Here is a 54,956-nt window from a genome sequence, read left to right on the forward strand (position 1 = left end):
ACGATCAGCCCAGGCACCGATCAGGGTTTTGATGCAACTCGCCACTGGCACGGCAAGCAACAGGCCCAGAAGCTCTCCAAAACCGAACAAAGCGCCCGCTCGTGCACCAAGCGGGAGAGCAATCAGCAGCCAAGCCGGCTGCAAGCCAACAATGCTCCCCATCAAGCGTGGCTGGATCACCTGATCCACAACCTGACCGACGCCAATCGCAGCCGCCAAGATGGCTAAGCCCATTCCAGGATCTTGCACGGCCAACAAAACACTCACCGCAACGATGGTGAAAGCACTGGCGTAGGGGATCAACGTTGTTATGCCAATCAAAACAGCAAACAACACGCCATAAGGAATCTTCAGCAAGGTGAACACCGCAATCTGACCAGCGCTCAAAATCAAAGCGAGCACGACCTGACCGGCGAAATAGCCCCGAAAGGTGCGCGTGATGGTTGCCACCACCAGCTCACGCCACTCCTGCGGCAACCAACGCACCAACCCTGCCGTAATGGATTCGCCTCCAATCAGAAAAAACACCGCCAGCACCAGGACGATGACCGTGTTGATCGTGGTGCCGAGGGTCGCCCCAAGAAGGCTGAGCAACTGTTGACTGAACTGGCTCGCTAAACGACTGGCACGCGTCAAAACATCGCTGCTCAGATCTCCGAATTCACTTGGTAATCCACGGGCCATCGCCCATTCCTGGAGACGGCCGATCAACCCTTGGGAGGCTTCAAGCCAACCTGGCAAGGCATTGATCAATTGCGCGAGTTGGTCAATCAAAAGGGGCACCAATGTGATGCCTGAGATCACCAAAATTCCTACGGCCAGCAAAAACACCAGGGAAATCGCAAGCCAACCCGGAAGCCCCCGGGCACGAAGCCAGCGGGAAGGAATGCTGAGGAGGAAGGCGATCAGGGCCGCGGTCAAAAACAAACCCGGAAAGGGCGCCAGCGGCACAAGCAACTGACGCAACACAAATAAGTTGAGCGTTAACAGAGGTAGGGCAAGTCCCCAACGCATCCAGGCAGGACCGAACATCAAACGTTCCGTTGAGATTGAATTGTGAAACTGACCACGACCAAGGGTGTGTGATCAGCTACTCGACATGGAATCCAGATACGCGTCAGCACCGAGATTTTTTAGGCGGGCATCCTTGGCAACCACCATGTCGTGGAGTTGCTGGCGGTAAGCCTCAAGTCGTTCAGAGAGGGCCGAATCACTGATCGCCAGAATCTGAGCAGCCAGCAAACCAGCGTTTAAACCGCCGCCAATCGCCACCGTGGCCACAGGGATACCACCAGGCATCTGAACAATGGAGTGCAGGGAGTCGACCCCGGAGAGCGCGCGACTCTTCACAGGAACGCCGATGACGGGAAGCGTGGTGAGCGAGGCCACCATGCCTGGGAGGTGGGCAGCACCGCCGGCACCAGCAACGATCACCTGAAATCCCAGCGATTTTGCATGCCTTGCAAAGTCCACCATTTCCAGGGGAGTGCGATGGGCCGAAAGCACACGCACCTCAACGTTGACACCCAGTTCTTCAAGGACCGAAACCGCTGGCTTCAGGGTCGGCAAATCAGAATCACTTCCCATGATCACTGCAACACGGGACGTCGCGACGATTGTGGGCTCCGATGGCTTGGACATAGCAAGCTTGCAGCGAGACTGCCATCGTCCCGCACTGGCTTCAGAGGACCCTTCCCCATGCGCCGGATCACACACGTCTGTCTGCCCCAAAGCACGAGCAAGGACGGGCACTTACAGCAGTGGTGGCTGCAACTCGATCAAGAAAACCGCATTGTGGATCGAGGATTGATGCCTGAGGGGACGGCCCTAGCCGGTGAAAGCTGGGGCGGAGACGTGCTCAGCCCGATGGCTGTAGACCTCCAGATCAATGGGGGTTTGGGACTGCCATTCCCAGAGCTGACCGATGCTGCGTTGCCACAACTCCTGCAGCTCCTCGATCAGCTCTGGCGCGATGGCGTGGAAGCGATCAGTCCCACTCTTGTGACCTGCGGCGTCGAGCCCTTGCGTCAAGCTCTCACCGTGCTCAGGCAGGCGCGTGCCGCTCACCAGCCCTTGCGCTGCAAGCTGCTTGGTGCCCACTTGGAAGGACCTTTTCTGGCCGAGGCAAGACGGGGAGCCCATCCACGCCAACACCTCGCCAGTCCCACCATGGACGAACTCAAGGCACGCATCAGCGGCTTTGAGCAAGAGATTGCCCTGGTCACGCTGGCACCTGAACGCGATGGCGCCGCGGTCTTGATCGAACACCTGTGTGGCCTGGGCATTCGCGTGGCCCTTGGTCACAGCACTGCGGATGCAACCACGGCCAACGAGGCCTTTAACAAAGGCATGACGATGTTGACCCACAGCTTCAATGCGATGCAGGGGTTGCATCACCGCAATCCCGGGCCGATCGGAGCTGCCTGCCTACGGGATGACGTTGCACTCGGCCTGATTGCTGATGGGGTTCACGTGGACCCCATGATGGCGGTGCTCTTGCAGCGGCTGGCGGGCGATCAACTCGTGCTGGTCAGCGATGCACTCGCCCCCTACGGACTCGAAGACGGAGTGCACCATTGGGATGAGCGTGCGCTTCTGGTGAAGAACGGCACCTGCCGGCTTGAGGATGGAACCCTTGCGGGCGTGACCTTGCCGTTGCTTGAGGGAGTGAAGCGGCTGGCGCGCTGGAGCGCCCAGCCAAGTGCTTCCATCTATGCCGCAACCGTTGCACCCAGGAAGGTCCTGAATTCCCAAGCAACGTTCCAGCTGCTGGGACGACCTCTGAACGAGCTGTTGCGCTGGCATTGGGATGCCGAAACCAACAACCTCAGCTGGCAACACGCTGACTAAGCTTTCGCGATCCTCCCCTCTGATGCCATGTCACCCGAGTCCCTGCTGGACGACACGCAGGCTGAAAAGAAAGAGGTGAAGGGATACTTCGAAACCACAGGGTTCGAGCGCTGGAATCGCATCTACAGCGAAAGTGATGATGTCAACAAGGTGCAGCGCAACATTCGCATCGGCCACCAAAAGACCGTGGATGAGGTGTTGAGCTGGATCAAGCAAAGTGGCGAGCTCAGTGACGTGAGCTTCTGTGATGCCGGCTGCGGCGTTGGCAGCCTCAGCCTGCCGCTAGCAGAAATGGGTGCTGGATCCATCCACGCCAGCGACATCTCTGAAGCGATGGCGCAGGAAGCGCAGCGCCGCGCAGAAGAGGCGGGCTTGACCATGCGCAAGCTCCATTTCTTCGCCAGTGATCTCGAAAGTCTTAGCGGCTCCTTTCACACCGTCTGCTGCCTGGATGTGTTCATTCACTATCCACAACCAGCTGCGGAGGAGATGGTGCGCCACCTCTGCAGCCTCACCGAGCAGAGGCTGATCGTGAGCTTTGCTCCCTACACCCCTTTGTTGGCATTGCTCAAAAGCATCGGCCAACTATTTCCTGGCCCAAGCAAAACCACCCGCGCGTACACCCTGAAAGAAACAGGAATTGTGCAAGCGGCTGAATCCTGTGGATTCAAGTTGATTCGTCGCAGTTTGAATAAAGCACCTTTTTACTTCTCGCGTCTTGTGGAATTCCAAAAGAGCTGAACTCAGTCAACGGATTTCACTCAGTTCGCATCACTTCAGTGGTTGATCGTCGCTTCAACGCTCAGCATTGTCTTCATCTCTCAACCGCTTGGGCGGCTGAGCACGGAGTGTTAGCTGCGTAGTGGGCGGCCAACACAAACCCTCCAAGCGCCAAGCGTGCAAGTGATACCCACCATCACCTGGTGTTGCTGTTGCAGACAGCCCCTGATCAGTTTGATACAAGGGATCTCCCAACAAGGGACAGCCCAGTTGGGCGAGATGGATGCGGATCTGATGGGGGCGGCCTGTATGAATCCGCACTTCCAAGAGATCTCCCGTTCGCCTTCGCTCCCTCAATTGCACTGCAGAGTGAGCCGATAAGCGCTTCCGCAATCGCTCCGGCGTTGTTGGCTCTGGCCCCCAAATCCAACCGAGCAATGGATGCTGCCGTTCGACAACATCGGTTTGGATGACAAGCGTCTCACCGTACTGAAGGCTCTCCAAACGAGGCGTCAAGGCCAGGTACGTTTTTTGGCGATCGCCTTCAGGGCGAAATTGCTTCGACAAGGCGGCCCGGGTTTCGGGCCGACGGGCACAAACCTGAAGGCCAGACGTGAACCGTCCGAGGCGATGAATCGGCTTTGGCACCAAGGACTCTCCAACAGAGCGGCTCCTCCGCTCCAGCAAGGACGTAAGGGTGTGGGCCAGAAAGCCGCCACCTGGCATCACCGGCAATCCTGAGGGCTTATTCACGACCAGCAGGTCACCGTCATCGTGAATGACCTCCCATTGATCAGGAACCGCAGCCTCCACCCAGGGAGGGCGCTGCCAACGAATCCAATCACCAGTTTTCACCTCAACGTCATCGGGACAAGCCAAACCATTCAGGCTGATTTCCCCGCTCGCCAAGCGCTCCTGCCAGGTCGCTGCACAGGAATGGCGATAACGCTGTGCCAGAACATCGCTCAATCGAAAAGACCGTTCCCCTGCTCGAACTCGATCGCAGTACGTCCAGCCGTTGTTCAACGCCGCCGGCAGCCATCCCGCCGGCTCAGCCATCAGTTCACAAGGTGATGTTGGAGGGCATAACGCACAAGCTCCGTGCGGCTGGAAGTTTCCGTTTTGATAAAGAGCCGGCTCACGTATTTCTCCACATTGCGAATCGAGGTCTCGAGCTGCCGCGCGATCTCTTTGTTCATTAGGCCCTCAGCGACAAGCTGCAACACGCTGGCCTCCCTGGGCGTGAAATTGTGTTGAACAGGGTCCTGATTGGGGAGAGCGTCGGCCTGGGCGAGAAGCGAGCGAATCTCCGTGATCTGCTTAGCCATCTGACCCATATCGGTGTCAGCGAACCGGGCTGCTTCCTGCAACAACCGCTGCTGCCGCTGGGCAACATTTCGGACCCTCGCGACGAGTTCATCTGGATCAAAGGGTTTGGGGATGTAGTCATCCACGCCGGCGAGATAGCCCTGCGTGCGATCCGCCGTCATCCCTTTGGCGGTGAGAAAAATCACGGGTGTTCCGCCCAAGCGCTCGTCTTCGCGAAGCTTGCGAAGCAAGCCATAGCCATCAAGGCGAGGCATCATCACGTCGCTGATGACGAGATCGGGCAGCATTTGTTGGGCTTTGCTGAACCCTTCTTCCCCGTCCTCCGCCGTCGTGACATCGAAGCCTTCGTCCTCTAAGTAGGCCTGAACGGCAGTACGCAATCCAGGCTCGTCATCGACAAGCAGCAACCGTGGGGTCAGAGCCTCGCTGGGGGTCTCCGTCATGGACCTGACGCATCTACGCGAAATCTAAAGGCGCTATTGGCTTGGCAACCGCAAAATCTCTTGGGATTCCACTTGCAAGGTGGAGAAGCCCAACGCCTTGGCCTGCTCTGTCAATCCTGAGGGATCTTTACCAGCCAGTTTTGGCTCACAGGCAGCCCACCACACCAGATGGTTTTCCCGGTTCGCCGCCGTAACCAAACCACCCGGGTTGAGGCGCTGAAGATAAATCGCACTCTGATCGCGGGTGACGCGCATGGGCTCAGTACGACTACAACTCACCGATTCCGTCGGAATGATCAGGTTTTCAGAAGATTCCCTCCAAAGCTTGTAACGCCTCAGATCCGGATCAGCCGAATCCACCTCGATGGCAAAAATGCCAAGCATGGAAGGACGTCCTAAGTCACGCGTCTCAAGCACCACCAGATCGGCAGGCCGCGACGCCCGCATCTCTTCCAGCACCTTCTGTCGCAGGGATGGCTCTGCCATGCCGGGCGGCACCACACTGATCGCGAGCAGACTGAGGCTGCTGATCCAACAAGCCGCGCGCATCACATAGGGACGACAGACTCACACCATGCTGCCAAGTTCTGACACCGTCTCGACACAGGGGGGAGCCATCGCCCTCGATCATCAAGCCACCACCCCGTGTCACGAGGATGTGATGACGGCAATGGAGCCCTGGTGGAGGGAGCAGTGGGGCAACCCTTCCAGCCGGCAACATCGACTGGGACTCACGGCCGCCGCCGCCGTGCAAGTGGCCCGAGAACAATTAAGTGATTGCCTTAACTGCTCTGCCGAACAGCTGATCTTCACTAGCGGAGCCACCGAGGCCAACAACATCGCCCTGCTTGGACATGCACGAGCCGTCTCCCGCGAGAGGGGAAAACCAGGGCATCTGATCAGCATGGTCAGCGAACATCACGCTGTTCTCGACCCTCTTCAGCAGCTACGGAGCGAAGGCTTTCGCATCACTCTGCTCTCGCCCGAGCCGGATGGTCTTCTCGACCCAAAAAAGCTTGAGGCCGCCATCAGCGAAGACACCCAGTTGGTCAGCGTGATGCTGGCTAATAACGAGATCGGCGTCATCCAGCCACTTCCTGAAGTCGCCGCCCTTTGTAGAGCTCACGGGGTGACGCTGCATAGCGATGCCGCTCAAGCCTTCGGCCACATCCCCCTGGATAGCCAAGGTCTTGGCGCAGATTTCCTCAGCCTGAGCGCCCACAAACTGAACGGACCGAAAGGGGTCGGTGCTCTGATCTGCCACCCGGAGCTAGCGGTGGAACCGCTGCAATGGGGAGGGGGACAAGAACGGGGGTTGAGACCTGGCACCTTGCCGGTGCCGCTCATCATGGGCTTTGCCAAAGCGGCGGAGTTGGCCCTAAGCGATCTCGAAAGCCGCAGTCAACGCCTCGAACAATTGCGCAATCGGCTTTGGGAGGGCGTGAAACAGAGACACCCAACCGTTCTTCTCAACGGGCACGCCACGGCTCGACTCCCGCACAACCTCAACATCACCATTCCTGGTGTCTTGGGAAGCAAACTGCATCGAGCGCTGAGATCTCGCGTGGCCTGCAGCAGTGGCTCGGCCTGCAGTCGCGGTGAACCTTCCCATGTGCTGATGGCCTTAGGTCGAAGCCGCCAAGAGGCCGAAGCCTCCCTGCGACTCAGCCTGGGGCGCAGCACCACGGACGGCGACATCGACCAAGCCATTCAGGCTCTTAACGACGTCATCCATCAATTGCGTCATAAAGCGTGAAATGAAGAGTGCGCGTCGCTACTTTCCGGCCAAGCCTCTAATACAGATCCGGCAATGAGCGACATCACAGGGAGCGGCAGACTCCACGTCCTGCAAGCCATCGAAGATGGCTGGAACGCATTTACTAAAGCACCTTGGACCTTTCTTCTGTTTCAAGCACTGGTCGCAGTCATTGCTTTGCCCTTTGCAACACTCGCGGGCCTAAGCGGAGCTCGTTTAGCAGAAATGGAAGGGATTCCTGAAATTCACCCAGCAGGTGCGAAATTCCTTTTGGTCGTTGGCCTGGTTGGCTACGTGATTGTCGTTCTTTGGGGTGTGGTGGGCATCGTGCGCGGTGCCTGGTGCAGCCTTGAAGGCCAAAAGCCTTCTTTCAGCACTTTTGTTCGCTGGGATGGCAACGCAGCTGGACGACTGTTTATTCGTGTAATTGAACTCTTTGTTGTCTTGTTGATCATCGGTGGGATCTGCTATTTGGTCAGTTTTGGTCTCGGCCAGATCAACAACGTGCTTGCCATCATTCCTGCACTTATTGCTCTCGTTCTATTCATCTATTTAGGCATAAATCAAAAGTTTCTCCCCTTCATCGCTCTGCTCGGAAAGAACTCCTCTTTTGCAGCAATCCAACGCGGACGCTCTGTGGTTGACCCCTCTTGGTGGACGGTCCTGTGGTTCTTCATCCTGGAAGCGGTGATCAACGCCATTGCCGCTGGATTCCAGTACGGCGGTTTGTTCGTTGTTGTTCCTGTCTTGGTGTGCATCTCGACAGCGGCTTACCGTCAGCTTTTCGGCACTGAGGACCAAGCCGGTCTGATCAACGAAAACTGAGCCCAATAAAAGCCGCAATCCCAAGCAGCGCCAGAAACAGTTGAGCCAGACGACTCACAAGAAGTCCGGCGACAACGGCCAATCCCACGACGGATCCCTGGCGCAGTGCCTCAAGCCACCCCAAATTTCGGGGTGGCTTTTTTGTGACCCAGGTCTCCACCACCAAGGCCCCAAGCCAGGGGCCGAACAAAGCTCCAAGCAGTGGGCCTCCAAAAGGAAGGGCCGGAAGCAGGCCAAACACCCCTAAAACCAGACCTACCCCTGCCCCTGCTGCAGACCAACGGCTGGCCTTTAGGCGCATCGAGGCCAGGCCCAACGCCAACAGGTCGGACACAAGGCCCAGACCAAACAACACCAAAGCGACGGCGAACTCAAGCCAGGCCTGCTGCCATCCGACAGCAGCGATCCACACCAGTCCCCCCACAGGGAGCCAGATCAAGCCTGGGAGCAAGGGCAAGAGCGTGCCAGGAATCGCCAGCAGCTGCACCAACAGCGCCAGCCACCACAACCCGTCGGCAGACCAGGGAATGTTCATGACTCAAGCCGAGTGTTGTCAGGCCTCCGCCTCGCAATTCTGAGTTTTGCGCTGCGACTGCGCGGATTCTCTTCCTGCTCCTGCTCTGACGCCATCAACGGTTTGCGCGTGACCCGCTCGAGCCGTTCCTCTTGGAGGAAAGCGGTTTTGACGCGGCGATCTTCCAACGAATGAAAACTGATGATCGCCAACAACCCGCCTGGTTTCAGCCATCCAGGTGCTGTCTGCAGCAATCGGTCCAGCGCTCCCAATTCATCGTTCACGGCGATCCGCAGCGCCTGAAACGTGCGCGTGGCGGGATGAATCCTTCCCCGTCGTGCTTTCGGTGAATAACACCCCGCCACGGCATAAGCCAACGCTGCCGTGCCTGAATAGGCGCCTTCTGCCTCCAGATCCGCCTTGATCCGGCGAGCAATCCTGCGAGACAAACGTTCCTCACCAAAGGCGTAAATCAGGTCAGCCAGAGCATTCACATCCAACCGCTCGATCATCTCCGCTGCCGTTTCACCCCCAGCCGCTGGGTTCATGCGCATATCCAAGGGACCATCCAGGCGGAAGCTGAAGCCTCTGGAGGCCACATCCAATTGGGGACTGCTCACCCCCAGGTCTGCCAGCACTAACGACACCGGTTCCTGCGGTTCAAAGGCAGCAAAGTTGATCGGCACGATTTGCACGCGCTCCAGGAAAGGCTCCAGCCTTGACGCAGCGGCAGCCCTGGCCGTGGGGTCCTGATCCAATCCAAGCAAACGAACGCCAGGACAGCGTTCCAGGATGAGTTCGCTATGGCCACCACCACCCAGAGTGGCGTCGATCACAGCTGTGTTCTGCCAGAGAGATGGGGGCTGTTCAGACAGAACCTGCATCAGCATTTCTGCCAATACGGGCACATGGCTGAACGTCACAGCAGAAGACAGCGAGTGATCGGGCATCGGTCCTTCCTAAGATCCCAATAACGCAATGAACCTCGGCTCACCATGACGCAGCTGGAAACGCGCACCGAGCCGATGGTGGTCAACTTCGGCCCCCATCACCCCTCCATGCATGGGGTGCTGAGGCTCGTCGTGACCCTGGACGGTGAAGACGTTGTGGATTGCGAACCGGTGATCGGCTATCTCCACCGCGGCATGGAGAAGATCGCCGAGAACCGCACCAACGTGATGTACGTGCCCTACGTGAGCCGTATGGATTACGCAGCGGGCATGTTTTACGAGGCCATCGTGGTGAACGCTCCAGAGCGCCTCGCCAACATCCCTGTTCCCAAGAGGGCTAGTTACATCCGGGTCTTGATGCTGGAGCTCAACCGGATCGCCAACCACCTGCTCTGGCTTGGCCCCTTCCTCGCTGATGTTGGTGCCCAAACACCGTTCTTCTACATCTTCCGTGAACGGGAGATGATTTACGACCTGTGGGAAGCGGCCACGGGTCAGCGACTAATCAACAACAACTATTTCCGCATCGGTGGTGTGGCCGCCGACTTGCCCTGGGGCTGGCTGGAAAAATGTAAGGATTTTTGCGACTGGTTTGGACCAAAAATCGATGAGTACGAAAAGCTCATCACCAACAACCCGATTTTCCGTCGCCGCATTGAAGGCCTCGGCGTGATCGGCCGAGAAGAGGCCATCAATTGGAGCTTGTCGGGTCCCATGCTGCGCGCCTCCGGAGTGCCTTGGGATCTCCGCAAGGTGGATCACTACGAGTGCTACGACGATTTCGATTGGGATGTGGTCTGCGAGAAGGAGGGTGACTGTTTTGCTCGCTATCGCGTGCGCATCGAAGAGATGCGTCAATCGCTGAAAATCCTGCGCCAAGCCTGCGACATGATCCCCGGCGGCCCCACAGAGAATCTCGAAGCCCAGCGGATGGCAGAAGGGAAAGACAGTGCCTTTGCCGGATTCGATTACCAGTACGTGGCCAAAAAAGTGGCGCCTACCTTCAAGATCCCGAATGGCGAGCTTTACACCCGCCTGGAATCAGGCAAGGGCGAAATCGGGGTGTTCATCCAGGGCAACAACGACGTCACCCCCTGGCGCTTCAAGATCAGGGCCGCCGACAGCAACAACCTCCAGATCCTTCCTCACATCCTGAAGGGACACAAAGTCGCCGACATCATGGCGATCTTGGGCTCGATCGACGTGATCATGGGATCTGTCGATCGCTGATCGCCCTGAACGTCGTTCTACGCCGACTCCGCCAGTCAGGGTTCCTCGTCCCATGCACCCTGACCATGGTCCTCTGGTTCAAAGGACGCTACCCGCAAATCCCAGGCTGGGACTGTCCATTTCGCGGTATCACAGGAATTCCCGGCCCAGGCTGCTATCTAACGAGGGCCACCTCCGCCGCTCTCACTGGTGACCTTCACCGTGCCTTGGAGTTCCATCTGTTTGGGCCGATTGTGGCGGCAGCATTGCTGAGCTGGAGCGTCATGGCCCTTTGCAAGCGGCGGCTCATCCCGGTGCGTTTCAGGCTTGCACCCATCAGCATCGTTGCTTCCGCCTTCGCTCTGTATTGGCTCCTTCGGCTGGTGCTCAGCTATGGCTTTGGAGTGGTTGGTTCGCCGGGCTTTCCAGCTCCAGGCTGAACCATTCCACCGCCCTTCTCCGTCCCCTTGACCATCACCGTGCCATCCCCCGACCACTGGCTTCAGCTTCAACGCAACGTGCGCTTTGGGGAGACCGATGCCGCAGGCGTGATGCATTTTTATCAGCTGCTTCGCTGGTGCCATGAGGCCTGGGAAGAGAGCCTTAACCGTTATGGCATCGGCGCAGGCACCATCTTCCCTGGCTGTCGAGATGCCAGTGAAAGGCCCACCATCGCCCTACCGGTGGTGCATTGCGAAGCTGATTTCCAACGGCCGGTGCATGGAGGCGATGACCTGAGAATCCTGCTCGAACCTCAACGGCTCAACCCCGGCTGTTTCGAGGTGAGATATCGCTTTCAGATCGAGGAAACCGAGGTTGCGCGTGGTCTCATTCGGCACCTTGCCATCGAAACCGAAAGTCGCAGGCGCTGCGCCTTACCAGAGCCGATTGATCTCTGGCTAGAGGCCTCAACCGTAGGAAGACTCGAAGCGATCTAACGGCAGCGGCGATGCAAAGACACAGCGGTGATCGCCCACACCAATCCAGCCACCTGGAGCGGCAGCATGCAAGCCACCATCACCAAAGGATGAAAGCCGTTATGGGCGTGGGTGGATAAGGCCGTTCCACTCACGCAGGCTGCGATCGCAAGCAGCAGGGTGGGGGCGGATGGCCAGGAACGGGGCTTCGCCATTAAAACCAAGCCTTTTGCTGCTCGAGATACATCTCCCTGAATTCATCTGTGGATTTGGTGAGGTAAATGATGCCTTCAATCATTCCGATCACGGACATCACGCCGGTCGCGACACCACAGGTCACAACCCCGCCAGCCAAGCTCACCACCAACATGATGATTCCGGCGTTGTTGTATCCCAAAACAAACTTGTGAATACCGAATGAGCCCAAAAAAATTCCCAACAGACCTGCTGCCAGCTTTTTGTTGCTGATTTCGGTTTCCGACAGCACGGTCATGGACTTAGCGCAGAAGACTTAATTCTTGCGACTCCAGCCAGCGCTGCCAACGACCCCGCTCCCATTTGCCCTCCAACGAGGGTTCAAGAACCGCGCACTCAAGCCATTGCAACGGTTGCTCGGCCGGTAGCCAGCCTGAGGTCATCTTGCGCATCGATGCTTGCACCGACGCCCAGCCCTCGGTCTCAATCCAGCCATCACGGCAACGAACCAACGCCACCAAACGCTGCCCCCATTCCTCACTAGGAACGGGCAGCAGCAGCACAGCTTCCAGCGGCAGACCCTGCTCCTGCGCATGATGCAGGAGGCGTTGGCTGAGCTGCTCTGGAAACACCGTTTCACCCCCGGAATGGATGGCACCATCAACCCGGCCTCGTATCTGCACGCGCAGATCCCCCTCCCCTGCAGAAACGAGAGCGGCCGCATCTCCGGTGCTCCACCAGCCCTCAGCATCCACGAGGGGATCCAGCCGACCATCACGCCAGCGAGCCAGCGCTAAACGCTCCGTTCGCACCCTCAACACACCAGCCCGGTCCAGCTGCAGCTCCACATCATCGAGGGGAGCACCACAGCCCAGCTCCCCTTGAAGGAAGCGATCGGGCGCCTGCGCCACCACCATCGCAGCGGTTTCGGTGGCGCCATAGCAAGGAGCAAGGCGAATCCCCTGATCGCGAGCACGCTCCGCCAAGGGGGCAGGCAGCCCGGCGCCTCCCACCCAAACCAGTGCCAAATGCCGCAACCAAGCCAGCCCCTCGGGGTGATCCAGCAAGCGTTTGAGCTGGGTTGGCACCAAAGACACCACGGCCGGTTTCTGGCCCCAACCAGGGACGTCCCGACAGGTCGCCAGCAAGGACGGCGGATCTTTCATCAGCAAAGGCGGAAGCAGAACGTGCTCTGCTCCCCAAAGGCGACTGCGCCACCAAGGCATCAAGCCACTGATGTGATGAACCGGCAGGGGATTGAGCAGGATCACCCCCTCTGAGCTGAGGCCAATCCCCCCTAGCCAGCGTCCACACGCTGCCGCAGAGCCATCGAGGTGAGCCCACGGCTGCAGGCACCAGCTCCGCCCCCCCTGGCTACCACCACTGGCCAACACCACACCTCCCTTGCGCGGCCAAGCAAGGTCGGAGAGTGAGTCGGGGAGTGAGAGGTCTCCATCGGTTAGACGTCCACCATCCTGGCCCACCTGCAAGTGCAACCAGGCCCCCGCCTCCACCGCTTGCTCCAGGGCGGCGAACGTCGCCATGCCTCCCCCAGGCTGCACCACCCATCGAACCAATCCTTGGAAGCCTGCGCTCACCCGACCCCTCCGGCTGCTTCCCACACCTCTGCAGGATCAGAACTGAACAGGGGGCCAGCCGGACACCATCCCGGAGCCAGACCAGGAGCCGCCGGTGTTTCCCCCTGTGCCTGCAGGGCCGCTAAATGCGCCAGCCAACGGCCACCGATCCCGGTTTCAAACGTTGTGCTCAACATCAGGCGGGGCTTGCCGCGGCCCAGGTCCCGCAGGAGAGGCCTGGGGTCTCCCTCCAACAACGGTCGGCGCACCTGCCAGCTCTCCCACTGATCCCGCCAGCCGGGATGGGCCTGCAAGGACTCATCGAGAGCGACCGGCACCAGCGCAGCGATGGCCTGAAGGCCCTCCCAATCATCAGCCGCAAGCGGTTGCTCCAACCACTCCACCCGTGGATCCCCGCGTAGCTTCTCCACCCAGCGCCAAGCCTGAAGCCTGTCCCAACCGCCATTGGCATCGAGCCGCAAGCGTGCCGACGCAGGAAGCTTGTCGAGAAGACCCTGAAGCAAGCACCACTCCTGCTCGTGGTCGCAGGCCGCCACCTTCCACTTCAGCGTGAACGGCAGGCTGCAATTCACGCTGGACAGCAGGCGATCCAGGGCATCCTGCATCGCAGCTCCTGCCGGCAACAAAAACGCCGACGGTGGCGCTTGCAGCCAGCCAATACAAGAGGCACTCCCCAGCTCACCATCCAGCTCGGCGAGGGCAGCACCAAGGGCGAAAGCCAGCGCCGCCGGCCCGGCCGCCAGCAAGCGCTCAAGCTCGCTGGTGGTCCAAATAACCCCAGGCTCCATCATCGGCACCATGGCGTCTTGGCAGGCCTCGAGCTGCTGGAGATCCAAGGGCGACACCTCACCCCATCCGAGACGACCGGCCGAACTTTCCACGCGCAACAACCAACCCCGACGTTGCTCCAAGACACCAGTAGCAGTCTGGAGTGGGCGCGTGAGCTTGAACGCATAGGGCCTGATCTGCACGCGCAGCTCCATGGGTGTCAACTCAGGAGGGGGCCGAGTGCTAATCCCGCGCTTAAGCCAAGACCGTTTAAAGCCTGAAAACGCAGCGCCAAAAATTTGCTGCCAGCAATCCGATCTGGTTCGGCATGGTGTTCCCGCAGCAAACGGATCAGCGCTGATGCCGCTGGCAGGCCAATCGCGCTGAAAAGGGCCGTCAGCGGCCAATCACCATGAAGAACCGGCACCCACTCGAGCGCGAGGGTGCCGGCCACAAACCAGGGCACCAAGGAAGCCGCTTTGGCCGTTCCCAAGCGCACCACGGGAGAGCGTTTGCCATGGGCCGCGTCCTCATCCAGTTGGTGAAAATGGGAGCAAAACAACACCAGAGACGTGGCCAAAGCAGGGCCTGAGCCAAGCAACAACGCAAGCTGCCAAGGCACTCCCGCCTGATCAGCAGGAGCCAGTACAAGCAATGCCGCCGCCGTCGCAAAGGGACCAAAAGCAAGCCAGCAAAGCGGTTCCCCCAAGCCCCGATATCCCAAACGAAAGGGTGGGCCTTGGTACAGATATCCGAGCCCACAGCTCACAAGCACAAGCGGGAGCACTGCCAACGAACTGCGCAGAGCGAGCATCAGCATCAGGCCTAAACCCAAGATCAACGCCAGACCGGCCCAACGCCGAACAGACCGTCGCTGCCCTACCAGGGCCACGATCGAATGCGGCTTGCCGACCACATCCACACCGGTATCGGCGTCAAACAGATCATTGCTGAGGTTTTCCCAGAGAAGCAGCAGCACCGCCGCCAGCAAAAACCCCGAGAACTGCAACCAGCGCACCGACTCCTGGCCGCCTAGTCGCCAACCTGCCGCCAACAGCACGGGCATCACGGCAACCGAATACATCCGCCACTTGATGGCGGCCTTCCACAGGCGTCGGCGATCGGACATGGAGTAACGGGTTGCGACAGCCTGGGGATCTGGCATGGGCAGGATCCAGACACACTGCGACTTGGCTCATACATTTGAGCAGGACGCTGCACCGATCCGCCTGCACATGACAGCCGCTGCCAAACAACCAACGGCTGCTCAGCGGTTCGACACGCTGCTCAACACCGCTCAGCGCGCCTGGCAACAGCGCCAAGTGGAGGAGGGCACCTTCAGCCTCGCCCTGCAGATTCCTGCTCAGGATCCCCTGAAGCAGTTGCCCTGCCTAGCGGGAGAGAGCTCGTTCCGCTTCCTGTGGGACAGCGCCCCAGGCCTCTGCCTCGCTGCCGCTGGTCAATGCCAACACCTTGACCTGGCAGGTCCACGCCGCTTTGAACTGGCCCAACGCTTCAGCGACACCACCCTGCAACGCCTGATCGATGCCAGCCCTGAGGCACCGTGCCAAGCCCGGTCTCGCGTCTTGCTCGCCTTCAGTTTTTTTGAGCAGAGCAGGGAACAGCAGGGCAGCGTGGAGGCGGCCCCCTGCTTGCAAGCGCTGCTCCCGCGCTGGCAGCTCAGTAGCCATGGCCAACAAAGCTGGTTGCGCATGCATGGCCATGCCTCCGATGCCTCCGATGTGCGGGTCTTGGTGGAAGTGCTTTGGCAGATGGCCGAAGCGCTCAACGCAAGCTCGCCTCACGATCGGCCAGGCGATGCAACGGTTCTGGGGACCCCCGTAGGCTGCTGGCAAGAGCGCTATCAACCCGCACTCGAGCAAGGGTTGGCATTGGTGAATGAGGGAGCGCTGCACAAGCTGGTGCTGGCGGTTCGTCAGTCGATCGAACTCACCACACCTCTCTCCCCCTTGCCGCTGCTGGAGAGGCTGCGGCATCAGCAAACAGGTAGCTGCCGCTTCCTCTGGCAACGCGGCAGCCACGATGCTTTTTTTGGAGCCTCACCGGAGCGTCTGCTGAGCCTGCGAAACGGACGGTTACGAAGTGATGCCCTAGCCGGCACCGCTGGTCGAGGCGAAGGCGGCGAAACCCTGATGCAATCGAGCAAGGACCGCCATGAACATGAGCTGGTGGTGAAAGCGATCAGCGAGAGCCTTCATGAGGAAGGGCTTAAACCCCAGAGCCCCCGGCGGCCCCAACTGGCGCGCCACGGGCAACTGATCCATCTGCACACCCCGATCAGTGCCGATGCCACAGGGCATCAAGCCCTGGCCCTCGCCGCCGCACTGCACCCCACCCCCGCCGTCGCGGGACTGCCAAGGCGGGAGGCAATGCATTGGCTGCAAACCCTTGAACCCTTCGAGCGGGGTGGGTATGCAGCACCCATAGGCTGGATCGACCAAGCGGGGGATGCGGAATTGCGGGTTGCGATCCGCTGCGGACACCTGCGCGGGCACCAGCTCGACCTCACCGCAGGCGCTGGCCTGGTGCGGGGATCGATTGCGGAGCGGGAATTACAAGAGGTCAGTCAAAAGCTGGCCGTCCTCGCCGACCAGCTTGATCTTCATTCAGGGAGCAGGGAGCGAACGCAGTCACCACTCCATTAATGACTGATTGAGAGGATCTTCCGCCTGAATTCAGGACGCACCACTCAGACGTGCAATCACCATGTCGGCCAAAGGCACGTGCATCAGCCGCTCCACCTCACGAATGCCGGTTGGGCTGGTGACGTTGATTTCACTGAGCATCCCGCCAATCACATCGATACCCACAAAGAACAAGCCTTCCGAGCGCAACGCGGGAGCCAAGGCCTCACAAATCAAGCGTTCCCGATCCGTGAGCTCCGTGGCCTCCGGAAATCCCCCAACGGCCAGGTTGCTACGAAACTCCCCCTCTTTGGGCTTGCGGTTCACAGCGCCTAGAGGTTCTCCATCCACCAACAAGATCCGCTTATCACCATCGGTGACGGCCGGCAGAAACCGTTGCGCCATCACCGGAAGGGAACCCTGTTCCGTGACCAGTTCCAGCAAAGCTCCTAGGCCTGGCGCTGACGCGGAGACGCGCACAACACCTAAACCAGCCCGGCCACCGAGGGGCTTCAGAACCACTTCCTCCTGTTCGCGCGCAAAAGCCGACAGCTCCGAAATTCGGCCCGACACCAACGTTGGAGCCATCCAACGACTGAAGCGCAGGGCACCAAGCTTTTCGTTCCAACTGCGCAGCGATGCCGGACGGTTCAGCACCAGGGCTCCTGCTCGCTCGGCCACATCGAGCAGATGAGTTGCGTAGAGGTAGGCCTCATCAACGGGAGGATCTTTCCGCATCCAGATCGCTCCAAAGCGCCTGAGCGGACAGCGTTCTGGTTCACCGATCTCAATCCAGGGATCCGGCTTCACCGGCACAGCCACCGCTAGGGGCTCATCACCGAGGGCAATCAAATCTGCAGGCGTGGACGCCCAGACCTCATGGCCGGCGCGCTGGGCCGCCTGCATCAACGCGGCTGTGGAATCTTTGGCAGGGTTGATCCGATCCAGCGGATCCAACACAAAGAGGTGGCGCATGGCAGACACCTATTCAGCCCTGACCGGCGAGCAGGGGATCCAGTTTCCCCGCGCGCTCCAGGCCATGAAGTTCATCGCAGCCGCCAACGTGTTGGTCATCGATGAAAATCTGAGGAACGCTGCGTTTGCCGTTGCCTCGAGCCGCCATCGCATCCCGTCCAGGCTCATCCCCATCCACCGAGACTTCTGTGTAGGCCACACCCTTGCGGTCCAGCAAACCCTTCGCGCGGATGCAAAACGGGCAGGTGCTCCAGGTGTAAATCTCAACCTTGGCCATCGAACTGCCGCATACGAAGGCTGAATCTTATGCAGGACGACCGCGCTGATAGCGTCGAGATAACAAGACTCCGTTGCCCCATTGCTGGATCTCACAGACTTCAAACGCGATCTTTCCGAGCTCACTGACCGCCTGGGCCATGCCCAGGACTGTCTTTGACGTTCCTGCACTGAATGCCAGGCAGCAGGATCTCGAGCAACTCGCCGCTCAACCCGACTTTTGGAACGATCAGCAAAACGCACAAAAGCAGATGCGTCGCCTCGACGAGGTCAAGGCGCAGCTTCAGCAACTTGTCGATTGGCGTGGAGCGATCGACGATGGGCAAGCCACCCTTGAGCTCTATGAATTAGAGCCTGACGAAGACCTGCTCGGTGAAGCTCAGCAAGGACTCAATCGGCTGCGACAAGCTCTTGATCGCTGGGAATTGGAACGGCTTCTCAGCGGCGAATACGACAAAGAAGGGGCGGTCTTAAGCATCAACGCCGGTGCCGGAGGGACGGACGCCCAGGACTGGGCCCAGATGTTGCTGCGCATGTACACCCGCTGGGCTGAAGACCAGGGGATGAGCGTGACGGTCAATGAGCTATCGGAGGGAGAGGAAGCTGGGATCAAAAGCACCACGATTGAGATTGAAGGTCGCTACGCCTACGGCTACTTACGCAACGAAAAAGGGACCCATCGACTGGTACGGATCTCCCCCTTCAATGCCAATGACAAACGGCAGACGAGCTTCGCGGGTGTGGAAGTGATGCCAAAGCTCGATGAAGAGGTTGATCTCGACATTCCTGAAAAAGATCTGGAGGTCACGACCTCCCGCTCCGGCGGAGCAGGTGGACAAAACGTCAACAAGGTGGAAACGGCTGTTCGCATCCTCCATGTGCCCACCGGCCTGGCAGTGCGCTGCACCCAAGAGCGCTCTCAGCTTCAGAACAAGGAGAAGGCCATGGCCCTTCTCAAGGCGAAATTGCTGGTGATTGCCCAGGAGCAGCGTGCAGCAGAAATTGCCGACATTCGCGGTGACATCGTTGAAGCGGCCTGGGGAAATCAGATCCGCAATTATGTGTTTCACCCCTATCAGATGGTGAAAGACCTGCGCACCCAAGAGGAGACCACAGATGTGCAAGGCGTGATGGATGGAGATCTCAACCCCTTCATCCAGGCGTTACTGCGCCAAGGTGTGGATCGCCCAGGCAGCGACGACGACGGCTGAGCGACGCTCCATCCATCACGATCATTCCTCCATGACCAAGGCTCCCGAAAACGACAGCAGCCCCTCCACCCCCCAAAGCGATGACAAGGGGGCTCCACCCCCCAGTTTCGTGAAATTGGCCATGCGCAACATGGTGCGCAAAGGAGGACAGAGCCTGTTCCACTTCGGCCTAACCGCTGCAGGGTTCATTGGGTTCATTCTTGTGGTGGCCTGGTTAGGGCGACCCACACTCCCGCAATGATCACGCTCGACCTGGCCTTCAGCCCTGCAGCCGCTGATCTCCTTGATGCGGCCGATGACGCGAGCACGCGCTCCAGGCTGCAGCAAGCCAGAGACTGGGAGTGTGACTTAAGCGCTTGGATTGAAGACCTTCGCCAGGGCCGCGACCACCCCTGTCCCGAAGCGGTGAGGACCTGCGAGTCGGTCAGCCTTGGGGTCTCGATGCTCGATGACGCAAGCGTCGCCGAACTGAATCTTCGCTGGCGCCAGAAACCCATGCCAACAGACGTGCTCTCCTTTGCAGCCCTGGAGAGTGAGATGCCGATGGCTGCTGGCCAGGAGCTTGAGCTAGGAGACATCGTCGTGTCGGTGCCCACCGCCCGTCGTCAAGCCTTGGAACAGGCGCATGGCCTGGATCGGGAACTGCGTTGGTTGATCAGTCACGGGCTTCTGCACTTATTGGGCTGGGATCATCCCGATGAAGACTCCCTCGCTGCAATGCTTCAGAAACAGGAGCACCTACTTGGCATGGGCGGTAACGTTCGTTCCTTAGTTGAGATCAACTGTGAATCAGCAGATGAAGTCACTGCTGAACCCTGAAGACGGAGCACCGGTGTCAGAGGAGATCAGCCAGCGCAGCACCCATCGAGCCCACCGTGCCGCGAAGCGGGGTGCTTGGCGGATCGCCGGGGATCTCCCCTCCAGCTTCCGCTACGCAGCCCAAGGGCTGGGCTATGGCTTCGTTAGCCAGAGGAACTTTCGTATCCACGTCTGTACGGGTGCACTGGTTCTAGGGATGGGGATTTGGCTCCAGCTGCCCGCGATCCAGCTGGCCGTGTTGGTGCTCACGGTGGCTGTCGTGTTGGTGCTGGAGCTGCTCAATACGGCCATCGAGGCGGTCGTGGACTTGGCGATCGGCCGCCGATTCCATCCCCTCGCCAGAATTGCCAAGGATTGTGCCGCTGCCGCTGTGCTCGTCTCTGCGATCAGCTCAATGCTGATTGCGCTCCTTCTTCTCGTTCCACCCCTGATCCTGCGCCTGGGCCTCTGAACAATGCTCCTGGTTATCGATAACTACGACAGTTTCACGTTCAACCTGGTGCAATACCTGGGCGAACTCGCCAGCCAGTTCCCCGTGGCGACCGACTGTCGCGTCGAACGAAATGATGCCCTCAACCTTGAGGAGATTCGTAAGCTCAATCCATCCGCCATTTTGCTTTCACCGGGACCAGGCGATCCGGATCAAGCCGGTGTTTGCCTTGAGGTTCTCCGCCAACTCTCACCCACCATCCCAACCCTTGGCGTGTGCCTCGGACATCAATCGCTTGCGCAGGCCTACGGCGGACGCGTTGTGAGAGCCCGCGAACTCATGCATGGGAAAACATCACCTGTTCAGCATCGCGGTGAAGGCGTCTTTGCCGGGCTTCCCCAACCCCTAACCGCGACCCGATATCACAGCCTGATTGCTGAACGGGAAACCCTTCCTGAGTGCCTTGAAGTCACTGCCTGGCTCGACGACGGAACGATCATGGGGCTGCGCCATCGCGACTACCCCCATCTCCAGGGAGTGCAGTTCCATCCGGAAAGTGTGCTCACAGAAGCAGGGCACCAGCTGCTGGCCAACTTCCTGCGCCAAGCAGAACCCCAGTGACAACACTGCTAGCTTCCTGGGCAAGAAGACGATCAACAATGTCGGTCCACGAACGGGTTCAGAGTCTTTTCCGCATTGTTCTGAGTGGTTCCGCCCTGCTGGCGGTTGGAACGGTGGCTCCCGTTCGGGCGGCAGGCATCACCGTGACCAATTACGGCCATAGCGCCTTGCTCATCCGCGGAGGTGGCCAATCCGTGATGGTGAATCCATTTCGGGCGGTGGGCTGCGCCAAGGGACTGGCTGAGCCTCGCGTGAACGCAACGGTGATCCTCGCCAGTTCGGAATTACCCGATGAAGGAGCTCGCATCGGGGGCGGCACCTATTTGGCCAAACCAGGCTCCTATCGGGTCGGTGGCCTCAGGATCGAAGGGTTCGCCGCTCCCCATGACCGGGTGGGTGGCCGTCGTTTTGGCCAAGCCACGGTGTGGCGCTGGCAACAGGCAGGTCTCAACTTCGCCCATCTCGGCGGCACTGCCGCCACCCTCAGCGGTGAGGACAAAGTGCTTCTCGGTCGCCCCGACGTCTTGATCATCGGTGTTGGCGGCGGCGGCAAGGTCTACAACGGAGAGGAGGCGGCCAAGGTGGTGCGCGCACTCAATCCCCGCAGGGTGATTCCCGTTCAATACGTGAATGGGGAGCCTCCTTCCGGATGCGACCTCGGCGATGTTCAGCCTTTTTTGGATGCGATGGCTGGGACCGAAGTGCGCAAAGTGGGACCAAACCTCAACCTGCCTGGAACCCTCGGTGACAACACCGTGATCGATGTCATGCGTTGATCGCCATCGAAACCAACAGCGCTGACAGCTCGGCCCGTTCCATCTCAGCAATCAAGGCCAAGAGCAAAAGAATCCTCGCCTTCTGAGGGTTGAGGGTTCCTGCCGGCAACAACCCCAGGGCATCCTGAAGCGCACAGGGATGAACGGGCCCGCTACCGCAACGACTCGCGCGCAGCATCAACGGCAAGGCCCCAGGCCAGGTTTTGATCGCTTCACACTCCCCTGCAGACAACTGACCGGCCCCGGTGCCGGTCCAAACCAGCCCCTTTACCCCCGCCTTGAAGAGGGCCGAAACCATCGACACCGGGGCATCCACACAGCCGTAAACAATGGCCACTTCAGGCCACTCGGGCGGCAATACCAATGGGGCGAACGGAACGAACCGGGCCCCGGACACCCCCGGCAAATGCACGCCGCTGTCATCCACCCAGCCCAAGGGGCCCAGGTCTGGACTTTGAAACGCACCCACCCCCTGGGTGGCCACCTTGGTGACAGCCCTGGCTCCATGGATCTGGCCATCCATCACCACAAGCACCCCATGCCCGCGGGCCCGAGCACTCAATGCCACTTGCACCGCTTGAAAGAGATTGAGCGGACCATCGGCACTGAGGACTGTGGCCGGACGCATCGCTCCCACCAACACCACTGGCCGCGGATCATCAATCAGGAGCTCCAACAACCAGGCGGTTTCTTCCAAGGTGTTGGTGCCGTGGGTGATCACCACGCCCGCCAGCTCGGGGGAGGCAGCGAAAGCCTCACGAATTCGCGTCACCAGCTGGATCCAATGCTGAAACTGCAAATCAGCACTATCCAAGTTGGCCAGTTGTTCCACCTGAATGTGGGCCAGCCCTTGCAGCTGCGGCAGCGCCTGGAGCAGCTCCGATCCAGCCAATGCCCCCGCGGTATAGCCGTTAAGGGAGGTGCTGGTGGCACCACGGCCAGCGATGGTGCCCCCCGTAGCAAGCAGGAGCAACGTTGGAAGTGATGATGTGGCCTGATCGACCGTCAAAGCTCGGAATCAATCGCTTGATAAGCCTGCCAAAAGCGCTGCATCTGCTCCGTGGTGCCAATGCTGATGCGCAGTGAACCATCAATCTGAGGCTTCCCCGCCATCGATCTCACCAAAATCCCTGCCGCCCGCAGCGCGGCTTCCACGGCTTCAGGCGAACGACGAGGCCAAAGCAACAGATAATTACCACCAGCCGCATGGTGAACGACACGCTGCCGCGTTAATTCAGAAACGATCCAGTGACGCGCACGTAACACCTCGGCAACATAGGCGTCGGTGTAGGGCTGATCCTTCAAGGCCGCCATCGCCGCCGTGACCGCCAAACTATTGACGTCATAGGGGCCCGTAACCCTGCCGACCCGGTCCACCACATCGGGATGACCCAGGGCAAACCCGATCCGCAAACCAGCAAGTCCAGCGGTTTTCGCCAATGAGCGGAGCACGAGCAGATTGGGAACAGCACGAAAATCAATCAACGGCAAGACGCTGTCTCCCGTGAAGGCCTCATACAACTCATCCACCACCACGAGCGATTCAGGCGCCGCAGCCGCAAGTTCCAACACTTGATCCGCTGGCAAACGCGTTCCCGTGGGGTTGTTGGGATTGCACAGCATCAAGATGCGGGGCTTCTGCGACAAAGCCGCTCGAATCGCCTCCAGCGGAAACAAAAACCCGGGAAGCTCATGGGGCACGGCCTCAATCGCCATCCCCTGCATGCCCGCACAGGGGGCGTAATACCCAAAGGTGGGACTGGTGGTCAACAGCGTGTCACCAGACGCACCAAAGGCATGAATCACTGCATGGATCGCCGCATCCACCCCGTTGAACACCCCAACATGGGCAGGCGTCAGCACAGAAGCCAGGCCCGCCGGCGACACCTCAAGATTGGCAATCAGGGCTTCGCGAAGGCCGTCGTACTCGGGATAAATCGCGATCTGCTCGGCCGGAAAGGCGCGGATCGCCTCAGCGACCCTGGGGCTTGGGCCCATCGTGTTTTCGTTGAAGTCAAGCCGCAACAGATTGCGACGCCCTTCGAGAGGAGCGCTGTAGGCCTTCAACCTCTCCACCTCAGGCCGAGCATCGGGAGAAGGAATGGCCACAAGCTCCAATCAGTGCCAACTCTTCAACACTGACAGACAAGTGCTTCAGCTGCTGCTCTAAGGCTCAGCGACTTCTAACAATCCGCCTCGTGAAGGTTGCAATTCCCATTTCCACCAAAACAAACTCGACCACAACAGACGTCTGAGACACAAAGATGTCCCGCGATTTAGCGATATGGCCACATCTGCCCTAGCGGCGACCATACCCCCAGTCGCCAGCAGCTTCGAACGAACTATCACAGGTGCAATCAGGGTTTAGAGGGGAAGGACGGTGGCTGAGGCGCTTGAACCCCCTCCATCGGTGGCTCAAGCAAAAATGGTCCATCGAGCAGCGCGCACTGGGCATAAGGCGAGCGCGGGAACCAATCGACATTTCTCTGCACCAGAGGCGGAGATGGGGATGCAGCTTGGTACTCAGCCAATTCCTTGAAAAATTCCTCCATCACCAGCCTCCGCTCCTGATCAGGACGCTGCTCCGCGGAGGGACCCAGCAGAAGAACCACAAGAAACGCCGCAACGGAAGCACCCACCAGCACTTGATTGAGAGGTCGGTCACTGATGGCAGCCGATGCAGATGCAATCACTACCACCTTCTCCAGCAAAACAGCCATGCAAACCAACAAGAACGGCACGATCACCATGCCGGCATAGACGTGAAACACAAACAGGTTTTTCATCACGACCACCCAGATCAATGACGTCAGCCCGGTGCTCCAAAGCATGAGCCTGAGCGGGGAATTGCCGACCAACACCCTCTCGGCTGACGGACCATGTTTTAGAAGCACATGGGCGGTCAATCGCACAAGGCACCAGAGCAGCAGCAGCAGACCTAAAACCGTCAGAAGCGGAAGCAGATATTCACCGAGATACGCGGCCATTTTGGGAAGAGCTCCGCCAAACCAACCCGTGCGCTCTAAGTGACGGGGAGCAAATCCTTCACCACTCAACCCCAGACGACGGAATGCCGACTGCACCACCGAGGTCTGCGACCAGCTGATCTGGTTGAGTCTCATCTCCCAGATCACGTTGTAGGTGGTTCCCGCCAAGACCGACCCGAAAGCGAATGGCACACCAAGCCAGACCGAACGAGACGCCCAAGGCGATCGAAACACGGCCAGCGTCAGCGGCAAGATCAGGGAAAAGATCAGCACCACGGCCGAACGACCAGACAACGCTGCAACCAGAAGCATTCCCCAGTACCAACGCACATCGGGATGCGGCACTAGCAGCTTGCGCACCACCACCATCAGCAAAAGGGCGTAAGCCAAAAGTGCTGGCTGATCGAAGTGAAACATGCTGCGGTACTGCAGCACCACAGGGGCAGCTCCGGTGAGCAGAAGCGCTGCCATGGCAATTGGGCGCGAGAAGCGAATCGCACGCAACCACCACCACAACGCCACAGCCGTTGCAATAAAAATCAGATTCATCCACTGCCGAGCCGCATACATCCAAGCGACGGCATCAACTGACCAGGGCGCGAGAACCCAGCGGCTGAGCAGGGCAAAAAATAATGGATAGCGATTGAAGTAATCGTGAAAGAACTCGCCCTCAGGCCGAATCACCGCACAGGAAAACCCCACACCCCCAAACGCCAGATCGCTGTGCTTGGCGATAGCCAAGGAGTGCAGCGAAACCCAGTTGTAGTGGCCTTTCTGAAAGAAGTCCACAAGGTTTGGCTCTGCGAAAAGCAGCACAAACGACAGCAACAAGCCAACAGCCATGGGCCAGAGGCGCTGACGCGGTGGAGATAACCAATTTTTCATCACATGCGCTCCAGTGTTGCAATCCCGAGCAAACCCAGACCCACCTTGAGGGTGTCGGCGGTGAGACGGCACAACGCCAAACGGGATGACAGGGACTTGCCCTCAGCCTTGAGGACTGGAACCTGGTCATAAAAGCGATTAAACACTTGGGACAATTCGAACAAATAACTGCAGAGACGGTTCGGCAATAACTCCTCCTCCACCTCGGCAATCACCGCATCAAACTTGAGCAGTTCCCGCACCAAAGCCCACTCCTGCGGCTCGCTGAACTGCAGCATTCCAGCCTCTGCCTCAAGATCTCCCCCCTTGCGCGCAATGCCCGCAATTCGAACCACCGCATACAGCAGATAGGGCGCCGTATTGCCTTGCAAGGCCAGCATCCGATCAAAGCTGAACTGATAATTGGTGATCCGGTTCTGACTGAGGTCGGCGTATTTCACCGCCGCGAGCCCCACCGTGCTCGCGACGTGCCGAATGAATGGCTCGTCCTCGTGACGTTCCTCCTCCTGCAAGCGCCGGCGGAGATCAGCTTCTGCCCGCTCCACCGCTTCATCGAGCAGATCCCGCAGCCGAACGGTGTCACCAGAACGGGTCTTGAGTTTCTTGCCGTCCTCACCCTGAACCAGCCCAAAAGGAACATGCTCCAGTCGGCCGTCCTCTGGAATCCAATTCGCCCGTTTGGCGACTTGAAACACACCAGCAAAATGATTGGCCTGACCTGCATCGGTCACGTAAATCACACGGCGCGCCCCATCCCCGTCCGAGCCGCCGGCAAAGCGATAACGGATCGCCGCCAGATCGGTGGTGGCGTAGTTGAACCCACCATCACTCTTGCGAACAATCACCGGCAGGGGCTTGCCATCCTTCCCGTTCACGCCCTCCAGGAACACACACTCCGCTCCGTCATCGGTGACGAGCAGAACAGCCTCCTTCAAGCCACTTAGCACTGAAGCCAGATACGGGTTGTAGAACGATTCGCCTCGTTCGCTCAGACGAATATCAAGCCGGTCGTAAATCTTCTGGAACTCTCGCCGCGACTGATCACAGAGCAATCCCCAAGCCTTGAGAGACACCGGATCTCCTCCTTGCAGCTTCACCACCTCCTCGCGAGATGTGGTTTGAAACGCTTCGTCTTCGTCGAAACGCTTCTTGGCCTCGCGATAGAAAGCCACCAAGTCCCCCAGGTCAACAGCATCGGCCGTGTTAAGGGTCTCGGGCGCCACCTGTTTGAGATGGGTGATCAGCATCCCAAACTGCGTTCCCCAATCACCCACATGGTTTAAGCGCAGCACCCGATGACCGCGGAACTCGAGCACCCGAGCCAGAGAATCGCCAATAATCGTGGAGCGCAGATGGCCGACGTGCATCTCCTTGGCAATGTTGGGGCTGGAAAAATCCACCACCACCGCTGAATCGTTGTGTACCTCCGGTACTCCCAGGCGCGGATCACCAAGCCTTGCTGACACCTCAGCCGCTAAGCACTCAGGCCGAATGGTGAGGTTGATAAAGCCTGGGCCAGCGATCTGAGGCTCTAAACACAGGGCTGTGAAGGCTGGGTCAGCCTGAAGCGCCTCCACGATCGCCCCTGCTATTTGGCGAGGAGCCTGCTTGAGAGGTTTGGCCAAGGGCAGGGCGCCATTAGCCTGGAAATCACCAAATTCCGGCTTACTGGCAGGCGCCAGCTGGGGATCGAGCAGAGCATCCACCTCGGGGAAGGCCCGCTGCATCGCCTCACGCAACTGAGTGTCTAAAGCCTGGGCGATGCGCAGCATGGAAAGCAGCGGTGAACGAATTCAGCTCCTGATCATCCCCCGGCGCGGGGGAGCTGCAGCCCCCAATCACGCCAACCGGGGCTGAGAGAATGTTGGCGCGATCTCAACAAAACGCTCAAGCCATACAATTCAGCCACTCCCAAGTCTTAGACAAGACGACAGCAATGACCACGTAGATCTTGAATCCGGTTGAGCTTTAGGAACCAAAAAAGTAACATCAATATGGTCAAATTAATAGAACCAATTAGCCGTTACTGGATCAAGCTAAGCCTATTCATACTCTTGGCAATCACCATTCTGTCGTTGCATCCTCTGGAGAACTTGCCCGAAGCTCCAGGATCAGACAAAACGCATCATTTGATTGCCTATGCAGCTCTTGCCTTTCCAACGGCTTTACGCAAGCCAAAGCGATGGCCCATCATCATCATCATTTTTGCTCTTTACAGTGGCCTGATAGAGCTCATACAACCCTATGCCAATCGTTATGGGGAATGGATGGATTTTCTTGCCAACATCAGCGGACTCCTTGTAGGCATCTTGATGGCATTTTTCACTAACAAGCTTACGAAACGAGCTCAATAAAGCATCCCCGTAGATCACGGGCAGCCCATGATCAGCTCCCTGCGGGGGTGAAGCGCATGCTCAGATCCAGCCAGGAGCTACGTGTCATCGGCGCACTGGAAGAAATCAGATCCACCCCCGTTGCGGCGTACAACGGCAATTCCGCTGGGTTGACCCCAGAGGCTTCCAACACAACGGATGTCCGTGCAGGACGCAATACCGCCTGAGCCCGCAGCGAGGGGACCAAGGTTTTCAACGCATCCGGGCTGAACTCATCAAGGAGCACCGCATCGGCACCGGCTACCACCGCAGCCTGGGCTTCCTCAGCCGATTCCGCCTCCACAATCACCCTGGCTGGCCAGGGTGCATCAGCGCGTACCGCTGCGATGGCGGCTGTGACGCCACCGGCCCAAGCCAGGTGGTTTTCTTTAAGCATGGCTGCGTCATCCAGCCCCATGCGGTGATTCACCCCACCACCGCAGCGGACAGCATATTTTTCCAGCGTTCGAAGCCCCGGAGTGGTCTTGCGCGTGTCGGCTAAAGCCACACCCGTACCCTTCAACTGAGCCACGAGAGCGGCCGTCGCCGTGGCAATGCCCGACAGCCGCATCGCCAGGTTGAGAGCTGTGCGTTCCAGTGCAACTAGATGTTCCGCCGGTCCCCTGAGCTCCAAGAGTCGCTGCCCAGCCTCGACTGGAGTGCCATCCCCCACGAGCAGCTGCCAATCCAGCCTCGGCTCTGAAGAACCCACCAATTCCCTGACCAAGGGCTCTAACAACACACCCCCACAGAACACCCCGTCGGCCTTAGCCAGCCAATGGGCTTCCCCCTCTCGCCCTCGCAAAGCGGACGTGGTGAGATCGCCGCGGCCGAGATCCTCCTGAAGCCACTCGGCCAACTGCTGGCGGAGTCGTGGAGTGATCGAGAGATCCGCTCGTGCCAAGGCGTATCAACAGTGACTACTCCCATGATGAACGCCTCTTCCCTCCCCCAATCGCAGACCGTGCCTCGAAGCGCAGCAACAGGACTGACAAGGCGCCACCGGCAAGAACTCCAGGCACCCGCGTAATGGAGAGGAAATACCAAACACTTCAGGAGCTTTTAGGGCACAAAATAGAAGCAACATTTCCCCTTTAAACCCTCAGCTAAAAGAAGCTGATTCATGCCATCCATCAAGACCTCTGCGGTTCACGAAGAAACGCAAAAGCCGTCTATATCCAGGGAGAATCCTATGGATCGCTACAGGCAAGTACATGAAAAATTGTCGAAGCCATAGACCCACCCGTGATCAGCCTCGGCATCGCCCTGAATAACACCATCTACCACACTTTGCCAGCAAAACCCTAAACCAAAAGCCCAGATTTCACAAATCTCTCATCTATCCATAACAGGATTAGCTCATCACACTAGAGATATCATTCTTTTTCTCGGACTTACGGAAAACAGATAATTTGAACCCGAAGAAAAAGATCAGAAGGCCAACATGCTCACGAACCAAGGACGCATTCATCGTGCCATTAGACCAATCACCAGACGACGCTCGAATCAGACATTCCTTCTTAAACTGGAAGGATGATCCCTAGGCCATCAAGGACATTCCGATTTACATCGAGAAGAACCTCTGCTGATGGGAGCCATCCCGTACCTATTAGTTCTCTGGGATGATCTGAGCATTTTTTGTTATTCCTTTTTTGGTATTTTGCTCTCAATCCTATGGATTACGACCCAGACCATGCCTGAACAAGCCTGGGCAAGCAATCACGAGCTTTTGCTTAGGCGGCCCAATCAACGGGTTCGTGCAGGGAGCATTGGGTTACCGAAGGGCGATGGCCCATTCCCTGTTGCCGTCCTGCTTCCGGGCTCAGGCAAACACAAGCGTGAGACTCCCATCGCTGGGTATCCATGGGGATCAAGTGTTACCAACGCTCTCTGCACCCATGGCATTGCATTGATCAGGCTGGATGATCCAGGAACTGGTGCCAGTAGCGGTGATAAGTTCCAGCTGACGATTCAGGACCTACTTGATGATGTCAGCGAAACAATTCAAGCGACCAAGGCTTTCCCATGCCTTGATCCACAAAAGATAGGACTCATTGGCCACAGCGAAGGAGGGATGTTTGCGTACCTCGCTGGAAAAGAATTGATTGATCTTGAGTTCTTGGTTCTCATGGCAGCTCCGGCTCGACCATTAGGAGTGATCGTGCTCGAGCAATTCGAAGCAAACGCGCTTAGGAAGGATTTAACTCCTAAAGCAGCATCAACGGTGCGAAGGGAGTTGGGAGCGCTCTTCCAACAATTAAGCCAAGAGCCCATCGAAGCCGGGCGCCACCTCATGATGCAGCAGTTCCAAAAAAGAGTGCTCAGTCTGCATTCATCCTTGAACTGGTCGAGCTTTTGGCAGGAAGGACTTGTCGCATCTGGTTGGAACATCCGTTTTGCGAGTCCTTGGTTCCACTCCCATCTTCAGCGCAATCAAGCCTCCATCAACCACAGCATTCAAGCTCTTCCTCAGCGCGTTTTGGTGATGCAAGGATCCAGCGATATCCAAGTGAGTCCACAAAAAGATTTCAGCCTATTGACACAGTTAATGAAAGAATCTTCCATCGATTACAAGCAGGTCATGTTCAACGGACTTGATCATGTCTTTGGGTCTAATCCCGCAGGAGTGAGTGATCACTACGGCATGGATATGTCTACGCTCGAGCGGAAGGTACTGCCGATGATCGCAGGCTGGATTACAGCACCACAAGCCCCAGACAAACGCACGAGCAATGACAACATTTTAAAGACAATGTCCCCAGACAAAAGACCACTGAACCCGAGAGCATGACGTCACTCCTCTCCTTGGCCACTGGCAGTCTTTGGCTGGCATCAGAGTGCAATCAGAGTGCAGAACTAGAACTCCATGGCGTCTGCCATCAGCCATGGAATCCTGGCTTTAGGCCGAAAGCCACTGCAGAGAAACCCTGCGCTGGCGTGGTCCATCAAGCTCTACCAGCATCACCTCTTGGTACTGCCCCAACTGCAAAGCCCCCTTTCTGACATTCACGGTGACCTCATTGCCAAGCATCAGAGCTTGTAGATGAGCATGGGCATTGCGCGGTTCATCATCCGGAATACCCCGCCGCAGTTCCAGATCGTCATGCTTCCAGTTAGCTCCTGGGGGTGCCTGCTGGCTCAACCACCGCTGCAGATCCATCAGCAGTCGTTCCTCCATCTCGTTGATGATCACAGCGGTGGTGGTGTGCTGACCTGACACCACCACGGCACCATCCTGTCCACCATGCACTTGAACGAAGCGACGGAGCTCGGTGGTGATGGATAAGCATTGAAAAGGGGCCTCGGTGCGGAGGCTCAGGAGCTGATGGGTCAAGGAAATTTTGCAAGGCCCTGAATCCACTTTGAAAGGAAATCCGCCGAGAGCAAGGGGCTGGTCATCGCAATCGTGGCGTTGAGAGCGTAGAGGCGCCGATGAAGACAAAGCATGATGATGACGCCAGTCTCAGCTGACCATGCGGCTCAAAATACAGCGCCTGATCGGGCCATGGTGGCCAGGCGACCTGGATGGGTTTCTAGCCCTGGGGCTCAACAACCTGATCCAAATCTTGCTGATCATCAGCCTCTGCCGAAGTGTGCTCGGCTATCCAGATGCCTTGCTGTTCGGACAGATTCTTCCCGCCGCCGGCGTGAGTCTTCTGGTGGGGAATCTGGCCTACACACGACTGGCCAGGCAACTGGCTGCCGATGAGCAACGGGACACCTGCACCGCCATGCCCTACGGCATCAACACCGTCAGTTTGTTTGCCTACATCTTTCTCGTGATGCTTCCGGTGAAGCTGGCAGCACTCAATGGTGGGATGACAGAGGCTGAGGCCATCAGCCGTTCTTGGCATGCGGGAATGGTGGCCTGCATGGGATCCGGCCTGATCGAAATCGCAGGAGCCTTCAGTGCCGACCGCTTAAGACGCTGGCTCCCGCGAGCCGCCCTGCTCTCCACCCTTGCCGGGATCGCCCTCGGTTACATCGCACTGGGCTTCCTGCTGCGGACCTATGCCCACCCTCTGGTCGGACTTACGAGTTTGGCCGTGATCGTTCTTGGCTATTACGCCAAGGTGCGCTGGCCGTTGCCCACAGGCCTGATGGCCGTTCTTCTGGGCATGGTTCTCGCCTGGAGTAGCGGCTTGATCACTCCCAGTCCAGGCGCTTGGCAGGACAGCATCCGCACCATCAGCTGGCATCCACCAACCCTTCAGCTGCAAATTCTTTGGGAGAACCGAGCAGACCTCTTCCCCTGGCTCGGGGTGATCGTGCCGATGGGGCTTTTCAATGTGATCGGATCCCTGCAAAACCTTGAAAGCGCGGAAGCCGCGGGTGATCGCTACGCCACCCGCACCTGCCTGCTGATCGACGGTGTTGGGACGCTCGCTGCTGCTGCCCTTGGCTCCTGCTTCCCCACCACGATCTACATCGGCCACTCCGGCTTCAAAGACATGGGGGCCCGCTCTGGTTATTCCTGGCTGAACGGAGTCGTGATGTCGGCAGCCTGCTTCTTTGGTTTATTCGAGTTGCTGGCGCTCTTGATCCCGATCGATGCCGGCATGGCGATCGTGCTCTACATCGGCATCGCGATGACCGCGCAAGCGTTTCAAGCCACACCCTCACGCCATGCACCCGCCGTGGTGCTCGGACTGCTTCCTGGCCTGGCTGGATGGGGCGCCCAATTGCTGAAAGCCGGTTTACGCGCAGGCGGTCTGGGCACTGCAGAGCGACCTTTCAACCAAGAGATGGTTCAGCAGCTCGCCAGGGGAGATGTCTGGGCGGCGGGTGCGTTTGCTCTGGAGCAAGGACAAATCATCACAGCCATGCTGCTTGCAGCGTTGCTGGTCTTTGCCATTGAAGGCCGATTCCTCGCCGCGGCAAGCTGCAGCGGATGCGCGGCCGTATTCGCTTGGTTTGGCGTGATTCATGCCTGGCAATTTTCCACCGCTGACACCGTTGTGCACTTGGGTTGGGGAACGGGTCAGCCCTGGGCCATCGCCTATGCGGGGATAACCGTGTTGGTGTTGATCGCCCGACGCTTACCCAAACAGCAGCAAGGGAACTGATCACTTGCCGATACAGAAGCGAGAAAAGATCCGATCCAACACCGACTCCGTGAGTTGCTCACCGGTGATCTCACCCAGGCTGCGAATCGCCTGACGCAAGTCAATCGTCCAAAAATCCCAAGGAAGGCCATCGGCCGCCACCTGCTCACTGCGGGCCAGGGCCTCAGCCGCAGTGGACGCCAGATCGGACTGACGCTGATTCAAGGCCAAGAGCAGAGGCTGCTCGCTCAAGCCTCCACAACGCTCCAACACCGCACGGACGAGATCCTGCTCCCCCTCTCCAGTGACGGCGCTGAGGCGCACATCGGCAACCGGCGAGGACACAGGCCCAGCAACGGAATCAGCCTTGAGAGAAAGGTCGGCTTTGTTGCCCACCCGTAAGCAGGGAACCCCTTCAGGGATCTGGGAAAATAGGGCTTGATCCTCCTGCGACCACCCCTGAGCGAGATCAAACAACAGCAGCACCAGATCGGCACTGGCCAGGGCATCGCGGCTGCGGGCAATCCCCAACTGTTCCACGGCATCACAGGTGGCCCTGATCCCTGCAGTGTCGAGCAGGGTGATCGGCACGCCATCCAGCACGATCTCACTTTCCAGTAAATCTCTTGTGGTGCCAGGCAAGTCGGTCACGATCGCCCGCTCCCGGCGACTCAACAGGTTGAGCAGGGAGCTCTTCCCCACGTTTGGCCGGCCCACCAGCGCCACCCTCAATCCATGGCGAACAACGGATCCCCGCTCGCCATCGGCCACCAGCGTGTTCAACTCCATCCGCACTGCCTGCAACTCCTGCAGAAGCGCCGCACCATCTAAAGGGGGAAGATCCTCTTCAAAGTCCACACGGGCCTCCAACTCACTGAGCTGATCGAGCAAGCGCTCCCGCAGGACCACCATTTTTTTCTGGATCCCGCCATCAAGACCCGCCATCGCCAGCTGCGCTGCCCGCTGGCTGCGCGCTCCCACCAGATCACCAATCGCCTCCGCCCGGGTGAGATCAAGACGGCCATTCAGCACAGCCCGCTGGCTGAATTCACCGGGCAGGGCCCGTCGCACACCCGGCTGCTCCAAGACGCGCGCCAGCACCTGCTGCACAGCGATGACCCCGCCGTGACAGTGGATTTCGACCACGTCCTCCCCGGTGAAACTGCGCGGCGCCAACATCACGAGCACCAGCACCTCATCGAGCCGTTCCACACCACCGGCAGCCACCACATGGCCATACACAATCCGGTGGCTCTCCCACAGCTGTTGACCAGGAATCACCGTGATCGCAGCAACGGCGCGCACAGCACTGGGACCCGACAAGCGAATCACGGCGATGCCCCCCTGCCCCGGTGCTACAGCCGTAGCGATCGCGGCGATCGAAAGTGCCTGATCTGGCCCAATCCCAGACATTCCCCGATCCCTGCCGCCATCACGCACTCCTTCCTACGATCCCGAAGCTTCCATAGCCGCACGATCGGCAAGCAGTTTCGATGAAGCGGTTGCGGAACACATTTCAGCGACGCTTGAACCGATGGCTGCAGTGGATCTGGCGGCAGGAAGGAACGGCGGGCCAACGCGCCCGCGGACTCGCCGCAGGGGTGTTTTGCGGCTGCTTTCCCTTTTTTGGATTTCAAACCCTGCTGGGAATTGGCTTGGCAAGCCTGGTACGCGGCAACCATCTGCTGGCCGCCGCAGGCACCTGGATCAGCAATCCATTCACCTATGTGCCGCTGTTTTGGTTCAACTACCGCCTAGGGGCACTGATCCTCGGGGAAGGCGCTGGCTGGCCGGGGCTCAACAATCTCAATCAAGAGCTGCTCGCCACGGCAGGGTGGGATGTGATGAGCCGGCTTTTGCTTGGCTCAAGCCTGACTGGAACAGTGTTTGGTGGCCTGAGCTGGTGGCTCACCCTTCACTGCCTGCAACCCAAAAGAACTGGCAGCCCCAACCCTCATCGTCGAGAGCGAGGCCAAAGGTAACCCCCTTCCGTGCGCTCTCAGGCCTGCATCACAGATGAAATCCACGTTCCAAGAGGCAGCCAATCATCTTCTTGATCAATCGGCTCCCAAAGCGATTCGATCACGGGGCGGGTGGGTGTCTGGCTCAAGTTCCAGCGCCTTAAGCGTTCCGACACGGAGGCTTCTGGCTCAGATGCTGCTCGTGCCTCGCTGGCCTGGGTCTGCCACCACCAGGCATCGCGCCAGGCTTGCCACACCTCCCTGCTAGGCGCTTCCCCATCGCTCAAGACAACAGGCAAGCCCTCAGGCTCCTGGGGCAACCCAGCGGATTGAATCGTCGAAGCGAGACCAGTAAAAAAGTCTCCATAAGCAACGGGCCAGCTCGCGAGTAAATCCTGCGTTGCGCTCACCAGGCGATCATCACTGTCCACATCAGGATTGGGGGTCAATCCCAATCGCCTCAGCAAACAGAAGCGATAGTGATTTTGATAGCTGCTTGCATACTGCTCAAGCGACTGCTCCATGGACGACCGAGCGAGCAACATCGCCAAAGGGTTTTGGAGAAGCTGCAAATTCTTTCGGCAGATCGCTGGCTGACGTCCATAGGAATACAGCCCGGTCTGATCGAAATAAGCCGCCGTAAAACTCGGATCCCAGCGGTCTAAAAAGGCAAACGGTCCGTAATCAAAGCTTTCACCAACGAGCGACATGTTGTCGGTATTGAGCACGCCATGCACAAAACCAGCTGCCATCCACTCAGCTGCCAAGCGAGCCACCCGCCGCACCAACTCTGCATAGAAGGCGAGAAGCTGATGCTCCAAAGCCGGGCGATCGCCATCAGGGGCTGGATGGGCTGCCGCAACATCGGGGTAATACACCGCCACCACATGGCGGAGCAAGCGCTCCAACCCCTGGGGGTCACGCAAAGACAACAACCGCTCACAGCTACCAAAACGCAGATGGGTCCGTGCCATCCGAACCATCACCGCACTCCGCGTCGGCGATGGTTCGTCCCCACGCCAAAGGTCCTCACCGGTTTCGATCAACGACAACGTGCGGCTCGTGGTCACCCCAAGACGATGCAACGCCTCGGAGGCGATCACTTCACGAACCCCTCCTTTCAAGGTGAGGCGTCCATCCCCACCACGACTCCAAGGGGTGGTGCCACTCCCCTTGCTGCCGAGGTCTTGAAGCAAACCGGTTCGATCGCGCAGTTGGCCATAGAGAAAGCCGCGGCCATCTCCTAGCTGGGGGTTGTAGGTGCCGAACTGGTAGCCGTGATAGCGCAGAGCAAGCAGGGGCACACGCTCTTCAAAACGGCCATAGGCCCCCTCGAAGTCTGGGTCCGAAACAGCCTCTGGCTCCAACCCCAGCTGACGCAACAGGGCGTTGTTGCGAAAGCGCAACTGCGTTCTGGGGAACACTGCCGCCTCCACCACATCCCAATACGACTCACCCAAACCCTCGATGGAGGGTTCGAACGGCAAGGACAACAGCGGATTCCTCAACTCTGGCCGGTTCGGGCGATGTCGATCACATCGGCCATCGAGCGGATCTGGTCCATCGTGCGCTGCAGCTGCGCTGAACTCCCAAGCTCCACCATCAAATCGATCCGAGCCGGCTTGCCGTAGGCCGTTCTCACCTGCGCATCACTGACGTTGATCGAACCATCGGACAAACGCATCAGGATGTCCTTCAAAATGCCAACGCGATCAATCACCTCAATGCGCAATTGAGCAGGGAATCGCGATCCCGCTTCTTGCAGCGATGGATTCCAACGAACCGGTAAGCGACGTTCCGTCGGGATCGCTTCCAGGTTGGCGCAATCTTGACGATGGATGGTGATGCCGTGATTACCAAGGGCCACAGCACCCAGGATCGGCTCTCCTGGCAGAGGACTACAACAGCCACCAAGGCGATGATCCAAGCCCTCCACCCCAAGGATGGGCGCCGCTCCCGCAGACAGCACCTCACGATGGGGCGTGTGCTCGGACTGCTTGAGCAGTTGCTTGGCAACCTCCTCATTGCTCAGGGGTGCCTCCACCGCAGCCGTTTGCAGGCGAATTTCTTCGCGCAAACGATTGAGCACTTGATGCAGCGTTAACGCCCCAAAGCCAAGACCAGCCAGCAGATCTTCCGTGGTTTGCAGGTTGCAACGCTCAGCCACCCTGCGCATGGCTTCACTGCCCAACAAGGCATCAAAACCACTCCGTCCCAGCTCGCGCTCAAGCAACTCTTTGCCGCGATCGATCGTCTCATCACGATGGCTGCGTTTGTACCACTGACGGATGCGATTTCGTGCGGTTGGAGTGGCTACAAAATTGAGCCAATCCAAACTTGGATGGGCACTTTTTGTTGTGAGAATATCAATGAAGTCACCATTTTGAAGTGGGGTCGACAAGGGCACCAGCCGATCATTAATTCTCACGCCATGGCAATGATTTCCCACCTCGGAGTGAATGCGAAAGGCAAAGTCAACGGCCGTTGATCCCTTACGGAGCCCCACCACATCGCCCTTAGGCGTAAACACAAACACTTCCTCGTCGAAGAGGTCTTCCTTGATCGACGCGAGGTAGTCGTTGTGATCATCCGAGCCCCCCTCCTGCTGCCAATCCACAAGCTGACGCAGCCAGTTGAAACGCTCGGTGTCCCCTCCGGTCGCCGGGGATCCACCCTCTTTGTATTTCCAATGTGCGGCAATGCCAAATTCCGACACTTGATGCATTTCCCAGGTCCGGATCTGCACCTCGATCGGACGATGGCGACCAATCACAGCGGTGTGAAGGGATTGATAGCCATTGGGCTTCGGCAGCCCGATGTAGTCCTTGAACCGGCCAGGGATCGGCCTAAACGTGTCGTGAACAACGGCGAGGGCGCGATAACAGCTCTCAACATTCGGCGCAAGGATCCTCAACGCCGCCACGTCGTAGATCTCGTGAAACTCCTTTTGCTGGCGCTGCATCTTTGTCCAGATGCCATAGAGATGTTTCGGACGACCACTTACCTCACAGCTGTCGAGGCCCACGGCAGCCAAGCGATCGCAGAGCAACTGAACCGTGACCGAGAGGCGATCCTCCCGCTCACTGCGCTTGGTTGAAACCTCCTGCTGCATTTCACGGAAGGCCTCAGGCTCCAGCAACTTGAAAGAAAGATCCTCGAGTTCCCATTTGAAGCGTCCAATCCCCAAGCGATTGGCCAGCGGGGCATAGATCTCACGCGTTTCCCTGGCGATGCGTTGCCGTTTCTCCTCTTTGAGCGCCCCAAGCGTGCGCATGTTGTGCAGACGGTCCGCCAGCTTCACCAACACCACTCGGATGTCACTGGCCATCGCCAAAAACATCTTGCGCAGATTCTCGGCTTGCGCCTCAGTGCGATTGGTGAAATGCAGGCCGCCCAGTTTGGTGACGCCCTCCACCAACTCACGCACCTCAGGTCCGAAATGGCTTTCGAGCTGATCGGGGGTGACATCGGTATCTTCCACCACGTCATGGAGGAAGCCCGCTGCAATCACGCTGGCACTGGCCCCGATGTCTCGCAAAAGATCCGCGACGGCCACCGGATGCACGATGTAAGGGTCACCGCTGGCGCGGAACTGCCCCTCGTGCAGTTGAAACGCAAAATCAAAGGCAGCCGCTAATAGGGCCTCTGGATCGGTTGGACAACTGTGGCCGATACCCGGAGGAACGTGCGTCAAACATTGCTTCAACCACTCGGGAAGCTCGATGCCGTAGTCATCAGGCGTGCGAGCGGGACGTTCACGCAATGCCGTTAAACCGCAGGCCGCAGGAGTCGATCCAGACTGAGTCTGGGAGGGATCCGGTGCAGAGGTTGCGTTGAGCATCCGACCCGGCGGGTGCATCCATGGTATGTAGGCATGAGGCACCGTGCTTTCTTTCATGCCCAACGCGCCAGGAACGGTTCTGTCGCTGAATCAGTTGCGTCTGCGCTACCCGGGAAGTCCGTCCTGGACGCTGGACGGATTGGATCTCAGCCTGCAATCGGGAGATCGCTTGGCACTCGTTGGTCCGTCTGGATGCGGGAAGAGCACCGTGGCAAGAGCGGCCTTGCAACTACTGCCTCCAGGGAGCTGCTGCGAAGGAGATCTCCTTCTGAATGGTCAAGATCCACGCCAACTGAGTCGGCCTGCCCTGCGCGCCCTGCGCGGGGAAGCGGTGGGCCTGGTGTTTCAAGACCCGATGACTCGGCTCAATCCATTGATGACCGTGGGCGGCCACCTCCTCGACACCTTTGCCGCTCACCGGCCAGGCATGGGGCATCACGAGCGGAAAGACCGCGCAGAAAGCTTGCTGGAACAGGTAGGCATCGGGGCCGAGCGCTTTCGGGCCTACCCCCACGAATTCAGTGGTGGCATGCGCCAGCGTTTAGCCATCGCCCTGGCCATTGCCCTGGCACCACCGCTGGTGATCGCCGACGAACCCACCACCAGCCTGGATGTGGCAGTGGCGGGGCAGGTGATGGCGGTGCTGCGCAATCTCTGCGAAGAGCTGGGCAGCGCCCTGCTGCTCATTACCCATGACTTGGCCATGGCCAACCGCTGGTGCGAAGACATGGCGGTATTGGACGGGGGCCGTCTTGTGGAACAAAACAGCAGCGATCAGGTGCTGACCCATCCCCAATCCGAGATCGCCAAGCGGCTTGTTAGCGCGGCCAGGGCCAGAGAGGGAGGCGATACGCCGGAAACACCTGACGGCACCCCCGTCCTGCAGGTGGAAGGCTTGCGCTGTTGGCACAACCTCGGCGGACCACCCTGGTCTCCCAACTGGCTGAAAGCGGTTGATGGCGTGAGCTTCAGCTTGCAATCCGGAGAATCACTGGGAGTGGTCGGCGGCTCTGGCTGCGGGAAAAGCACCCTGTGCCGAGCCTTGATGGGACTCACGCCCATTCGGGGGGGCGACGTTTGGCTGCAGAACCAGAACCTGCTGCAACTGCGCGGCAGCGCTGAACGCCAAGCACGACGCACCATTCAGATGGTGTTTCAAGACCCGCTGGCCTGTCTGAATCCAGCCCTCAGCGTTGCCGACGCCATCGCAGACCCCCTGCTGATCCATGGACTCGCCTCACGGGCAGCCGCTCGAGAACGGGCAAGGGAGCTCCTGGAGCTGGTGGGACTATCACCAGCGGATCATTTTCAAAATCGACTGCCCAAGCAACTATCTGGTGGCCAACAGCAACGCATCGCCATTGCACGCGCCCTGGCTTTAGACCCGCAGGTGCTGATCTGCGACGAAAGCGTGAGCATGCTCGATGCGGAGATCCAAGCCGAAGTCCTGGCACTGCTCAGAGGTCTGCAGCAAGACCTCGGCCTGGCGATGATTTTTGTGACCCATGACCTCTCGGTGGCGAGCGGCTTCTGCCACCGCGTGCTCGTGCTGGATCGAGGGCATGTTGTGGAAGAAGGTCCCGGAGATCGGTTGCTCCATCAACCGCAAGCAGCCATTACCCGCACCTTGGTGGAAGCCTGTCCACTGCTGCCAACCAGCACCCCATGAGCATCCAGGCTTTCGTCCATGACATCGACATCGTGGGGTGCATGTACCCCTTCACCTTCATGTTCCAGCCGCTGACCAAGGTGATTGAACTCAGAGTCTGGTGTTGATTTATGAGCAACAAAAAATGAGATCCCGCCTCGATTTACGCAGAGAGATTAAACACTTGAATCCTTGCTCCGTTAACGCAAATCACTGTTGAACAAAGCCATCCGTTTGAAGGAGAGTTATTCCGATTGAATCGGACGGGAATGGGAAGCACAACCACCCATCTCTGCCGTGAAAATATTCAGACATAGGTTCTGCTTTTACAGTCATAACTTGGTTGGAATTCAGCGCTGAGATGACATCGTCCCCCCATATCAAGGGTCATGGCATCTACAAATTCCTTGCAAATCTCCATCTCCGGTGATCGGTGGTGGGGAGGGTTCACAGCGGAAATCACACTCACCAATTCATCCACACAAGATCTTGCGAATTGGAGCTACAGCTTTGATAGCCCCCACCTCATCAACACCGCTCCTTGGGGAGCCGAGATCAGTGCTGTTCTTCTCGACAACGGCCTCACCCGCTACACCCTGACGGGACAAGACTGGGGAGAAAAGATTCCAGCCGGAGAGTCGGTCACCATTGGATTCAATGGAACCCAAGGCACGGATCTAGGCAATCAAGGGGAACTGTCTGCGGCCATGCTCTTCGGCTCAGACAGCGCGGAAGCCGTGATGTCTCAGGTGAGTGAAGAGAGCTCTGAGAGTTCTGACACGACGACTAATCCAGGGTTTGAACCAGGCATTGAGACCCCTGCGATGACGTCGCAGGTGACGTCGCCGATGGAGTCAACCATGGCGTCACCGATGTCGGAGCAGAGCGTGGGAGATCACGGGATGAACCATGGTTCCAGTTCTGGGGATTACATCGACATCAACACCTGGGGTTCCTTTCATGGCTCCAATCACAACTCCGAGCACGATGAGTTGGTGGGTGGTCGCACAGCGATCACGACAGAAGCGATGCTTGCCTACAACGGCTTGCGTGCCTTTGCGGGCCTGGATGTTGTTGAGATTGAGGAAGTTGGTGAGTGGGCATTCGCCCAGGGTCTGACGAACAACTCCGAGGCTTGGGGTGATGACACCAAAGGGGTGGGACTTTGGTTTGCCATGCAGGGAGCCAAGGTGGGCTGGATCTCCGATGCGTCCTACGACCCGCAAATTTTGGCCGACATTCAACGCACGGCTCGTTTGGGCAGCAGTGGTGAAGTGATGCAGATGATTGAGCAGTTTGGCCATGAGGGTTTTGCCGACCATCTAACAACCAATCAACTGGAAGAAAATTTCATCAATACCCTCAAAATGGAGCCACACTACGGAGGTTGGATGCATGGACGCACCCACGGCTTTCGTGACATCGAAGGCGTAGCTATTGCCCATGATATTCACCATTTAACAGTGTTGGGATGGGATCAGAATGAACCCTTTATGAATGACACCTTCGACTGGCCCCAATGGCCTGCCCTCGATGTCAGCGACAACACAGTCATCAACTATTTCCAAGGAATTGTTGCGCTGGGAGATCCACTTTCTGAGAACCTAGAAAATCTTTCTGGAAGCACACCATCGCCTGGTTCAAGCGATACAGAGCCTTCACAAAGCTCCTCACTGTCTGATCCCGGACCGTCTGATCCCATCACGGGGTCCCCCCTGGAGATTCAGGTCAGTGGTGATCTTTGGGAGGGTGGCTTCACCGCCTCGATGAATGTGACCAATCAAAGCGAGCAAACATTGGACGATTGGGGGGTCAGTTTCATCAGCACGCATCAGTTTTACGGAGAATCTTGGGGGGTTGATGTCTCTACGCAAGAGATTGGAGACGGCCTTTACAGCTACGAGCTCACAGGGGCTGATTGGGCGCAATCGCTCGCCGCTGGTCAAGCCATGACGGTGGGATTCAATGCCTTGAGCGCAGAGGACCTCAGCGGGGATGCGTCTCTGACATCCGAACTGCTGATGGCACCTGGAACGGAGCTCACGCTCCTCTAAGCACTTCGTTTCCGCAGCACGATCAACAGTTTCTCCATCACCTCTGGGAGCGGGGCCTCAAACACCATCCGCTCTTTCGTGATCGGATGGTCGAGGCCCAACTGAAAGGCATGCAGGGCTTGCCCAGGAAGCTCCATCGGCAATTTCCTGCAGCGGCTGTAGGTGATATCCCCCACCACGGGGTGATTGATATGGGCACAATGCACGCGGATTTGGTGCGTTCGTCCCGTATCGAGCTTGAAGCGCAAGAGGGAGTAATCGCCCAATCGCTCCTGGAGGGTCCAGTGCGTGCGCGCATAGCGGCCGTTTTCATCACTTACCACCGCATATTTTTTGCGATCCACAGGGTGACGGCCAATCGCACCAACGATCGTGCCCGACTCCCCTTGCGGCACCCCATGCACCACCGCCAGATACTCGCGCGAGGCAATCCTTTGTTGGATCTGAGACTGCAAACGCACCAAAGCCACCTGTGATTTGGCCACCACGATGCAGCCCGTCGTGTCTTTATCAAGGCGATGGACCACACCAGGCCTCAATTTGCCGCTGATTCCTGGTAAGTCCGGGCAGTGATGCAACAGGCCATTCACCAGGGTTCCATCCTTGTTTCCAGGGGCTGGGTGCACGGTCAAACCGGCTGGCTTGTTGATCACGATCAAGTGCTCGTCTTCAAAGAGCACATCGAGATCCATCGGCTCGGGTTTGAGGTAAGGCAGCGGTTCTGGCGGTGGCATCCAGAGCTGCACCTGGTCTCCCTCTCGCAAGGGAGTTTTGGCTTTCCCCGTCTTGCCATTCACCCGCACATATCCAGCATCAATGAACTTCTGGATCCGAGACCGGCTTTGCTCAGACCGCTGACTGACCAACCAGCGATCCAAACGCATCGGCAGCGGTTTGGGATACGTAAGCGTCAGCAGATCACCCTCACCCTCACCAAAACCATGCGTAAACACCTCCTCCGGCAAAGGGGGTCTCACACGCCCTTGGCCTTCAACGCTCAAGCCTCCTCCAGTTCCGGCAATTCCAAAGCAATCGAGCCCAACAGCGATCGCCGGAAATCATCGAGCAACCGCTGCGCCATCCGTGCCGTATCGCCGGAGGTATGGCGTTCGGCCGTTGCTGCCAACCAAAACGCTGGATCCGCGGTCTGCCCAGACACCGGTGTGCCATATCGCTGTTCAAGGACGGACAAAACCACCCCGGAAGCCTCCCGTCCCTGCGACTCGATCAACAATTTCAAGAACGCCTGAGCCACCAACTCACCGTCATAGGCCGCCTGTCCGATGTCATCACAAAGGGCCAAATGCAGCGCCGCCCGTTGATCATCCAAGCGGGGTGGCAGAACACCCGGAGCATCGAGCAAGTCCAAATCTTGGCCCAGCCGCACCCAGCGCAAGGTGCGGGTCACGCCAGCCCGACGGGCACTCGCCACCACCTTTTTCTTGACCAGACGATTGATCAAGGCCGACTTCCCCACATTGGGAAATCCCAGGGTGAGGGCGCGCACTGCCCGCGGGCGCATCCCCCGGGTCTTCCGCCGCTCATTGAGTTGATTTCCAGCTCGAATCGCCGCCTGCTGCACCAGCTTCACCCCCGTACCAGCCTTGGCATCACACCAAACCGTGCGCTGCCCCTGCGCTTTAAACCACTGATCCCAGGCCTCCCATGCCGCAGGCGTCACCATGTCGCGTCGATTAATCACCAGCAAATGCTGCTTCCCCTTCAACCAGCGGTTGAGATGGGGGTGTCCGGTGGCGAGGGGAATGCGAGCATCACGCACCTCAATCACCAAATCAACCTTGTCGAGGTTGCGCTTGAGCTGCTGTTCCGCCTTGGCGATATGCCCCGGGTACCACTGAATCGGAGGTGTGCTCACGGCACCACCAAAACCGGACAGGGGGCGAGCTGAATCACCCGCGCTGCCGTGCTGCCACTTTCGGCTTCAAGATTCACGCCGCGGGTGCCCATCACAATCACATCCACATTCAACTCGTCTGCCACGTCGCAAATCACAAACGCTGGCATCCCCTCACGCTCCACCACCTCACAGGACACCCCAACCTGCTCAAAGCGGGCTTTGGTTTCGGCCAATAGCGTTGCCACCACTGCATGGTCATGCATCTCAGGGCGCTCGGACTGAATCACAGACAACAGGATCAGCCGGCTGTCATGGCTGCGTGCCAAGTCCAGGGCTTTGCTCGCCGCTTCAACAGCCTCTCGGCTCTGATCAAGCGGAAACAACACGGTTTCAAACATTGGGCCACCTCCGTTAGTACCCCTCTTTTTCAGTGCTAGCGCGTAATCGGGTTAATCTCGCCCCGATTTCACACCTCACGACATAACCACATGGCGAAGCGTTCCCTGGCAAAACTGAATACCGGCGACTTGAGCGGCAAACGCGTTCTCGTGCGGGTCGACTTCAACGTGCCTCTGAACGACGCCGGTGCCATCACAGACGACACCCGCATTCGTGCAGCACTGCCAACCATCAACGACCTGATCAGCAAAGGCGCCAAAGTGATCCTCGCGGCACACTTCGGCCGCCCCAAGGGTCAGGTCAACGACAAGATGCGCCTCACCCCAGTCGCTGCACGGCTTAGTGAGCTGCTCAGCAAGCCTGTTACAAAGACCGACAGCTGCATCGGACCCGATGCCGAAGCCAAAGTGAATGCCATGGCCAACGGTGACGTGGTGTTGCTCGAGAACGTGCGCTTCTTTGCTGAAGAAGAAAAGAATGACGCCAACTTCGCCAAACAGCTTGCTGGACTGGCTGATGTCTACGTCAATGATGCCTTCGGTGCCGCCCACCGTGCCCACGCCTCCACCGAAGGCGTGACCAAGTTCCTCAAGCCCTCCGTGGCTGGCTTCTTGATGGAGAAGGAACTTCAGTATCTCCAGGGCGCCGTGGATGAGCCCAAGCGTCCTTTGGCGGCCATCGTTGGTGGCTCCAAGGTGAGCAGCAAGATCGGCGTCCTCGAAGCCTTGATCGACAAGTGCGACAAGGTGCTGATCGGCGGCGGCATGATTTTCACCTTCTACAAAGCACGCGGTCTGGCCGTCGGCAAGAGCCTCGTGGAAGAAGACAAGTTGGAACTGGCCAAGGAATTGGAAGCCAAAGCCAAGGCCAAAGGCGTTGAGCTGCTGCTCCCTACCGATGTCTTGCTCGCCGACAACTTCGCTCCTGATGCCAACAGCCAGGTGGCAGACGTGACTGCGATTCCCGACGGCTGGATGGGACTCGACATCGGCCCTGATGCCATCAAGGTGTTCCAAGCAGCCTTGGCTGATTGCAAGACCGTGATCTGGAATGGCCCCATGGGCGTGTTCGAATTCGACAAGTTCGCAGCCGGAACCAACGCCATTGCCACAACCCTGGCTGAACTCGGCGGCACAGGCTGCTGCACGATCATTGGCGGTGGCGACTCCGTGGCGGCTGTTGAGAAAGCTGGCCTGGCCGAGAAGATGTCTCACATCTCCACCGGTGGTGGCGCCAGTCTCGAGCTGCTGGAAGGCAAGGTGCTTCCCGGCGTCGCTGCCCTTGACGACGCCGCTTGATGTAAGCCGCTGCAACACTCAGCTGATTAATTAGCTGAACTCAGGGCCGTTCCAATGGGAGCGGCCTTTTTTTTGCAATCGACGCCTCTCTGGCCGAGGAGGAAGTCCCAGTCGCTGCCGTTCTGCCGTCATGGCAGCGCGTGCCTCCCGAAACAATTCGCGTCGGCCTTGGCGTTGCTCCTGCTTGCACAAACGAAAGGCCTCGATCGTTGTGGCTGACTGGAGACAACGTTGCTTGGCTGCTAACAACGCTTGTTGCTGATCCATGCTGCTCAGCTCCCAACGGCGCCTTGCTTCAAACAGCTGCTGCTTCTGCGCTTCGGTGAGCTCGGCTCGCGCAGCACGCAACGTCATCGGAGACTCTGCCCAGCCGGTGGCTGGATGAAGGGCAGCGGCTGCAAACGCAGCGCAGGGGATGAACAGGTAACGCTTCCAATGCTGAGGGGTGACCATCTAAGGCGTTCAAACAACGCCCTCATGCTGAAAGCAAGCTTCCGTGGAAATCTGACGAGAACGGCCCCTAAGCATGACTGGATCTAACCGATCCCATCACCCTTTAAGCCATAAACCCAGCGACAGCAGACCGGCTGCAGCAATCCAGCTGCCCGTGACCCTCACCGCGATCTTGAGCCCCAGGCTGCGCATCACCACCACCTGGCCGCTGATCAACACCGACAGCACGGCCACGGCACTCACCACCCCCAGCATGTCGAGCGAGCCCCCAGAGCGGGCAGACGGCATGGTGAAGCCATTCACCAATCCAAACAACGCCCCAGAGGTGATGACCAGCAAAGCCAACAGAGAGGAACGAACCCTCTGGGCCAGGGCCACCAACACCCCCACCCCAATCACCATCAAGGTGGTGATCAGGCCCAGCGTTTGATCCAGTCCCCAGATCCGGCCCACCGAACCGCCCAGCCACCAGCTCACGGGCAAGAGAGCAAGCAGTAAGCGCCCTCCAGCCGCACCCTGCTGACCCGCCAACAGGGCCAGGCCAAGAACCAGCAACACATCCGACGGCGTGATCAGGAGGTGGACGATGCCGTCATAAAAGCCCCCGAAACCGGTCTCCGTGAGATGGGCAAAAAGCAATGGCATCAGGCACCTCCCAGCTGCATTAACGACCAAACACCCACCAAGGCGATCAGCACCCCACAAGCCCGCTGCACCCGCAGGCCCCATGGGAAGCGATCCAGTTCACCCAGCGCAATACCCACCAAATGCAGCAAGCCGGTGGCCACCACAAAAGCGAGGCTGAACAGCAGCGCATCCGCTCCATCGGGCAACTCCTCGCCATGGGCATAGCCATGAAAGAGGGCGAACAGCCCCACCAACCCGGCCGCGACCGTTAGGGGCAGACGCTGCTGAAGCATCACCATCACCCCCAGCACCAAAGCCGACAGGGCAATTCCCGTTTCCACACCCGGCAGGGGTAGCCCCAACATGCCTGCCAAGCCGCCGAAGGCCATCACCATCGGGAAGGCCACGGGCAACAACCAAATGGCTGGCATGCCCAGAACAGCCCCCCAAAGGCCAACAGCCACCATCGCCACCACATGATCCAATCCGGTGACGGGATGCAGCAGCCCTGCCAGCACACTGCTGGCACCACCGTCCGCGACATGGGCCTGCGCCGCCGGTGCCATCACCAAGGCCACCAGCGCCAACAGCACAAACGCTTTGTTGAACATGCTCCGCTGCGTCATCTCAGGCACCTCCGCTGAGCATCGCCAGCGTGGTCTCGATCGTCCAATAAGCACCAGCACAGCCAATCGCCCAGGCCGGGAGGCGCTGCACCCACAACGGCCAGCGGATCTGCAACTGCCGAAAGCTGCGCTGCAGGCCCAGCACCAGCACCACAAACAGGTCTTGGCCAATTTCAATCCCCACGTTGAACAGCAGCAACGCCAGCAGCAGCTCATGGTGAGGAAGGCCCAGGTCCGCCAAGCCCCGGGCATAACCAAAGCCGTGCAGAAGACCAAAGCCACAGGCCAGAAGCCAGGGATGGCGGAGGGTGAAGCTGGTGCGCCCACGCAGGAAGCGGACCACTTCCGTGCCCATGAACAGGATCGAAAGCGCAATCGCGGCATTGAGAGGCGCCGCCGGAATCTGCACGATCCCCACCGCCGAAACCGACAAGGTGATGCTGTTGGCGAGCGTGAAGGCCGTGACCGTTTTCAGCAGCATCCAGCCATCGCGCACGATCAGCACGAGACCGAGCAGCAACAACAGGTGATCGCCCCCCAGAAGGATGTGCTCGATCCCGAGACGCAGATAGGACCACACCCCTGGATGGCCATCGGCCTCGGAGGCCGAGGGAATCACAGCCGAAGGCCGTTCCGGCTGGATCAACAGGGTCTGGAGGGAATCCGTCTGCCAGGGCTTCACCCGCAGCAGCACCTCCGTGCCGGCGCCTCCCAAGCCATCGATGCTGATGGCTCGGCCCTCAAGGGGCTCACGGCAACGGAGCTGGGCGCGATACACCAAGGCCCGGGCCTCTCGGCTTGTGGCCAGATCGCCGTTGAGGGCGCAGTCATCCGGGAAGCGAGGCGCAAGCGGCAGTTCCCGCCCCTGGAGCAAGGGCAATTTCCACAGCATCTGGTAATCGCTAACCCCGGTGGCCTCGAGCTCCAGAAAGCCAGGAAACAGGTCGTGAGCAGTCGCCCAACGGGGCAGCAGCAACGCCGCAACCAGTAACAGGGGAAGAAGACAGCGACGCACCATGATCAGGGCTGAGGCATGCGCACGCTGTATTTCGCCAGCAGCTGGCGGTACAGCCCCTCTTGTTGGTCTTGACGCTGGGCAGCCTGCCAATCGCGTAGGACCGCATCACGCACCTGCTCCAGAGGCGGCAGCGTGCCTTGCTTCACAGCCGACACCCGCACAAGATGCATCCCATAGGCGGAGGGGATGGGCCCGACCCAAGCGCCGCGCGGTTGCTCAAGCAAAGCATCAGTGAAGCTGGAGCCGAATTGGGCCACCAGTTCACTGCGACGTTCTTCGCTCCAACGGCTCTCAATCATCGCCAGCGGGTCGCCAAGGGCCGAGGGGTTCACGCCTTGGCCGTTGCTATTGAGCTGGGCTTTCAAAGCTGCGGCATCCCGGTTCAAGCGATCACCTCGACGGGCAGGGTCAAGAAACACCTGTTCAAAACTCACCAGCGGTTCAGTGCGAAAGCGATCGGCATGGGCGATGAGATGGCCCTGCAACTCTTGATTGCTCGCGAGCGACAGCTTGAGCTCGCCCTCGTTCACAAACTCCATCTTCTGGCGCAGACGGCGGCGCACGATCGTGTCGTTGCGATCAAGCCCCAGAGCCATCGCCTCACGCACCAGCACCTCAGTGCGCACATGATCGTCAAACAGGCGCTGCAATTCCTCCTGAGAGGGAGGCCGTTGCCAGGTGCGCACGAATGCCTTCACCATGGTGGCCGCCTGCTCATCACTCACCACAATGTCCGCCGAGCCCTTCCCACCATCAGGGCTCCACAACGCCTGGAGCCCGAACAGGGCAGCACCCACCAGCAGAAAAGGAATGATGGGTTCCTTCAGGAGGGGCTGCAGGCGTTCGCGCCAGGGCATCAGGTGGGGTTGTACCAGATAGGACTGGTATAGGCCCGTTCCTGACTGGTGTAGGGCGCTTGGTCCGGCATCTCGTCGTAGAGGTTGAAATTCTTGCGGTCGTAGGCCAGCCAGGTGGGTGTGGGGATTTCGAGCACACGCACGTAATAGAACGCCTTGTGGCTGGGATCAAAGGAGGGATCGGTCCAATGGGCCGTGAGGTTGGTGGCGCCAATGGTGTTGGTGTACGTCGCCTCGCGCACGTTCACGCTGCTACCAACCGACGGGACCTTACCGTCGGCGCCGCGGGGGCGCTTGTCGGCGTCACTCCAAGAGACATCGAACACTTGCTCGTGGGTCTTGCCAGAGGCATCCAGCCAGCCTTTGACGACCTGAATGCGATCGAGATTGGCGCCATCGGGGTCCTTGCGGGCCTGGATGAGGAACGAGGGGACCTGCCCCTCGGCGGCAGCCATCAGATCACCACCCATGGGAACCCCCTTGGCACACGCGGACTTCGCCCAGTTCGCGGACTTGATCTCCTCACCGGTGTAGTCGTAGCCGCCATACACCCGCGCCGTCAGGCGGGTGCCGCTGGTCCCGAAGACTTCCTTGCGGGCCATGGCATCCCAGAGCGCCGTCCGGGTGTTACCCGAGGCCCACACTCCAGCCAAACCGGATGCCCCGAGCTGAAGAGCGGTGAGGTCGAGGGACGCATCTTTCGACGACTTGATCAGCACATCTTTCCAGCGCTCCGGGCTGGGCTCAAGGGCAGGAGACTTGCCCCACCAGTTGTCTTCCGCTGTGGAGGGCAGGCTGGAGTGCGAATCGGTGGAGCCGATCAAACCAAACTTGAACGGGTTCACCCCAAGCTCCTGCTCGAGCTGGAGACCACGCCGAAGGGCCTCTCGGGCGTACTCGTAGGGAATCATCTCCGGCGTCGTGGGCTTGAACCCGCCGAGGTTTGAGTTGTCGACGATGTTGAAGCTGGCGAACTCATCCTCCGGCGACAGCAGGGGATGGGTCTCACCGGTGCCCTTTGCCTGAGTGACCTCGATGATCGGCTCGAAGCGTTGGCGCATGCGGGCATAGTCCGCATCGATCGCCATCCTGGTCTTCTGATGCTGCGGCAGGAACATCGTGCCGCTGGAGAGGTTGCCGTTGTGGGGAATAGCCAGCACCCGACCGCCGAGCTGCGACTCATAGGCCTCCATGAACGCCCACAGATCCTCCACATCTTCTGAATCGAAAGCGGAGAACGGCAGGATCCTGTCCGTCATGGCTTTGTCGTCGCGGAAGATGACGACGCGGTGGAGATTGCCACCGCCGGGTTGACTGGTCCACTCGTAGCCAATCAGGCTGGTAAAGGTGCCGGGATTGTTGTAGCGCTCAGCAACGGTGTTATTCATCTCCCAGACGCTGGTCATATACGCGTCATTGGAGACCAAGGCCTCATCACCCTTGGCCATCCACTGCACAAGCAGATAAAAGGCTTCTCGGCCCTTGCCCGCCTTAAGCAAGTCGTGGAGTTCCTGGCCCAACGACGACTTAAGCAGTTCCGGATTGGATTCCTCCAAGCCCTGAGCAAGACCGAGATTCTCGGAGTGGTCGGCCACCACCAGGAAGTCGAGAGGGCGCTTCAGGGCCGCTTGCTGCCCTGAATTACTGGTAACCGTTTCGCCGCGGGCAAAGCGATAGGCCTCATCAAGTCCCAGCTTGGTGCCCGCCAAACCCGCGTCCGGAGATAAAGCGGTGTGCAGGTGGGTGTCCCCGAAGAAGGGACGGTTGCCAATGGCGCACTGGGCATCAGGCCCCGTCTGCGCAGCCGCATTCGCTTTGCTCTCCAAAGAAGGGCCTGGGCCGTTGGCGCAGGAGGCGAGCCCAGGGAGCACGGCGATGACAGCAGTCAGCGCTAGGGAGCGAAGTCGTCTAGCCACAAAAACCCTCAACCGTATTCATTCAGCTTCTTAAAAAACAACGCCGCAAACAACAGAGGGCAGGCACAGCCCAGAAGGATCACGCACAATCGGGATCATCTTGATTGGATCGGCTTCGTTCCTGATGCCCGGATTTCCGCTCATCGCTCCCGCCCAGCTGGCCGTGGTGGGGCTCGGCGCACTTGGTTTACCCATGGCGATCAACCTGCGCGAAGCCGGCTACAGGCTTCATGTGCACACCCGCAGCCGCATCGCAGAGAGCGATCCAAGCCTGCAAGCAGGTGCCTCCTCAGCAGCGGCTGTCTGCTGTGCCTCCCCCGCCGCAGCCGCCGGCGGCTGCCAAGCCCTGTTGCTCTGCGTCAGCGATGACGCCGCCGTGGAAGCGGTGCTCTGGGGAGAGCACGGAGCAGGCTTTGCCCTCGCACCAGGAAGCTTGGTGATCGATTGCTCCACGATCGCGCCAGCCACAGCGGAAGCGATGGCGAAACGGCTCGAGGAACGCAACGTGCACTACATCGATGCGCCTGTCACCGGAGGAACGGAAGGCGCCAAAGCCGGCACCCTCACCGTGCTCTGTGGTGGAGAAGCCATGGCACTGGAGCAGGCCCGACCGCTCTTGGAGGTGATCGGTGGCTCGATCCATCACTTCGGGCCCGTTGGCAGCGGCCAACAGGTCAAAGCGGTGAACCAGGTGCTGGTGGCCGGCAGCTATGCCGCTGTGGCAGAAGCCATCGCCCTGGGTCAACATCTCCAGCTGCCCATGCACCAGGTGGTGACCGCCCTGCAGCACGGAGCCGCTGGGTCATGGGCCCTGCAACATCGTTCAGCCGCGATGCTTGCGGATCACTACCCGCTCGGCTTCAAGCTCGCACTCCATCACAAAGACCTCAAGATCGCGCTGGATGCCGCCAAGGAGCAGCAGTTGGAACTCCCCATCACGCAACGCGTCCTGGAACAAGAGTCGGAACTCATGCAACAGGGGCTCGGGAACGCCGATGTGTCCGCGCTAAGGCGTTGCTACCCAGCTGATCCCCATTAGGGCTGGAGCTGACGTTTGTCGTCGACAACACGCACCTGCTTGCTGACGCTCACCACACCCTCTGGGTGCACCAACAACGCTGCCCACGTTTGGATGCCGGGTTGAAATGGAGCTTGCACTGACTTAAATAAGCCGCCCCCGCCGAGGGGCTGAAGCTGGATATCTGGACTTTCTTGCCCCAACACCTGCTCAGGGGTGAGGGCGATCAAACCACCCGCCAACAGAGCATCACCCAAGGGCTTGTCCACCACGACATCAACGTCGTAGCGGCTGCCAGTGAGCACACTGTCGGGAATGAGCAAGCTGATCGGCAGAGACTCCTTGGCCGTGGTCATGACCGATTGATCGCTCAGAATTTCCTGATTCGTAATCAAGCCGCTGTCCGTGGTCACCGCGAGACGCTGATTCGCATAAAAGGAATAGCTCAAGCCATCCTGCTGGCGTCTCCCGCTGACGGAAATCTGCATGGTAGAGCGACCATCTGAGGTGGCAGTGCCGGGCCTCACCGACCAATTCAGCTGAGGGAAACGGCTGCTGAACAGGCGATAACGCTCCTCCAGACCAGCGAATTGCTCCGGCGTAAACAGAGACTTCAACGCGGCAACATTTCCCTCGGACTGATTGAGGGCGGTTTCCAACCGCTCACTCAAATCAAACGGAGCTTGGGTCACAGCCCGCCCGGACAAGGGGAGTGCCAGAGCGGAGCCAAGCAGCAATGACACCAACGAGGCACGGAGAGCCCGAGACATGAAAGACATCCCCTGAGTGCCTTTAAGTTAAGTCGCTCTTTCTCATCCTGCTCGTCCTCATGCCTCGGCTTCTAGTTGCTGCCAGCGGCACCGGAGGGCACTTGTTTCCGGCCCTTTCCGTTGCGGATGCCCTGCCGGAGCCATGGAGCGTGCGCTGGGTGGGCGTTCCCGACCGCCTGGAAACAAGCCTGGTGCCAGGCCGCTACCCCCTCACCACCGTCAAAGCTGGTGGATTGCAAGGTCGAGGACTGCGCAAGCTGATCCAACTGATCCAATTGCTGGCCGCCAGCGGCAGCATCCGCCGCCTGGTCCAACGGGAAGGCATTGATGCGGTCTTCACCACAGGCGGATACATCGCTGCACCAGCCATTTTGGCGGCGCGATGGTGCGGCATCCCCGTGGTGCTTCACGAATCCAATGCCATTCCCGGCCGGGTCACACGCTTGCTCGGACGCTTTTGCACCCGTGTTGCCGTGGGGCTTGAAGCGGCCGCACCACGCATCCCGGGCTGCCGAGCGGTGGTGACCGGAACCCCAGTGCGGGCTGCTTTTCTCCAGCAACACTCCCTACCGGAGTGGGTGCCTCAGGGCGACGGCCCCCTGCTTTTGGTGATTGGCGGAAGCCAAGGCGCTCTGGGGCTGAATCGGATGACGCGCGTGCTGTTTCCTTCCTTGCTCAGCAACGGCTGCCGCGTGGTGCATCTCACCGGCAGCCATGACCCCGACGTGGGTTGCATCGAACACCCCTTGCTGGTGGAGCGACCGTTCAGCGATGAGATTCCGGCCTTGCTCCAACACGCCGACCTCGCCATCAGCAGAGCCGGTGCCGGCAGCCTCAGTGAACTGGCCGTGAGCGGAACACCCACCGTGCTGGTGCCCTTCCCCCAAGCGGCCGATCGCCATCAAGATGCCAATGCCGTCTGTGCTGCAGCGGTTGCCGCCGCCGTGATCGTGCATCAACACGACCCCAGCGAGACGACTCTTCGCGACACCGTTTGGCGGCTGCTCGGAGCCAGGCTTCAAGGAGACGATCCAGCCGTTGACCCCTTACCCGAGATGGGGCAGGCCATGCGGGAACTTGGCGTGGAGGATGCGGATCAGAAGCTGGTGGCCCTGCTCCAAGCCCTGTTGGCCTGAGCACGCTTGAGCGCGCGAAGGATGCGTTGATTGCCTCGCCGATCTTGCAAGCCAATCCGCAGCCAACACTCCCCCAAGCCTGCAAACGAACGGCAATCCCTGAGCAAAACGCCGTCGAGCGCTAAACGCTCGCGCAGCTCCAGCAAGGACTGCTCTCCTTGAATCAGCAGATAGTTGGCAGCTGAGGGGTAAGGCTTGACTCCAGGAATGGCCTCGAGTTGTGCCCGAAACCACGTCCCTTCCTGTTGCACCCACTGCTGAACGCGCTGTTGCCAACGCTGCAGTCCCACCCGATCGTTCATCACAGCCACTCCAGCCGCAATCGCCAAGCCATTCACAGGCCAGGGATCGCGCCATCCA

Annotated in this window: 58 protein-coding genes (2 of these 58 running past the window's edge); 24 read left to right on the forward strand and 34 right to left on the reverse strand. The window is 59.1% G+C overall.

Going from position 1 to position 54,956, the window contains the following annotated elements; translation table 11 throughout:
* Both SYN8016DRAFT_RS08820 and purE read right to left on the reverse strand, forming a co-directional pair.
* On the reverse strand, positions 1-1,032 hold the 5' portion of the coding sequence (locus SYN8016DRAFT_RS08820) for an AI-2E family transporter (protein ID WP_006854016.1). Its footprint begins 48 nt before the window's first position; 1,032 of the gene's 1,080 nt are visible here — the first part of the coding sequence; the start codon lies at positions 1,030-1,032; its stop codon lies beyond the left edge, outside the window.
* 54 nt (positions 1,033-1,086) lie between these two features.
* Positions 1,087-1,641 (reverse strand): 5-(carboxyamino)imidazole ribonucleotide mutase, encoded by a 555-nt coding sequence (gene purE, locus SYN8016DRAFT_RS08825; protein ID WP_083825904.1) that lies wholly within the window; start codon positions 1,639-1,641, stop codon positions 1,087-1,089.
* A gap of 57 nt (positions 1,642-1,698) precedes the next feature.
* On the opposite strand from purE, the gene SYN8016DRAFT_RS08830 reads away from it, so the two are divergent.
* Together SYN8016DRAFT_RS08830 and bchM are read left to right on the forward strand one after the other, a co-directional pair.
* Entirely contained in the window at positions 1,699-2,850 is a 1,152-nt protein-coding gene (locus SYN8016DRAFT_RS08830) for a hypothetical protein (RefSeq protein ID WP_006854018.1), read from the forward strand.
* 27 nt (positions 2,851-2,877) lie between these two features.
* A complete protein-coding gene (bchM, locus tag SYN8016DRAFT_RS08835; RefSeq protein WP_006854019.1) occupies positions 2,878-3,591 on the forward strand; it encodes a magnesium protoporphyrin IX methyltransferase in 714 nt (237 codons plus the stop codon).
* Positions 3,592-3,645: 54 nt separating this feature from the next.
* On the opposite strand, the gene SYN8016DRAFT_RS08840 is transcribed toward bchM, so the two are convergent.
* The 3 genes from SYN8016DRAFT_RS08840 to SYN8016DRAFT_RS08850 are packed head-to-tail and all read right to left on the reverse strand — an operon-like array spanning position 3,646 to position 5,891.
* A complete protein-coding gene (locus SYN8016DRAFT_RS08840; protein ID WP_006854020.1) occupies positions 3,646-4,629 on the reverse strand; it encodes an RNA pseudouridine synthase in 984 nt (327 codons plus the stop codon).
* Positions 4,629-5,342, reverse strand: a complete 714-nt coding sequence (locus SYN8016DRAFT_RS08845) for a response regulator transcription factor (RefSeq protein ID WP_006854021.1) — start codon at positions 5,340-5,342, stop codon at positions 4,629-4,631. Before SYN8016DRAFT_RS08845 ends, SYN8016DRAFT_RS08840 begins: the two co-directional genes overlap by 1 nt.
* Before the next feature lie 33 nt (positions 5,343-5,375).
* Entirely contained in the window at positions 5,376-5,891 is a 516-nt protein-coding gene (locus tag SYN8016DRAFT_RS08850; protein WP_006854022.1) for a hypothetical protein, read from the reverse strand.
* Positions 5,892-5,916: 25 nt separating this feature from the next.
* Here SYN8016DRAFT_RS08850 and SYN8016DRAFT_RS08855 point away from each other — a divergent pair, with 25 nt between their 5' ends.
* Together SYN8016DRAFT_RS08855 and SYN8016DRAFT_RS08860 are read left to right on the forward strand one after the other, a co-directional pair.
* Complete coding sequence (locus SYN8016DRAFT_RS08855; protein ID WP_006854023.1) at positions 5,917-7,098, forward strand: cysteine desulfurase family protein; 1,182 nt, start codon at positions 5,917-5,919, stop codon at positions 7,096-7,098.
* Between the two features lie 54 nt (positions 7,099-7,152).
* Positions 7,153-7,923 (forward strand): hypothetical protein, encoded by a 771-nt coding sequence (locus SYN8016DRAFT_RS08860; RefSeq protein ID WP_006854024.1) that lies wholly within the window; start codon positions 7,153-7,155, stop codon positions 7,921-7,923.
* Here the strand turns inward: SYN8016DRAFT_RS08860 and SYN8016DRAFT_RS08865 are convergent.
* Together SYN8016DRAFT_RS08865 and rsmH are read right to left on the reverse strand one after the other, a co-directional pair.
* Positions 7,910-8,458 (reverse strand): DUF456 domain-containing protein, encoded by a 549-nt coding sequence (locus tag SYN8016DRAFT_RS08865; RefSeq protein ID WP_006854025.1) that lies wholly within the window; start codon positions 8,456-8,458, stop codon positions 7,910-7,912. The genes SYN8016DRAFT_RS08860 and SYN8016DRAFT_RS08865 overlap by 14 nt on opposite strands.
* On the reverse strand, positions 8,455-9,387 hold the full coding sequence (rsmH, locus tag SYN8016DRAFT_RS08870; protein ID WP_006854026.1) for a 16S rRNA (cytosine(1402)-N(4))-methyltransferase RsmH: 933 nt from the start codon (positions 9,385-9,387) through the stop codon (positions 8,455-8,457). Before rsmH ends, SYN8016DRAFT_RS08865 begins: the two co-directional genes overlap by 4 nt.
* Positions 9,388-9,432: 45 nt before the next feature.
* Between rsmH and SYN8016DRAFT_RS08875 the strand changes: the two genes are divergently transcribed.
* The 3 genes from SYN8016DRAFT_RS08875 to SYN8016DRAFT_RS08885 all read left to right on the forward strand — a co-directional run bounded on the left by SYN8016DRAFT_RS08875 (position 9,433) and on the right by SYN8016DRAFT_RS08885 (position 11,534).
* The gene (locus SYN8016DRAFT_RS08875) at positions 9,433-10,617 is read left to right on the forward strand and encodes an NAD(P)H-quinone oxidoreductase subunit H (RefSeq protein ID WP_006854027.1); all 1,185 of its coding nucleotides are present in this window, start codon (positions 9,433-9,435) and stop codon (positions 10,615-10,617) included.
* Between the two features lie 65 nt (positions 10,618-10,682).
* Positions 10,683-11,036, forward strand: a complete 354-nt coding sequence (locus tag SYN8016DRAFT_RS08880; RefSeq protein WP_006854028.1) for a DUF2752 domain-containing protein — start codon at positions 10,683-10,685, stop codon at positions 11,034-11,036.
* A gap of 39 nt (positions 11,037-11,075) precedes the next feature.
* The gene (locus SYN8016DRAFT_RS08885) at positions 11,076-11,534 is read left to right on the forward strand and encodes a thioesterase family protein (protein WP_006854029.1); all 459 of its coding nucleotides are present in this window, start codon (positions 11,076-11,078) and stop codon (positions 11,532-11,534) included.
* Here the strand turns inward: SYN8016DRAFT_RS08885 and SYN8016DRAFT_RS08890 are convergent.
* Genes SYN8016DRAFT_RS08890 through menA form a run of 5 tightly spaced genes read right to left on the reverse strand, consistent with a single transcriptional unit; the run spans position 11,531 to position 15,239 of the window.
* A complete protein-coding gene (locus SYN8016DRAFT_RS08890) occupies positions 11,531-11,728 on the reverse strand; it encodes a hypothetical protein (protein WP_006854030.1) in 198 nt (65 codons plus the stop codon). The two genes, SYN8016DRAFT_RS08885 and SYN8016DRAFT_RS08890, sit on opposite strands and share 4 nt — an antisense overlap.
* A complete protein-coding gene (locus SYN8016DRAFT_RS08895; protein WP_006854031.1) occupies positions 11,728-12,006 on the reverse strand; it encodes a TM2 domain-containing protein in 279 nt (92 codons plus the stop codon). The genes SYN8016DRAFT_RS08890 and SYN8016DRAFT_RS08895 overlap by 1 nt, the downstream gene beginning before the upstream one ends.
* A gap of 4 nt (positions 12,007-12,010) precedes the next feature.
* Entirely contained in the window at positions 12,011-13,252 is a 1,242-nt protein-coding gene (locus SYN8016DRAFT_RS08900) for an AMP-binding protein (RefSeq protein ID WP_006854032.1), read from the reverse strand.
* A gap of 50 nt (positions 13,253-13,302) precedes the next feature.
* A complete protein-coding gene (locus SYN8016DRAFT_RS08905; RefSeq protein WP_006854033.1) occupies positions 13,303-14,289 on the reverse strand; it encodes an o-succinylbenzoate synthase in 987 nt (328 codons plus the stop codon).
* 5 nt (positions 14,290-14,294) lie between these two features.
* Entirely contained in the window at positions 14,295-15,239 is a 945-nt protein-coding gene (gene menA, locus SYN8016DRAFT_RS08910) for a 2-carboxy-1,4-naphthoquinone phytyltransferase (RefSeq protein ID WP_006854034.1), read from the reverse strand.
* Between the two features lie 70 nt (positions 15,240-15,309).
* On the opposite strand from menA, the gene SYN8016DRAFT_RS08915 reads away from it, so the two are divergent.
* Positions 15,310-16,740 carry an isochorismate synthase MenF gene (locus tag SYN8016DRAFT_RS08915; protein WP_006854035.1) on the forward strand — a complete coding sequence of 477 codons (1,431 nt, stop codon included), beginning with the start codon at positions 15,310-15,312 and terminating at the stop codon, positions 16,738-16,740.
* Positions 16,741-16,770: 30 nt separating this feature from the next.
* Here the strand turns inward: SYN8016DRAFT_RS08915 and gshB are convergent, their stop codons facing one another.
* A complete protein-coding gene (gene gshB / locus SYN8016DRAFT_RS08920; protein WP_006854036.1) occupies positions 16,771-17,694 on the reverse strand; it encodes a glutathione synthase in 924 nt (307 codons plus the stop codon).
* Between the two features lie 13 nt (positions 17,695-17,707).
* Positions 17,708-17,971, reverse strand: coding sequence for a glutaredoxin 3 (gene grxC, locus SYN8016DRAFT_RS08925; RefSeq protein WP_006854037.1), 264 nt, complete (start codon positions 17,969-17,971; stop codon positions 17,708-17,710).
* Between the two features lie 81 nt (positions 17,972-18,052).
* On the opposite strand from grxC, the gene prfB reads away from it, so the two are divergent.
* The 6 genes from prfB (at position 18,053) to SYN8016DRAFT_RS08955 (ending at position 21,827) form a co-directional block, all read left to right on the forward strand.
* Positions 18,053-19,181 (forward strand): peptide chain release factor 2 gene (gene prfB / locus SYN8016DRAFT_RS08930; RefSeq protein ID WP_115070857.1). Its coding sequence is split into 2 segments (ribosomal slippage): positions 18,053-18,127 and positions 18,129-19,181, totalling 1,128 coding nucleotides; the frame shifts between segments, so codons are not numbered across the junction.
* 31 nt (positions 19,182-19,212) lie between these two features.
* Positions 19,213-19,422 (forward strand): DUF3285 domain-containing protein, encoded by a 210-nt coding sequence (locus tag SYN8016DRAFT_RS15795; protein ID WP_006854039.1) that lies wholly within the window; start codon positions 19,213-19,215, stop codon positions 19,420-19,422.
* Positions 19,419-20,000 (forward strand): rRNA maturation RNase YbeY, encoded by a 582-nt coding sequence (gene ybeY / locus SYN8016DRAFT_RS08940; RefSeq protein ID WP_006854040.1) that lies wholly within the window; start codon positions 19,419-19,421, stop codon positions 19,998-20,000. The genes SYN8016DRAFT_RS15795 and ybeY overlap by 4 nt, the downstream gene beginning before the upstream one ends.
* Positions 19,978-20,451: a diacylglycerol kinase family protein gene (locus SYN8016DRAFT_RS08945; RefSeq protein WP_006854041.1), complete on the forward strand. Its 474-nt coding sequence runs from the start codon at positions 19,978-19,980 to the stop codon at positions 20,449-20,451. Before ybeY ends, SYN8016DRAFT_RS08945 begins: the two co-directional genes overlap by 23 nt.
* Before the next feature lie 3 nt (positions 20,452-20,454).
* Positions 20,455-21,051: an aminodeoxychorismate/anthranilate synthase component II gene (locus tag SYN8016DRAFT_RS08950; RefSeq protein ID WP_006854042.1), complete on the forward strand. Its 597-nt coding sequence runs from the start codon at positions 20,455-20,457 to the stop codon at positions 21,049-21,051.
* Between the two features lie 38 nt (positions 21,052-21,089).
* Complete coding sequence (locus SYN8016DRAFT_RS08955; RefSeq protein WP_006854043.1) at positions 21,090-21,827, forward strand: MBL fold metallo-hydrolase; 738 nt, start codon at positions 21,090-21,092, stop codon at positions 21,825-21,827.
* Here the strand turns inward: SYN8016DRAFT_RS08955 and SYN8016DRAFT_RS08960 are convergent.
* The 4 genes from SYN8016DRAFT_RS08960 to argS all read right to left on the reverse strand — a co-directional run bounded on the left by SYN8016DRAFT_RS08960 (position 21,817) and on the right by argS (position 27,471).
* Positions 21,817-22,836 carry an asparaginase gene (locus SYN8016DRAFT_RS08960; protein WP_006854044.1) on the reverse strand — a complete coding sequence of 340 codons (1,020 nt, stop codon included), beginning with the start codon at positions 22,834-22,836 and terminating at the stop codon, positions 21,817-21,819. The genes SYN8016DRAFT_RS08955 and SYN8016DRAFT_RS08960 overlap by 11 nt on opposite strands.
* Complete coding sequence (locus tag SYN8016DRAFT_RS08965; protein ID WP_006854045.1) at positions 22,833-23,936, reverse strand: histidinol-phosphate transaminase; 1,104 nt, start codon at positions 23,934-23,936, stop codon at positions 22,833-22,835. Before SYN8016DRAFT_RS08965 ends, SYN8016DRAFT_RS08960 begins: the two co-directional genes overlap by 4 nt.
* Before the next feature lie 248 nt (positions 23,937-24,184).
* Positions 24,185-25,699: a hypothetical protein gene (locus tag SYN8016DRAFT_RS08970; RefSeq protein WP_006854046.1), complete on the reverse strand. Its 1,515-nt coding sequence runs from the start codon at positions 25,697-25,699 to the stop codon at positions 24,185-24,187.
* Positions 25,699-27,471, reverse strand: coding sequence for an arginine--tRNA ligase (gene argS / locus SYN8016DRAFT_RS08975; RefSeq protein ID WP_006854047.1), 1,773 nt, complete (start codon positions 27,469-27,471; stop codon positions 25,699-25,701). Before argS ends, SYN8016DRAFT_RS08970 begins: the two co-directional genes overlap by 1 nt.
* Before the next feature lie 282 nt (positions 27,472-27,753).
* Here argS and SYN8016DRAFT_RS08980 point away from each other — a divergent pair, with 282 nt between their 5' ends.
* Positions 27,754-28,053, forward strand: a complete 300-nt coding sequence (locus SYN8016DRAFT_RS08980; protein WP_253909843.1) for a VanZ family protein — start codon at positions 27,754-27,756, stop codon at positions 28,051-28,053.
* 31 nt (positions 28,054-28,084) lie between these two features.
* Here the strand turns inward: SYN8016DRAFT_RS08980 and nadC are convergent, their stop codons facing one another.
* Positions 28,085-28,975 (reverse strand): carboxylating nicotinate-nucleotide diphosphorylase, encoded by an 891-nt coding sequence (nadC, locus tag SYN8016DRAFT_RS08985; protein ID WP_006854049.1) that lies wholly within the window; start codon positions 28,973-28,975, stop codon positions 28,085-28,087.
* A gap of 789 nt (positions 28,976-29,764) precedes the next feature.
* On the opposite strand from nadC, the gene SYN8016DRAFT_RS08990 reads away from it, so the two are divergent.
* Positions 29,765-30,862: an alpha/beta fold hydrolase gene (locus SYN8016DRAFT_RS08990; RefSeq protein WP_038014225.1), complete on the forward strand. Its 1,098-nt coding sequence runs from the start codon at positions 29,765-29,767 to the stop codon at positions 30,860-30,862.
* 108 nt (positions 30,863-30,970) lie between these two features.
* On the opposite strand, the gene SYN8016DRAFT_RS08995 is transcribed toward SYN8016DRAFT_RS08990, so the two are convergent.
* Entirely contained in the window at positions 30,971-31,405 is a 435-nt protein-coding gene (locus tag SYN8016DRAFT_RS08995; protein ID WP_038014226.1) for a secondary thiamine-phosphate synthase enzyme YjbQ, read from the reverse strand.
* A 139-nt stretch (positions 31,406-31,544) separates the two neighbouring features.
* On the opposite strand from SYN8016DRAFT_RS08995, the gene SYN8016DRAFT_RS09000 reads away from it, so the two are divergent.
* A complete protein-coding gene (locus SYN8016DRAFT_RS09000) occupies positions 31,545-33,137 on the forward strand; it encodes a hypothetical protein (RefSeq protein WP_006854053.1) in 1,593 nt (530 codons plus the stop codon).
* On the opposite strand, the gene mnmE is transcribed toward SYN8016DRAFT_RS09000, so the two are convergent.
* Positions 33,138-34,529 (reverse strand): tRNA uridine-5-carboxymethylaminomethyl(34) synthesis GTPase MnmE, encoded by a 1,392-nt coding sequence (gene mnmE, locus SYN8016DRAFT_RS09005; protein WP_006854054.1) that lies wholly within the window; start codon positions 34,527-34,529, stop codon positions 33,138-33,140. It lies immediately after the preceding gene.
* An 80-nt stretch (positions 34,530-34,609) separates the two neighbouring features.
* Between mnmE and SYN8016DRAFT_RS09010 the strand changes: the two genes are divergently transcribed.
* Entirely contained in the window at positions 34,610-35,098 is a 489-nt protein-coding gene (locus tag SYN8016DRAFT_RS09010; RefSeq protein ID WP_006854055.1) for a DUF2062 domain-containing protein, read from the forward strand.
* Between the two features lie 17 nt (positions 35,099-35,115).
* On the opposite strand, the gene SYN8016DRAFT_RS09015 is transcribed toward SYN8016DRAFT_RS09010, so the two are convergent.
* Complete coding sequence (locus SYN8016DRAFT_RS09015; protein ID WP_006854056.1) at positions 35,116-36,570, reverse strand: YdiU family protein; 1,455 nt, start codon at positions 36,568-36,570, stop codon at positions 35,116-35,118.
* An 11-nt stretch (positions 36,571-36,581) separates the two neighbouring features.
* Complete coding sequence (locus SYN8016DRAFT_RS09020; RefSeq protein WP_006854057.1) at positions 36,582-38,918, reverse strand: bifunctional (p)ppGpp synthetase/guanosine-3',5'-bis(diphosphate) 3'-pyrophosphohydrolase; 2,337 nt, start codon at positions 38,916-38,918, stop codon at positions 36,582-36,584.
* Positions 38,919-38,973: 55 nt separating this feature from the next.
* On the opposite strand from SYN8016DRAFT_RS09020, the gene SYN8016DRAFT_RS09025 reads away from it, so the two are divergent.
* Together SYN8016DRAFT_RS09025 and SYN8016DRAFT_RS09030 are read left to right on the forward strand one after the other, a co-directional pair.
* Positions 38,974-40,587, forward strand: a complete 1,614-nt coding sequence (locus SYN8016DRAFT_RS09025; protein WP_006854058.1) for an ABC transporter ATP-binding protein — start codon at positions 38,974-38,976, stop codon at positions 40,585-40,587.
* Between the two features lie 368 nt (positions 40,588-40,955).
* Complete coding sequence (locus SYN8016DRAFT_RS09030) at positions 40,956-42,620, forward strand: cellulose binding domain-containing protein (RefSeq protein ID WP_006854060.1); 1,665 nt, start codon at positions 40,956-40,958, stop codon at positions 42,618-42,620.
* Here SYN8016DRAFT_RS09030 and SYN8016DRAFT_RS09035 read toward each other — a convergent pair.
* Genes SYN8016DRAFT_RS09035 through SYN8016DRAFT_RS09045 form a run of 3 tightly spaced genes read right to left on the reverse strand, consistent with a single transcriptional unit; the run spans position 42,617 to position 44,876 of the window.
* The gene (locus SYN8016DRAFT_RS09035; protein WP_006854061.1) at positions 42,617-43,621 is read right to left on the reverse strand and encodes an RluA family pseudouridine synthase; all 1,005 of its coding nucleotides are present in this window, start codon (positions 43,619-43,621) and stop codon (positions 42,617-42,619) included. The two genes, SYN8016DRAFT_RS09030 and SYN8016DRAFT_RS09035, sit on opposite strands and share 4 nt — an antisense overlap.
* Positions 43,618-44,496: a ribosome biogenesis GTPase YlqF gene (gene ylqF, locus SYN8016DRAFT_RS09040; RefSeq protein WP_006854062.1), complete on the reverse strand. Its 879-nt coding sequence runs from the start codon at positions 44,494-44,496 to the stop codon at positions 43,618-43,620. The genes SYN8016DRAFT_RS09035 and ylqF overlap by 4 nt, the downstream gene beginning before the upstream one ends.
* Positions 44,493-44,876, reverse strand: coding sequence for a universal stress protein (locus tag SYN8016DRAFT_RS09045; RefSeq protein WP_006854063.1), 384 nt, complete (start codon positions 44,874-44,876; stop codon positions 44,493-44,495). Before SYN8016DRAFT_RS09045 ends, ylqF begins: the two co-directional genes overlap by 4 nt.
* A gap of 90 nt (positions 44,877-44,966) precedes the next feature.
* Between SYN8016DRAFT_RS09045 and pgk the strand changes: the two genes are divergently transcribed.
* Entirely contained in the window at positions 44,967-46,175 is a 1,209-nt protein-coding gene (gene pgk, locus SYN8016DRAFT_RS09050; RefSeq protein ID WP_006854064.1) for a phosphoglycerate kinase, read from the forward strand.
* A 30-nt stretch (positions 46,176-46,205) separates the two neighbouring features.
* On the opposite strand, the gene SYN8016DRAFT_RS09055 is transcribed toward pgk, so the two are convergent.
* From SYN8016DRAFT_RS09055 to SYN8016DRAFT_RS09080, 6 genes are all read right to left on the reverse strand, one after another.
* Complete coding sequence (locus SYN8016DRAFT_RS09055) at positions 46,206-46,628, reverse strand: hypothetical protein (RefSeq protein WP_006854065.1); 423 nt, start codon at positions 46,626-46,628, stop codon at positions 46,206-46,208.
* Positions 46,629-46,724: 96 nt separating this feature from the next.
* Positions 46,725-47,273 carry a HupE/UreJ family protein gene (locus tag SYN8016DRAFT_RS09060; protein WP_006854066.1) on the reverse strand — a complete coding sequence of 183 codons (549 nt, stop codon included), beginning with the start codon at positions 47,271-47,273 and terminating at the stop codon, positions 46,725-46,727.
* Complete coding sequence (locus SYN8016DRAFT_RS09065; RefSeq protein ID WP_253909844.1) at positions 47,273-47,881, reverse strand: HupE/UreJ family protein; 609 nt, start codon at positions 47,879-47,881, stop codon at positions 47,273-47,275. Before SYN8016DRAFT_RS09065 ends, SYN8016DRAFT_RS09060 begins: the two co-directional genes overlap by 1 nt.
* Position 47,882: 1 nt before the next feature.
* Complete coding sequence (locus SYN8016DRAFT_RS09070; protein WP_006854068.1) at positions 47,883-48,899, reverse strand: HupE/UreJ family protein; 1,017 nt, start codon at positions 48,897-48,899, stop codon at positions 47,883-47,885.
* Positions 48,900-48,901: 2 nt separating this feature from the next.
* Positions 48,902-49,756 (reverse strand): peptidyl-prolyl cis-trans isomerase, encoded by an 855-nt coding sequence (locus tag SYN8016DRAFT_RS09075; protein WP_006854069.1) that lies wholly within the window; start codon positions 49,754-49,756, stop codon positions 48,902-48,904.
* Positions 49,756-51,465 (reverse strand): DUF3604 domain-containing protein, encoded by a 1,710-nt coding sequence (locus SYN8016DRAFT_RS09080; RefSeq protein ID WP_253909845.1) that lies wholly within the window; start codon positions 51,463-51,465, stop codon positions 49,756-49,758. Before SYN8016DRAFT_RS09080 ends, SYN8016DRAFT_RS09075 begins: the two co-directional genes overlap by 1 nt.
* A 30-nt stretch (positions 51,466-51,495) precedes the next feature.
* Between SYN8016DRAFT_RS09080 and SYN8016DRAFT_RS15800 the strand changes: the two genes are divergently transcribed.
* Positions 51,496-51,651 carry a hypothetical protein gene (locus tag SYN8016DRAFT_RS15800; protein ID WP_253909846.1) on the forward strand — a complete coding sequence of 52 codons (156 nt, stop codon included), beginning with the start codon at positions 51,496-51,498 and terminating at the stop codon, positions 51,649-51,651.
* A 145-nt stretch (positions 51,652-51,796) separates the two neighbouring features.
* Complete coding sequence (locus SYN8016DRAFT_RS09085) at positions 51,797-52,711, forward strand: NAD(P)-dependent oxidoreductase (protein WP_006854071.1); 915 nt, start codon at positions 51,797-51,799, stop codon at positions 52,709-52,711.
* Here SYN8016DRAFT_RS09085 and SYN8016DRAFT_RS09090 read toward each other — a convergent pair.
* Positions 52,708-53,460 (reverse strand): hypothetical protein, encoded by a 753-nt coding sequence (locus SYN8016DRAFT_RS09090; RefSeq protein WP_006854072.1) that lies wholly within the window; start codon positions 53,458-53,460, stop codon positions 52,708-52,710. The genes SYN8016DRAFT_RS09085 and SYN8016DRAFT_RS09090 overlap by 4 nt on opposite strands.
* A 59-nt stretch (positions 53,461-53,519) precedes the next feature.
* Between SYN8016DRAFT_RS09090 and SYN8016DRAFT_RS09095 the strand changes: the two genes are divergently transcribed.
* On the forward strand, positions 53,520-54,596 hold the full coding sequence (locus tag SYN8016DRAFT_RS09095) for a glycosyltransferase (protein WP_006854073.1): 1,077 nt from the start codon (positions 53,520-53,522) through the stop codon (positions 54,594-54,596).
* On the opposite strand, the gene SYN8016DRAFT_RS09100 is transcribed toward SYN8016DRAFT_RS09095, so the two are convergent.
* Positions 54,557-54,956, reverse strand: partial view of a histidinol-phosphate transaminase gene (locus SYN8016DRAFT_RS09100; RefSeq protein ID WP_006854074.1) — the end only. 773 nt of this gene lie beyond the right edge of the window; only the last 400 of its 1,173 coding nucleotides appear in the window; its start codon lies beyond the right edge, outside the window — the gene reads right to left on this strand; the stop codon is at positions 54,557-54,559. The genes SYN8016DRAFT_RS09095 and SYN8016DRAFT_RS09100 overlap by 40 nt on opposite strands.

It is taken from the genome of Synechococcus sp. WH 8016 (assembly GCF_000230675.1).
Classification (GTDB): domain Bacteria; phylum Cyanobacteriota; class Cyanobacteriia; order PCC-6307; family Cyanobiaceae; genus Synechococcus_C.

Excerpts from the sequence above, each read along its gene's own strand:
- SYN8016DRAFT_RS09055 (WP_006854065.1), bottom strand. The coding sequence starts at position 46,628 with ATGGTCACCCCTCAGCATTGGAAGCGTTACCTGTTCATCCCCTGCGCT.
- grxC (WP_006854037.1), bottom strand. The coding sequence starts at position 17,971 with ATGGCCAAGGTTGAGATTTACACCTGGAGCACCTGCCCGTTTTGCATC.
- SYN8016DRAFT_RS09030 (WP_006854060.1), top strand. The coding sequence starts at position 40,956 with ATGGCATCTACAAATTCCTTGCAAATCTCCATCTCCGGTGATCGGTGG.
- SYN8016DRAFT_RS08915 (WP_006854035.1), top strand. The coding sequence starts at position 15,310 with ATGACAGCCGCTGCCAAACAACCAACGGCTGCTCAGCGGTTCGACACG.
- mnmE (WP_006854054.1), bottom strand. The coding sequence starts at position 34,529 with ATGTCTGGGATTGGGCCAGATCAGGCACTTTCGATCGCCGCGATCGCT.
- SYN8016DRAFT_RS08830 (WP_006854018.1), top strand. The coding sequence starts at position 1,699 with ATGCGCCGGATCACACACGTCTGTCTGCCCCAAAGCACGAGCAAGGAC.
- SYN8016DRAFT_RS08845 (WP_006854021.1), bottom strand. The coding sequence starts at position 5,342 with ATGACGGAGACCCCCAGCGAGGCTCTGACCCCACGGTTGCTGCTTGTC.
- SYN8016DRAFT_RS08945 (WP_006854041.1), top strand. The coding sequence starts at position 19,978 with ATGAAGTCACTGCTGAACCCTGAAGACGGAGCACCGGTGTCAGAGGAG.
- SYN8016DRAFT_RS09020 (WP_006854057.1), bottom strand. The coding sequence starts at position 38,918 with ATGCTCAACGCAACCTCTGCACCGGATCCCTCCCAGACTCAGTCTGGA.
- SYN8016DRAFT_RS08950 (WP_006854042.1), top strand. The coding sequence starts at position 20,455 with ATGCTCCTGGTTATCGATAACTACGACAGTTTCACGTTCAACCTGGTG.
- SYN8016DRAFT_RS08990 (WP_038014225.1), top strand. The coding sequence starts at position 29,765 with ATGCCTGAACAAGCCTGGGCAAGCAATCACGAGCTTTTGCTTAGGCGG.
- SYN8016DRAFT_RS08865 (WP_006854025.1), bottom strand. The coding sequence starts at position 8,458 with ATGAACATTCCCTGGTCTGCCGACGGGTTGTGGTGGCTGGCGCTGTTG.
- bchM (WP_006854019.1), top strand. The coding sequence starts at position 2,878 with ATGTCACCCGAGTCCCTGCTGGACGACACGCAGGCTGAAAAGAAAGAG.
- purE (WP_083825904.1), bottom strand. The coding sequence starts at position 1,641 with ATGTCCAAGCCATCGGAGCCCACAATCGTCGCGACGTCCCGTGTTGCA.
- gshB (WP_006854036.1), bottom strand. The coding sequence starts at position 17,694 with ATGCGCCACCTCTTTGTGTTGGATCCGCTGGATCGGATCAACCCTGCC.
- SYN8016DRAFT_RS08840 (WP_006854020.1), bottom strand. The coding sequence starts at position 4,629 with ATGGCTGAGCCGGCGGGATGGCTGCCGGCGGCGTTGAACAACGGCTGG.
- SYN8016DRAFT_RS15795 (WP_006854039.1), top strand. The coding sequence starts at position 19,213 with ATGACCAAGGCTCCCGAAAACGACAGCAGCCCCTCCACCCCCCAAAGC.
- SYN8016DRAFT_RS08970 (WP_006854046.1), bottom strand. The coding sequence starts at position 25,699 with ATGAAAAATTGGTTATCTCCACCGCGTCAGCGCCTCTGGCCCATGGCT.
- SYN8016DRAFT_RS09060 (WP_006854066.1), bottom strand. The coding sequence starts at position 47,273 with ATGCCATTGCTTTTTGCCCATCTCACGGAGACCGGTTTCGGGGGCTTT.
- pgk (WP_006854064.1), top strand. The coding sequence starts at position 44,967 with ATGGCGAAGCGTTCCCTGGCAAAACTGAATACCGGCGACTTGAGCGGC.
- SYN8016DRAFT_RS09000 (WP_006854053.1), top strand. The coding sequence starts at position 31,545 with ATGCGGCTCAAAATACAGCGCCTGATCGGGCCATGGTGGCCAGGCGAC.
- SYN8016DRAFT_RS08905 (WP_006854033.1), bottom strand. The coding sequence starts at position 14,289 with ATGGAGCTGCGCGTGCAGATCAGGCCCTATGCGTTCAAGCTCACGCGC.
- menA (WP_006854034.1), bottom strand. The coding sequence starts at position 15,239 with ATGCCAGATCCCCAGGCTGTCGCAACCCGTTACTCCATGTCCGATCGC.
- rsmH (WP_006854026.1), bottom strand. The coding sequence starts at position 9,387 with ATGCCCGATCACTCGCTGTCTTCTGCTGTGACGTTCAGCCATGTGCCC.
- SYN8016DRAFT_RS09070 (WP_006854068.1), bottom strand. The coding sequence starts at position 48,899 with ATGGTGCGTCGCTGTCTTCTTCCCCTGTTACTGGTTGCGGCGTTGCTG.
- SYN8016DRAFT_RS09095 (WP_006854073.1), top strand. The coding sequence starts at position 53,520 with ATGCCTCGGCTTCTAGTTGCTGCCAGCGGCACCGGAGGGCACTTGTTT.
- SYN8016DRAFT_RS08890 (WP_006854030.1), bottom strand. The coding sequence starts at position 11,728 with ATGGCGAAGCCCCGTTCCTGGCCATCCGCCCCCACCCTGCTGCTTGCG.
- SYN8016DRAFT_RS08955 (WP_006854043.1), top strand. The coding sequence starts at position 21,090 with ATGTCGGTCCACGAACGGGTTCAGAGTCTTTTCCGCATTGTTCTGAGT.
- SYN8016DRAFT_RS08880 (WP_006854028.1), top strand. The coding sequence starts at position 10,683 with ATGGTCCTCTGGTTCAAAGGACGCTACCCGCAAATCCCAGGCTGGGAC.
- SYN8016DRAFT_RS09045 (WP_006854063.1), bottom strand. The coding sequence starts at position 44,876 with ATGTTTGAAACCGTGTTGTTTCCGCTTGATCAGAGCCGAGAGGCTGTT.
- SYN8016DRAFT_RS09025 (WP_006854058.1), top strand. The coding sequence starts at position 38,974 with ATGCCCAACGCGCCAGGAACGGTTCTGTCGCTGAATCAGTTGCGTCTG.
- SYN8016DRAFT_RS09090 (WP_006854072.1), bottom strand. The coding sequence starts at position 53,460 with ATGTCTCGGGCTCTCCGTGCCTCGTTGGTGTCATTGCTGCTTGGCTCC.
- SYN8016DRAFT_RS09010 (WP_006854055.1), top strand. The coding sequence starts at position 34,610 with ATGAAGCGGTTGCGGAACACATTTCAGCGACGCTTGAACCGATGGCTG.
- SYN8016DRAFT_RS09075 (WP_006854069.1), bottom strand. The coding sequence starts at position 49,756 with ATGCCCTGGCGCGAACGCCTGCAGCCCCTCCTGAAGGAACCCATCATT.
- SYN8016DRAFT_RS08895 (WP_006854031.1), bottom strand. The coding sequence starts at position 12,006 with ATGACCGTGCTGTCGGAAACCGAAATCAGCAACAAAAAGCTGGCAGCA.
- SYN8016DRAFT_RS09065 (WP_253909844.1), bottom strand. The coding sequence starts at position 47,881 with ATGACGCAGCGGAGCATGTTCAACAAAGCGTTTGTGCTGTTGGCGCTG.
- SYN8016DRAFT_RS08855 (WP_006854023.1), top strand. The coding sequence starts at position 5,917 with ATGCTGCCAAGTTCTGACACCGTCTCGACACAGGGGGGAGCCATCGCC.
- SYN8016DRAFT_RS09085 (WP_006854071.1), top strand. The coding sequence starts at position 51,797 with ATGCCCGGATTTCCGCTCATCGCTCCCGCCCAGCTGGCCGTGGTGGGG.
- SYN8016DRAFT_RS08875 (WP_006854027.1), top strand. The coding sequence starts at position 9,433 with ATGACGCAGCTGGAAACGCGCACCGAGCCGATGGTGGTCAACTTCGGC.
- SYN8016DRAFT_RS08850 (WP_006854022.1), bottom strand. The coding sequence starts at position 5,891 with ATGCGCGCGGCTTGTTGGATCAGCAGCCTCAGTCTGCTCGCGATCAGT.
- SYN8016DRAFT_RS08900 (WP_006854032.1), bottom strand. The coding sequence starts at position 13,252 with ATGGCGACGTTCGCCGCCCTGGAGCAAGCGGTGGAGGCGGGGGCCTGG.
- argS (WP_006854047.1), bottom strand. The coding sequence starts at position 27,471 with ATGCTGCGCATCGCCCAGGCTTTAGACACTCAGTTGCGTGAGGCGATG.
- ybeY (WP_006854040.1), top strand. The coding sequence starts at position 19,419 with ATGATCACGCTCGACCTGGCCTTCAGCCCTGCAGCCGCTGATCTCCTT.
- SYN8016DRAFT_RS08860 (WP_006854024.1), top strand. The coding sequence starts at position 7,153 with ATGAGCGACATCACAGGGAGCGGCAGACTCCACGTCCTGCAAGCCATC.